General features: G+C 64.6%; 40 protein-coding genes and 1 pseudogene. 28 read left to right on the forward strand and 13 right to left on the reverse strand.

From position 1 onward, the window contains the following. Positions 1-167: 167 nt before the first annotated feature. On the forward strand, positions 168-560 hold the full coding sequence (locus HZB53_04935; GenBank protein ID MBI5876977.1) for a PPOX class F420-dependent oxidoreductase: 393 nt from the start codon (positions 168-170) through the stop codon (positions 558-560). Positions 561-621: 61 nt separating this feature from the next. On the opposite strand, the gene HZB53_04940 is transcribed toward HZB53_04935, so the two are convergent. Genes HZB53_04940 through HZB53_04960 form a run of 5 tightly spaced genes read right to left on the reverse strand, consistent with a single transcriptional unit; the run spans position 622 to position 5,309 of the window. After that, a complete protein-coding gene (locus HZB53_04940) occupies positions 622-1,176 on the reverse strand; it encodes a DUF4126 domain-containing protein (GenBank protein ID MBI5876978.1) in 555 nt (184 codons plus the stop codon). A 27-nt stretch (positions 1,177-1,203) separates the two neighbouring features. Next, complete coding sequence (locus HZB53_04945; protein MBI5876979.1) at positions 1,204-1,785, reverse strand: HDIG domain-containing protein; 582 nt, start codon at positions 1,783-1,785, stop codon at positions 1,204-1,206. Continuing rightward, positions 1,782-2,963: an amidohydrolase gene (locus HZB53_04950; GenBank protein ID MBI5876980.1), complete on the reverse strand. Its 1,182-nt coding sequence runs from the start codon at positions 2,961-2,963 to the stop codon at positions 1,782-1,784. The genes HZB53_04945 and HZB53_04950 overlap by 4 nt, the downstream gene beginning before the upstream one ends. 8 nt (positions 2,964-2,971) lie before the next feature. Beyond that, positions 2,972-4,126, reverse strand: a complete 1,155-nt coding sequence (locus HZB53_04955) for an amidohydrolase (protein ID MBI5876981.1) — start codon at positions 4,124-4,126, stop codon at positions 2,972-2,974. Between the two features lie 22 nt (positions 4,127-4,148). Then, on the reverse strand, positions 4,149-5,309 hold the full coding sequence (locus HZB53_04960) for an amidohydrolase (protein ID MBI5876982.1): 1,161 nt from the start codon (positions 5,307-5,309) through the stop codon (positions 4,149-4,151). Between the two features lie 145 nt (positions 5,310-5,454). Here HZB53_04960 and HZB53_04965 point away from each other — a divergent pair. Next, positions 5,455-6,114, forward strand: a pseudogene (locus tag HZB53_04965) (IS1 family transposase). Positions 6,115-6,282: 168 nt separating this feature from the next. Here HZB53_04965 and HZB53_04970 read toward each other — a convergent pair. From HZB53_04970 to HZB53_04995, 6 genes are all read right to left on the reverse strand, one after another. Then, entirely contained in the window at positions 6,283-6,987 is a 705-nt protein-coding gene (locus HZB53_04970) for an N-acyl homoserine lactonase family protein (GenBank protein ID MBI5876983.1), read from the reverse strand. Continuing rightward, positions 6,890-7,231, reverse strand: a complete 342-nt coding sequence (locus HZB53_04975) for an MBL fold metallo-hydrolase (GenBank protein MBI5876984.1) — start codon at positions 7,229-7,231, stop codon at positions 6,890-6,892. Before HZB53_04975 ends, HZB53_04970 begins: the two co-directional genes overlap by 98 nt. 271 nt (positions 7,232-7,502) lie before the next feature. Next, complete coding sequence (locus HZB53_04980; protein ID MBI5876985.1) at positions 7,503-8,669, reverse strand: hypothetical protein; 1,167 nt, start codon at positions 8,667-8,669, stop codon at positions 7,503-7,505. After that, positions 8,654-10,921, reverse strand: a complete 2,268-nt coding sequence (locus HZB53_04985; protein MBI5876986.1) for a hypothetical protein — start codon at positions 10,919-10,921, stop codon at positions 8,654-8,656. The genes HZB53_04980 and HZB53_04985 overlap by 16 nt, the downstream gene beginning before the upstream one ends. Beyond that, positions 10,921-11,724, reverse strand: coding sequence for an EF2563 family selenium-dependent molybdenum hydroxylase system protein (locus HZB53_04990; protein MBI5876987.1), 804 nt, complete (start codon positions 11,722-11,724; stop codon positions 10,921-10,923). Before HZB53_04990 ends, HZB53_04985 begins: the two co-directional genes overlap by 1 nt. Before the next feature lie 8 nt (positions 11,725-11,732). Continuing rightward, positions 11,733-12,584: an XdhC family protein gene (locus HZB53_04995; GenBank protein MBI5876988.1), complete on the reverse strand. Its 852-nt coding sequence runs from the start codon at positions 12,582-12,584 to the stop codon at positions 11,733-11,735. On the opposite strand from HZB53_04995, the gene HZB53_05000 reads away from it, so the two are divergent. Beyond that, complete coding sequence (locus tag HZB53_05000) at positions 12,534-13,784, forward strand: FAD-binding oxidoreductase (protein MBI5876989.1); 1,251 nt, start codon at positions 12,534-12,536, stop codon at positions 13,782-13,784. The two genes, HZB53_04995 and HZB53_05000, sit on opposite strands and share 51 nt — an antisense overlap. A 90-nt stretch (positions 13,785-13,874) precedes the next feature. Here HZB53_05000 and HZB53_05005 read toward each other — a convergent pair whose 3' ends face one another. After that, the gene (locus tag HZB53_05005; protein ID MBI5876990.1) at positions 13,875-15,089 is read right to left on the reverse strand and encodes a CinA family nicotinamide mononucleotide deamidase-related protein; all 1,215 of its coding nucleotides are present in this window, start codon (positions 15,087-15,089) and stop codon (positions 13,875-13,877) included. A 265-nt stretch (positions 15,090-15,354) separates the two neighbouring features. Here HZB53_05005 and HZB53_05010 point away from each other — a divergent pair, with 265 nt between their 5' ends. The 13 genes from HZB53_05010 to HZB53_05070 all read left to right on the forward strand — a co-directional run bounded on the left by HZB53_05010 (position 15,355) and on the right by HZB53_05070 (position 28,581). Next, on the forward strand, positions 15,355-15,723 hold the full coding sequence (locus HZB53_05010; GenBank protein ID MBI5876991.1) for a hypothetical protein: 369 nt from the start codon (positions 15,355-15,357) through the stop codon (positions 15,721-15,723). Positions 15,724-15,816: 93 nt separating this feature from the next. Further along, entirely contained in the window at positions 15,817-17,583 is a 1,767-nt protein-coding gene (recJ, locus tag HZB53_05015) for a single-stranded-DNA-specific exonuclease RecJ (protein ID MBI5876992.1), read from the forward strand. 15 nt (positions 17,584-17,598) lie between these two features. Then, a complete protein-coding gene (locus HZB53_05020) occupies positions 17,599-18,240 on the forward strand; it encodes an MBL fold metallo-hydrolase (protein ID MBI5876993.1) in 642 nt (213 codons plus the stop codon). 4 nt (positions 18,241-18,244) lie between these two features. Beyond that, a complete protein-coding gene (locus HZB53_05025; protein ID MBI5876994.1) occupies positions 18,245-18,520 on the forward strand; it encodes a hypothetical protein in 276 nt (91 codons plus the stop codon). A gap of 16 nt (positions 18,521-18,536) precedes the next feature. Further along, complete coding sequence (yqeC, locus tag HZB53_05030; protein MBI5876995.1) at positions 18,537-19,895, forward strand: putative selenium-dependent hydroxylase accessory protein YqeC; 1,359 nt, start codon at positions 18,537-18,539, stop codon at positions 19,893-19,895. Further along, positions 19,888-20,724, forward strand: coding sequence for an HAD-IIA family hydrolase (locus HZB53_05035; GenBank protein ID MBI5876996.1), 837 nt, complete (start codon positions 19,888-19,890; stop codon positions 20,722-20,724). The genes yqeC and HZB53_05035 overlap by 8 nt, the downstream gene beginning before the upstream one ends. 544 nt (positions 20,725-21,268) lie before the next feature. After that, on the forward strand, positions 21,269-22,303 hold the full coding sequence (locus HZB53_05040) for an ABC transporter substrate-binding protein (protein MBI5876997.1): 1,035 nt from the start codon (positions 21,269-21,271) through the stop codon (positions 22,301-22,303). Then, positions 22,257-23,324, forward strand: a complete 1,068-nt coding sequence (locus HZB53_05045) for an ABC transporter substrate-binding protein (GenBank protein MBI5876998.1) — start codon at positions 22,257-22,259, stop codon at positions 23,322-23,324. Before HZB53_05040 ends, HZB53_05045 begins: the two co-directional genes overlap by 47 nt. 62 nt (positions 23,325-23,386) lie before the next feature. Further along, positions 23,387-24,106: an ABC transporter ATP-binding protein gene (locus tag HZB53_05050; GenBank protein ID MBI5876999.1), complete on the forward strand. Its 720-nt coding sequence runs from the start codon at positions 23,387-23,389 to the stop codon at positions 24,104-24,106. 15 nt (positions 24,107-24,121) lie between these two features. Beyond that, positions 24,122-25,810 (forward strand): 1,4-dihydroxy-2-naphthoate octaprenyltransferase, encoded by a 1,689-nt coding sequence (gene menA / locus HZB53_05055; GenBank protein ID MBI5877000.1) that lies wholly within the window; start codon positions 24,122-24,124, stop codon positions 25,808-25,810. 135 nt (positions 25,811-25,945) lie between these two features. Then, a complete protein-coding gene (locus HZB53_05060) occupies positions 25,946-26,647 on the forward strand; it encodes a zinc metallopeptidase (GenBank protein MBI5877001.1) in 702 nt (233 codons plus the stop codon). A gap of 75 nt (positions 26,648-26,722) precedes the next feature. Continuing rightward, positions 26,723-27,814, forward strand: a complete 1,092-nt coding sequence (gene rlmN / locus HZB53_05065) for a 23S rRNA (adenine(2503)-C(2))-methyltransferase RlmN (GenBank protein MBI5877002.1) — start codon at positions 26,723-26,725, stop codon at positions 27,812-27,814. Between the two features lie 110 nt (positions 27,815-27,924). Then, positions 27,925-28,581: a ribulose-phosphate 3-epimerase gene (locus HZB53_05070; protein ID MBI5877003.1), complete on the forward strand. Its 657-nt coding sequence runs from the start codon at positions 27,925-27,927 to the stop codon at positions 28,579-28,581. 52 nt (positions 28,582-28,633) lie between these two features. On the opposite strand, the gene HZB53_05075 is transcribed toward HZB53_05070, so the two are convergent. Further along, positions 28,634-28,813, reverse strand: coding sequence for a 50S ribosomal protein L28 (locus tag HZB53_05075; GenBank protein MBI5877004.1), 180 nt, complete (start codon positions 28,811-28,813; stop codon positions 28,634-28,636). An 80-nt stretch (positions 28,814-28,893) separates the two neighbouring features. On the opposite strand from HZB53_05075, the gene HZB53_05080 reads away from it, so the two are divergent. The 12 genes from HZB53_05080 to HZB53_05135 all read left to right on the forward strand — a co-directional run bounded on the left by HZB53_05080 (position 28,894) and on the right by HZB53_05135 (position 46,763). Next, complete coding sequence (locus tag HZB53_05080) at positions 28,894-29,241, forward strand: Asp23/Gls24 family envelope stress response protein (GenBank protein ID MBI5877005.1); 348 nt, start codon at positions 28,894-28,896, stop codon at positions 29,239-29,241. A gap of 37 nt (positions 29,242-29,278) precedes the next feature. Then, on the forward strand, positions 29,279-30,940 hold the full coding sequence (locus HZB53_05085) for a DAK2 domain-containing protein (GenBank protein MBI5877006.1): 1,662 nt from the start codon (positions 29,279-29,281) through the stop codon (positions 30,938-30,940). A 23-nt stretch (positions 30,941-30,963) separates the two neighbouring features. Further along, the gene (locus tag HZB53_05090) at positions 30,964-31,809 is read left to right on the forward strand and encodes a DegV family protein (GenBank protein MBI5877007.1); all 846 of its coding nucleotides are present in this window, start codon (positions 30,964-30,966) and stop codon (positions 31,807-31,809) included. A gap of 76 nt (positions 31,810-31,885) precedes the next feature. Next, positions 31,886-38,044, forward strand: a complete 6,159-nt coding sequence (locus HZB53_05095) for a PAS domain S-box protein (GenBank protein MBI5877008.1) — start codon at positions 31,886-31,888, stop codon at positions 38,042-38,044. A gap of 4 nt (positions 38,045-38,048) precedes the next feature. Next, positions 38,049-39,146 carry a response regulator gene (locus tag HZB53_05100; protein ID MBI5877009.1) on the forward strand — a complete coding sequence of 366 codons (1,098 nt, stop codon included), beginning with the start codon at positions 38,049-38,051 and terminating at the stop codon, positions 39,144-39,146. Beyond that, positions 39,143-40,645, forward strand: a complete 1,503-nt coding sequence (locus HZB53_05105; GenBank protein MBI5877010.1) for a cobalamin B12-binding domain-containing protein — start codon at positions 39,143-39,145, stop codon at positions 40,643-40,645. Before HZB53_05100 ends, HZB53_05105 begins: the two co-directional genes overlap by 4 nt. 12 nt (positions 40,646-40,657) lie before the next feature. Then, entirely contained in the window at positions 40,658-41,512 is an 855-nt protein-coding gene (locus HZB53_05110; protein ID MBI5877011.1) for a DegV family protein, read from the forward strand. Positions 41,513-41,564: 52 nt separating this feature from the next. Beyond that, entirely contained in the window at positions 41,565-42,419 is an 855-nt protein-coding gene (locus HZB53_05115) for a DegV family protein (GenBank protein ID MBI5877012.1), read from the forward strand. A gap of 292 nt (positions 42,420-42,711) precedes the next feature. Then, positions 42,712-45,144, forward strand: a complete 2,433-nt coding sequence (gene recG, locus HZB53_05120; protein MBI5877013.1) for an ATP-dependent DNA helicase RecG — start codon at positions 42,712-42,714, stop codon at positions 45,142-45,144. An 8-nt stretch (positions 45,145-45,152) separates the two neighbouring features. Further along, positions 45,153-45,725 carry a 16S rRNA (guanine(966)-N(2))-methyltransferase RsmD gene (rsmD, locus tag HZB53_05125; protein MBI5877014.1) on the forward strand — a complete coding sequence of 191 codons (573 nt, stop codon included), beginning with the start codon at positions 45,153-45,155 and terminating at the stop codon, positions 45,723-45,725. Beyond that, positions 45,722-46,252, forward strand: a complete 531-nt coding sequence (coaD, locus tag HZB53_05130) for a pantetheine-phosphate adenylyltransferase (GenBank protein ID MBI5877015.1) — start codon at positions 45,722-45,724, stop codon at positions 46,250-46,252. The genes rsmD and coaD overlap by 4 nt, the downstream gene beginning before the upstream one ends. Before the next feature lie 19 nt (positions 46,253-46,271). Beyond that, a complete protein-coding gene (locus HZB53_05135; GenBank protein ID MBI5877016.1) occupies positions 46,272-46,763 on the forward strand; it encodes a hypothetical protein in 492 nt (163 codons plus the stop codon). Positions 46,764-47,134: the final 371 nt, after the last annotated feature.

The raw sequence follows: 47,134 nt of genomic DNA on the forward strand, positions 1-47,134 counted from the left end.
CCAAGGATCGCTTTCGCAATTTCGCCGCGGGGTTGTCAGACCTGGTGATGAGTATTGCTACCGCATTGCATAACTTTCGCCGGACCAGACGACGCTATCGCCACAAGCGATCCAATGCCTATTTTGAATAGAGTCTAATGACACAAAGACCCGAACAGGAGTGTGCCATGCAGATTCCCGACCAGTACAAGGATTTACTCAACAGCAAGGCGTTGGCCCATGTGGCGACCATCATGCCGGACGGCTCGCCGCAGGTGACGCCGGTCTGGTTCAGCTATGACGGCGAGTACATTTGCATCAACTCGGCAGCCGGCCGCGTCAAGGACAGGAACATGCGCCGCGACGCGCGCGTCGCGGTCTCGATCACGGATCCCAAAGACCCGTACCGCCACTTTGAGGTGCGCGGCCGGGTCGCGATCATCACGACCGAGGGCGCCGCCGAACACATCGACCAACTAGCCCGCCAGTACACCGGCGCCGACAAGTACCAGGGCTGGCGCCCCGACATGCAGCGCGTGATCTACAAGATCAGCATCGACAAGGTGACGATCAACGGCTGATTCAGAACCGTTTTAGCGAATTGGAACGGCGCGGGGAGATTACCCCGCGCTGTTCTGCATTTCAGGCCGAGGCAGAGCGCCGCCGTCGCGACAGCAGCTTGTATACGACAAATACAAACAGCGCAGCGAACACGAGCACCAGGAACGGCGCGAAGATCGCCGTCAGGCTTGCCAGGAACGAGATCACATCCTCGACGACGCTGATCACCGGCGCGCCCATGCCGAACGTGGTCATGTTGACCACCGGGCGCGCCGTGGCCTTGGTCGCGTGCACCGTGCCGGCGACGATGAGGCCGGCCACGATCGGAATCAGCGGATGGACGTCGCGCAGGATGTTGGCGTTCGCCGCAAACAAGATCGCGCCGGCCGTCGGCCGCACGATCGTCTGTATTACGTCGTTGATATGATCGACGACGGGAATCTTGTCGGCCAGCGTCTCGATCAATAGCAAAACGATAATCACGCTGATGACCCATTCGTTGGTCAGCAGGTCAAACGGCGTGGACAATTTGACCCAATCGGTAAAACGCGCCGTCAGCGCGATGATCAGCAGCGGGATGTAGGCGTTCAAGCCGGCCGAGGCCGACAGGCCGAACGCCGTCAGGATCTGGGTGATGCCCATGCCCGGAACCTCCTGCGGTTGCTACGCCGCCGTCGCCGGGGTGCCGCGCAGGCCAAGCACATCGGCGTTGTCCTGCAGCGCCTTGACCACGCGGCCGATGTGCTCGTCCAGCGGCACGCCGAGCTCGGCCGTGTAGTGCTCGATCTCCTGGCGGTTGACCGCGCGCGCAAATGCCTTATCCTTCCACTTCTTCTTCACGGCAGCCACGTTCACATCGAAGATGCTCTTGCTCGGACGCACCAACGCCACCGCGGCGGTCAGGCCGCTCAACTCGTCGACGGCCACCAGCGCCTTCTCGCGCAAGCTGCGGCGCGGGTAGTCGGCATGCAGGTGGTCGGCGTGCGACAGAATCGAGTAGATAAGCTCCTCGGTCACGCCGCGCGCGCGCAGGATCGCCGCCCCGTCCTGCGGATGTTGATCCAGCGTTGGGTGGATTTCGAAGTCGAAATCGTGCAGCACGCCAAGCGTGGCCCACTGCTCCTCGTCCTCGCCGTAGTGTCGCGCATAGGCGCGCATGCACGCCTCCACCGCCAGCATGTGGCGGCGCAGGATGTCGCTCTTCACGTATTCACAAACAATCTGCCACGCTTCGTCGCGGGTCATGCGTTTCCCCCTCGTCCGTTCAGGTAAGATAGCGCCGTCTCGGCCAGTAACGCAGCGCCCATGTGCAGCATCGAGTCGTCAATATCAAATTCCGGGTTATGGTGCGGGCGTACCTTGTCGCCGATCGCAGCGCCGATGTGCACAAACCCGCCCTTGGCCTTCTGCGCCATATAGGCAAAGTCCTCGCCGCCCATACCCGCGTCGCGCTGGGCGATCCGGGCGTTCGGGAAGAGACGCGCCGCCACGCTGCGCACGAAACCCGCTGCCTCCGGGTCGTTCACCAGCGGCGGGTAGCCATACGGGTGCGACAGGGTGTAGTCGCCGCCCAGCGCACGGGCGACGTCAAACGCGCGCTCAAGCTCGGCGTGCAGCCGCTCGCGCACCTGCGGGTCATACGAGCGGATCGTGCCGCCCAGATCAACGTGCGTCGGGATCACGTTTACCGCCGCGCCCGCGTGAATCATCTGCACCGACAATATCGCCTTCGCCGTCGGGTCAATCCGGCGCGGGATAATCCCGTAGATCGCCGACAACACCTGATTGGTCAGGAAGACCGGGTCGAGCGCCTGCTGCGGCCGCGAGGCGTGACCGCCGCGCCCGATGATCGTGCCGGTGAAGCGATCGGACGCCGCCGTAACGTGGCTGTCATTGATGTAGAATGTGCCGACCGGCTCCGTGCTGGCGACGTGCAAGCCCCACACCGCCTCGACGCCGTCGAGCGCGCCTTCCTCGACCATGCGCAGGCCGCCGCTCTTGTTCTCATCGTCGCGCCACTCCTCCGACGGCTGGAACAGCAGGCGGATCGTGCCGTGAAACGGCGTCTGTGTGAGCAGCCGGGCCGCCCCGATCAACATCGCCGTGTGCGCATCATGCCCGCACGCATGCATCACGCCGTCATGCGTCGAGCGGTACGGCACGTCGTTCGCTTCCGGAATCGGCAGCGCGTCCATGTCGGCGCGCAGCGCAATCGTCGGGCCATGCCCGTCGCCGAGCGTAGCGACAATGCCGGTCTTGGCCACACCGCGCTGATGTTCGATGCCGAGCGCGTGCAACTGGTCGGACACGTACTGGCTTGTCTTGAATTCGCGGAAGCCAAGCTCCGGCTCGGCGTGAATGTGCCGCCGGATTTCCACCAGTTGCGGTTGAAGCGCCCTGGCACGCTCGAGCGTTGTCGTCATGCCTGTCCTTAATGCTGGAGGTAGCGGCGCACGGTCTCGGCCAGCACGGCCGCGCCGATATACATCACACCCTCATCAATGTCGAAATCGGGATGATGGTGCGGGCGCGGTTTGTCGCCCACGGCCGCCCCGAGATTGATGAAGCCGCCCTTCGCCTTCTGAGCCATGTACGCGAAGTCTTCGCCGGCCATCATCGGCTTGGCGTTTTCGACGCGCGCTTTGCCAATCAGGTCTTCGGCCACGCCGCGAATGAACCGCGCAGCGCCCGCGTCGTTGACCGTCGGCGGATAGCCATACGGGTGCGACAACTCGTAGTCGCCGCCCATCGTTCGGGCGATGGCGAACGCGCCTTCCAGCCCGTCGTGCAGCGCCGCCCGCACGTCCGGGTCGAAGGCGCGAATCGTACCGGTGAAATCGACCTGCATCGGGATGACGTTGCCGACCTTGCCGGCGTGCATCGTGCCGACCGTGATGACCGCTTTCTGGGTCGGATCGATCCGGCGCGGAATCACGCCATAGATCGCTGGCAGCACAAACGAGGACAGCCAGATCGGGTCGAGCGAGCGGTGCGGAAACGCGCCGTGCCCGCCGACACCCTTGACCGAGCCGCCAAACGAATCGGCCGACGCCGTGATCGGCCCCTCGCCCACGGAGATCACGCCGGCTTGTTCGCCCGAACCGACGTGCAGGCCCCAGACCATCTCGACGTCGTCCAGCACGCCTTCCTGCACCATCAGCAGGCCGCCGCTCTTGTCTTCCGCACCACCCTCTTCGGACGGCTGGAACAGGAGCTTGAGCGTGCCGTGAAACTTCTCTTTGGACAGCAGATCGGCCGCGCCGAGCAGCATGGCCGTATGGGCATCGTGCCCGCAAGCGTGCATCACGCCCGGCGTCTGCGATTTGTACGGTATGTCGCCCGCCTCTTGTATCGGCAGGGCATCCATGTCGGCGCGCAATGCCACCACCGGCCCGTGGCCGTCGCCCAGTGTGGCGACGATACCGGTACGCGCCACGCCACGCTGGTGCTCAATGCCAAGCGCCGTCAAGCGGTCCGACACGTACTGGCTCGTCTGGACTTCCTGAAAGCCGAGCTCGGGGTGCGCATGAATATGCCGGCGCATCTCGACCAGTTTCGGCTGAAGCGCCTTTGCCTTGTCTAGCATTGTGTCTGTTCCTCGATTGAGATTAGCGGGCCAGGTAGCGCTTCGCCGTCTCCGCGAGCAAGGCCGCCGACTTGGCGATCACCGACTCGTCGATGTCGAAGTACTGGTTGTGGTGCGGGCGCGCCCGGTCGCCCTTGGCCGCGCCCATGAACACGAACGCGCCCGGCGTCTTTTGCGCCATGAACGAGAAGTCCTCGGCGCCCATGTGCAGGGCCGGTTTGGCGTTGACCGCGTCCGCGCCGAACAGGCGGCCCGCGACGTCGCGCATGAACGACGCTTTGGTCGGGTCGTTGACCGTCGTCGGGTAGCCGTACAGCAGCTTGAACTCGCAGTCGCCACCCATCGCCTTCGCCACCTCAAATGCGCGGCGCAGCTCATCGTGCAGCAGTTGCCGCACGGCAGGGTCAAACGAGCGAATCGTGCCGGTCAGCGTGACGTCGTCGGGGATGACGTTGTTGGCGGTGCCGCCGTGAATGGTGCAGGCCGAAATCAAGCCGGGCAGCGTCGGGTCTTTGCGGCGCGGCACGATGCCGTGGATCGCGTTAATCACCTGCGCCGAGAGCCAGACCGGGTCGAGCCCGCGATGCGGGTACGCCCCATGGCAGCCGCGCCCGATCACGCGCCCCTCGAAGGAGTCCACCGCCGCCATGATCGGCCCGTCGCCGATTTCCATATAGCCGCTCGGCGCGTCACTGGCAACGTGCAGGCCAAAGACTGCCTCGACACCATTGAGCGCGCCTTCTTCGACCATGCGCATACCGCCGCTCTTCGCTTCCTCATCCTGCATCTCTTCCGACGGCTGGAAGATCAGCCGCACGGTGCCGTGAATCTTTTCCTGCGACAGCAGCATCGCCGCGCCGAGCAGCCCGGCCGTGTGCGCGTCGTGACCGCAGGCGTGCATCAGGCCGTCCGTCTGCGAGCGATACGAGACATCGTTCGCTTCCTGGATCGGCAGCGCGTCCATATCGGCGCGCAGCGCGACGACCGGGCCGCTGCCGTCGCCGAGCGTCGCAACAATGCCTGTCTTGGCGATGCCGCGCTGGTGCTCGATGCCAAGCGACGTCAGCACATCCGACACCTTCTGCGACGTTTTGAACTCGCGGAAGCCCAGTTCCGGATGGGCGTGGATTTCCCGGCGAATATCGATCAACTGCCTCTCGATCTTCTTGGCGCGATCAAGCATGGTCGTTCCTCTCGACGTAGTGGAATTGAATGTCAACATACTGCGATAAGCATGGCAGGATAACAGGAAAAGTATAGCATAGCGGGGTTAGCCGCGCTAATATCGGCGGTGGTCACCCAGTAAGTGATGAGCGATAATTCGCGCAATGATTGAAGTAACGACTAGCTACCAATGCCGCGCTTGCGGCAGCGAAAATATTGTCAGGAACGGCACAAACAAGGCTGGGAGTGCCCAGTACCATTGCAAGAATTGCGGGGTATATCGTGTATTGGAGCCGAAACAGAACACTGCTCATAAACAGCGTGAGCAAGTGCTGAAAGCTTATCAGGAACGAGCAAGTTTACGCGGGCTGGCACGCATCTTTGGCATAGCCCGTCACCGAGTCATGAACTGGATACTGGCGCATCTTCAGAAGTTACCGATCCTAGCCGACAGCCTCCTGCCTAAGCACCGAAGTGACATCTTAGAATGGGATGAGCTGTGGGCGTTCGTATATCACAAGGACAATGAGCGCTGGTTGTGGACGGCGTTGTGCCGTCGCACCCGCCAGATTGTGGCCTTCGTCATCGGGGATCGGAGTGCAGATACCTGTCGGCGTCTATGGAACGCCATTCCGCCTGCTTATCGCCGCTGTCGCTCGTACAGCGACTTCTGGAAGGCTTACCGAGCTGTGCTGCCTAAGCGTACCCATCATCCAATTGGCAAGGAAACGGGCCAAACGGCTCATCAAGAGCGCTGGTATCTGACTTTGCGACAGCGCTTAGGTCGCTTCGTGCGTAAGACGTTGTCCTTTTCTAAATCCGAAACTAATCATGAACTCGTCACCCATTGGTTTATCATCCTGCACAATCTCAAAATCCGTTCATCGCTTACTTTGTGACCACTACCATAATCACCATATAAATCGGGGACTGTCGGGACACGGTATTTTCGCGTCCGCTTTCTCTTTAGCTTTTCCACTTTAGACGCTGCTTTACTCGTAAAACTCTGGCGCTTTTTTGAGTGTTTCCCACTGCTCCTTGTCATGACCGAAAATCACCAGCCCGATATGCTCCCGTTCGACCAGATCAAGCAGTTTGATCGTACTGGCGCGGATCGCTTCGGCGTCCGGGTTGCTACCGTCGTCCTGCTGGTCACGGGTAAAGCCCTCGCTGAAGGCTACAGCGTCAATCGTCAATAGAATCGCCCCCGTTTGGGGCAGCCGCACCAGCACCGATTGATGTCCCGGCACATGCCCGCTCGTCTCAATCAGCTCCAGCCCCGGCAGCAGTTCCGTGTCCCCGTCCACCAGTCGAATGCGCTCCAGTGGCTGATCCCATTGGGGTCGATTGGCAGCAAAACGTGGGTTGCTCGCCGCATCCAATTGATGCACACGCTGAACAACATATTGCGCCTTCGTGAATGCCGCGTGTCTTCCGGCATGGTCGATATCATAATGCGTCGAAATGACTGTATCAATATCGTCTTGTTTTAGGCCAATGCTCGCCAACTGCTCGATAATGTCCTGCCCATTCTCGAACTCCGATTCTCCTTCAGGCATAATCTCCGGTAGGCCACTGTCAATCAGAATATTCTTGCCGTCACCCGTTTGCACCAGATAGCAAACAATCGGAATCTGGTATTCCGGCACGGACCCAACTTGCATCAGATATAAACGCTGCGGAGTATTTTGGCTCATGATCATTTCCTTTTAAGAAAGTAGACCAAATGTGATCCAGGTGAAAATGCGAGATGATGACCGTATCAATGGTCTCCGGCGTGATGCCCGCCGCACGCAAATTGCCGAGCAAATGTCCCGGAAGGTCCTTGTCGGCCTGGCCGCCCCCACTATCCACCAAAATGCGCTCTGTGCCGGTTTCCACGAAAAGAATGTTAATACAGAACGTAAGGGGCACAGGCCATTCGCGAAAGATCTTTAACATTCGTTCCGTGTCTTTCGCAAAGATGCCGCTGACATACGCCTCGCTGAGGGGTTCATTTACATCTTCAATGACCGCGCACTATAACCCGCCCAATTGGAAGTGAAACAGGTCATTTGCCATAATCTTTTCCTATCTTGATTGTTTTAGAAACTTCGCACACATGACCCTTGTAAGGATGGTTCACTTGGATCACGCCGCCCATTATCATCTATCACTTACCACGTAGCCACTACCCTAATATCTACTGTGCGAATACCGCGTAACGCAGCCGCTACACGACCCAGAAACCGGCGAAGAAATAGATCAGAAATGCGGCTTGCAGGCCGACGAACAGCCAGCGCACTAGCGCATCGACGAGCCGGTTGCCGCCGGCGATACCGAGCACGAGGAAGCACGGCAACGCCGCCATCAGATAGCGCGGCGCGGATTGCGTCGGCGTACCTTTGGCCGGGTCAACCGTCTGCACCAGCGTCATGGCGATCACGGCTAGCGCATACACGAACTCGCCGGCCGGGCGGCGACGCCAGACGCCCACCAGCAACAACAGGAAAAGCACAATCGCGCCGGCCTCAAGGAAGCCGATCGCCGTCGTGTACGAATACGTCACCCACGACATGCGCTCGACCGCCATGCGCAGCGTCTCCCACGGCCAGCGGAACTCGTGAAACCAGGCGGTGCGCTGCACGCTGAAGTACGCCAGCGGATCGCCACTGAGCGTCCACAGGTACGCGCTGAACAACGCCGGTCCCAGCGGGATGATCGCGAGAGAAGCGATCAGCCACCGCCAGCGGCGCAGCCGCAGCAGCTCAAGCGCCACCGGGAACAGCAACGCCAGCGCGGGCAGGCGTGTCAGCGTGCCGAAGAACGCAGCGGCAATCGCCCAGCCGTAGCGTTGTCGCTGCATGAACAACAGCGTGGCGGCGGCGCACGCCAGCACCGTTGCTTCGGAATAGAATGCCGCCGTGACAAACGCCGCTGGGAACGCCGCCGCATAGGTGATCGTTCGCGCGGCCGCGTCATTGCCGGCAGCGGTTTTCGCCCAACTGTAGAATGCGAACAGGAAGAGTGCAAACGATAGGTTGGCCGCCAGCAGCAGTCCCCAGCGCACATCGCCGAACGGCCAGCCGAGGATCGTTGCGAGCAACGGATAGAGCGGGAAGAAGCCGGCCGTGGTTTGCGTCTGCGCGCCTTCCCACGCGTAGCCTTCGGCCGCGACCCGATAATACCAGTCACCGTCCCAGCGGCGCATCAGAAACCAGAAATCGGCCTTGCCGCGCGTGATATTCGGCAGCAACCCGACGAGCGCCGTCAACAAGCCGTAGAGCAGCGCGCGCGACGCCACGAACGTCGCGAGCGGCACCGCGACCTCGTCACGGCGCAGTACCGCCGCGCCAGCACGCATCCATGTCAGCGCGCGCACGTTCACCGCGGCCGCCATTCGATCCAGTCGAACGCCGCCGCCAGCGGGCGCATGTCGTCATTGCCGATCACATCGTGCGGCGTGCGCGTGTATGCAAACTCGAACGCGACCTCATTCATGCCATTGCGCAGAGCGGAACCCGGCACGGAGACCTCGTATTCCTGCCAACCGGCGGCCAGCGTGACCGGTGGCAGCCGCGTCTGCCCGTTGACAATTGCCGTCACAGTCTGGGCTATACCCGGCGCCGGCAGCGGCATCGCCGCGAAGTGCAGCGCGTAGTCTCGCGCCGCCGGCAACCGCACGAGCACGCGCGATTGTCGGGCATTGGCCCAGTTGGCGCGCCGGCCCGCGATCTCCTCCTCGGCGTCCCAGCCCTCGGCCCGGTACGGGCGCGAGGTTGGCTCACCGCAATCGATGCCGACCGTGGCCGGTAGCGCCGTCTGTGCAATACGGTATACGAGCAGATCGCCAGTGTCCGCGACTTTTTCAAGCGGCAGTACGTCGAGCAGATAGTCGAGTGCGGCCTGGCGCGTGTCCTCGTACGGTTTGCGCCCCGGCACCGCTGGATGAACGACGAGGTAGCGCAGATCGAAGAAGCGCACAAACTCGGCCGCATATTCGCGGTCGAAGGCGCGCTGCTCGTCGGGCGCCTTCTTGTAGTCCTCGATCATCAGCAGCGAGGAGACGACCGGCAGCGATTGGTAGTAGTCGAACTTGAACGGCGCATTGCGCGAGGTGTTCCCGCCGAGGATGTGCTTGCCATGCACCGTCTGGTAATACTGCACCCGTGTATCTTCCGCACCCAGCGTGCCGAACGAGTTGCGCCAGCCAAGCGGCAGTTGCAGGATGCTGAAATCACCGGGTTCCTGCGCCAGCCGCGCGTAGAAATCGGGCACACGCGCGTCGGTCAGCGGCAGCGGCACAACCAGATGATCGCCGACAACGAGCACGGCCACCAGTACCGCAGGCAGCACCGTGACCCGGCCGCGCCAGCGCGCAGCCGCCTGCCGCCCCAGCCACAACGCCGCGTAGCCGACGAGCAGCGCCAGGCACAGCACGAGCACAACGCTGAACCGGTTCGGCACCCGGTTCGCCTGCACGATCGGGATGTAGTGAAAGATAATGAATGGCAGCGGGAAGTTGACCTTGACACCATCGAAGTCGAACAGGCTGCGGCCGCCAATCTGCAGCAGCGGCCCCAGCGCCAACAGCGCAAACACGGCGGCGCTCGCCGCCCACGCGGCCGCCTGCCGACGGTACGCCAACAGACCGCCCAGCGCCAGCACGAGCGTCGCGTAGCCGAGAAAGACTGTATTGACATCGGCGAAGCGTCCCGCGCCACGCACGACGTCCATCTGCTCCTGAGTCCAGTCCAGTCCGGCCCAACTGCTGATCGCGCTCGGCGACACAAAGCCGAGCAGATCGACTGACAGCTTCAGCGCGTCGCCCCAGCCCTTGAGAGCGTAGTCCGCGTTGGCGAACTCCCGTACCACCGGCGCCAGCACCGGCAGAAAGATCAGACCGCCGGTCAGCCCCATCACGATGCCGAGCCGGATCAGCGCTGGCCAGCGCGCGGCGCGCCACGCGGACGTAAACAACGCATGCAGCGCCATCGCCAGGACGAGGAAGACGCCGAAATTCATCTCAACGTACATCGCCAGCGCCAGGAAGAGGCCGCAAAGCGCCGCGTCGCGCGCCTTCCGTGTGCTTAGTGCGCGAATGTAGTACAGCAGGCAAAACGGTATCCACTCCGTGCCCATGAAGTTGTAATGCCCTATCGCCCCCGACATGAATTTGCTCGTCGTGAAAGCGTATGCGATGCCGGCAACAATCGATGCGCCGTCACGGACACGCTCGCCGTTACGCGGCAGCGAAACGTCGGCCATCAACCGCCGCGCCAGCAGGTACGTACCGTAACCCGACAGCGTGAACGCGAACAGGGTGATCAGGTTACTGATCAGCGGCAGCGGCAGAAACGGCGCCAGCGGCAGCGCGACAGCAGCGTTGAAGAACGTGAAGGTATAGAGCGCGAAGTTTATGCCGATCGGATAGAAGATGGTGTCGGTTGCAAGCGGCGACTGGTTAAGCTGGAGGATGGACTGCTTGAACCACCAGATGTTCCAGAGGAAGGTGTACTCATCAAACGCCCACAGATACGAGCCGGGGATGTGGGTCGCAATCTGCGTGACGAGCGGATAGGTCAGGACCAGCGTCAGCGCGAGAAAGCCCGCCAGCAGGGCGAGGTGGAAGCGCAGGCGAACCATGAGCATTAGTGCAGTACGCGCGTCAGATGCAGCAGCGCTTCCAGCGCGCCGCCGCCAATGGCGCGCGATTTGTCGGAAATCGTGTAGCAGTGCGCGCGGTTGGCGCGCGGGTCGATATCGCCGACTTTGAGACCGGCGCTCACCGGCGTGCCGTCCGCGATCAACCCGCGCACACAGCCGCGCGTGCCGGACACAATCGGATCGCCGGCCACATGCCCGACGACGGCCCCCTCGGCGACGATCTGCCCGATCTCAGTTGCCGCGACGAATTCGCCGTCGCACGGCGCGCGCAGCACGCGCCGGTGTGACACGCCATCAACTGCATTGGGTTCGTGCGTGTCGGATTCGGCGCTCCCCGCATAGTAAACCCGTCCGAGATTGTGACCGCGTTTCGTTTCAACCACGGCGTGGCAGTCCGTCCCGGCGGTGAACCCTGGCCCGAGCGCGATCACGACCGGCGCATCGCCGATGCGGGTGCCGGTATTGGTCTTCGCCATAATCGCATCGACAACGGCACGGGCGCCAAGTCGATGGGCCAACTCGCCCGCCGGGTCCACAATCACGGCGATCTCTCCGTGGTCCATGACCGGCGACGCAGCAGCCGCATCGGCCACACGGCGGGCGCGCACGCCTTCGATTTCGATCATACCATCGCGCACGGCTGAGGCGAACGCCACGGTGCGGCGCACCACCAACGGCTGCGGCAGTTCCGTAATGGCCACGCGGCAACCGGCGCGATGCAGCCGGTGCGCCACGCCGCTGGCCAGATCGCCGCCGCCGCGCACGACGACTGTAAGCGTAGAAGCCACCGTGCCGGTCAACCGCTCGCCGGGGCCGCTGCGCGCGTCTTCGGCTTCCAACGCAGGTAGATCGGGCTGCCGTCGCCGCCGCGTTTCTGCATGATGATCTCGCCCATGATCGCGACGGCGATCTCTTCGGGTGTCTCCGCGCCGATGTCCAGCCCGATTGGCGCGTGGATGCGATTGATATCCTCGTCGCCGAAACCGCGCGCGCGCAGTTTGTCGGCGATCAGCTTGAACTTGCGGCGACTGCTCACCAGTCCGATGTAGGGCGCGGGCGTCTTCAGCACCTGGGCCAGTGCCGGCTCGTCCCAACCCCAGGTCGCCACGATGACGTGCGTCGCCGCATCGATCGTGATCGGCATCGGGTCAAGTTGTTCGCTCTCGCGCTCGTACTGCACGTGAATGCGCTCGACCGCGTCGGGAAAGCGTTCTGGCGTGATGTAGTCAGCGCGGTCGTCCACGACCGACAGGCGGTAGCCAGCCAGCGCGGCGATCTTGCCAAGCGGCACGGCGATATGCCCCGCGCCGATGATCATGATCGTCTGCTGCGGGCGCACGACGTCGATAAACACCTCGGCCTGCCCGCCGCACAACCCGACCGAGTTCTCCGCCTCGCTGGTGAACAGGTATTCGCGGTAGCGCGGCCGGCCGTCGCTGATCGCCTCGCGCGCCTCGATGATGACGCGCTCCTCCATCGTCCCGCCGCCGACCGTGCCTTCAATAGTGCCATCGCGCCAGACCAGCATCTTCGAGCCGACGCCGCGCGGCACGGAACCGCTCGCTTTGGTGACCGACACAATCGCCACCGCCTCGCCATGCGCCAGCGTTTCCACAATCTGCCGATAGAACTCGCTCTCGTTGGACATGAATGCCTCTCGGATATTATAATCGCGAGGTCGCAATATTCTGAATCGCTAAAGGAACCTCCCGTGCCCCAAGTCGTCATCATCGGCGGCGGCGCCATCGGCGCCAGCACCGCCTACCACCTCGCCGTGCGCGGCGTGCGCGATATCGTCCTGCTGGAGCGCGAGCATGCGCTGGCCACCGGTTCGACCGGCCGCTCGGTCGGCGGCATCCGCCACCAGTTCTCGACCGCCGCCAACATCCGGCTCTCGCTCGGTAGTGTCGCCAAGTTCAAGCGTTTCAACGATGAGATCGGCCCGGCCGATTTCCACTGGGTTGGCTACCTGTTCCTCTACGACAACGAACGCGATGCCGCGGATGCGCAGCGCAACGCGGCCCTGCAGAATTCGCTCGGCGTCCCGACCCGCATGCTTACGCCGCGCGATGCGCAGGCGCTGGTACCGCCGATGACCGTCGACGATGTGCTGGCGGCCTCGCTCTGCCCCCTGGATGGCTTCGGCGACCCGTCGGCCATCGCGCTCGGTTACGCGGGCGCGGCGCGGCGGCTGGGCGCGCAGATCCGCACCGGCTCGGAAGTGACCGGCATGCGCGTTGAGGGCGGCCGCGTGACGGCGGTCGAAACGCGCGATGACGTGATCCAAACCGAGTGGGTGGTCGACGCGGCCGGCCCGTACGCCGCCGTCGTGGCGCGCATGGCCGGCGTGGAACTGCCGATCGTGCCGTATCGTCGCCAGGTCTTCGTTACCGAGCCGTTTGACGGCCTGCCCGCCGCTTACCCGATGGTGATCGACTTCGGCACATCATTCTACTTCCGGCGCGAAGGCCCCGGCGTCCTGATCGGCATGACCGACAAGCACGAGCCGGTATCGTTCAAGACGCACTGGGATGCCGAATGGCGCGACCAGGTCATCACGCAGGCGATCTACCGCGCCCCGGTACTGGCCAACGCCGCAATCGCGCGCGGCTGGGGCGGGCTCTACGACACCACCCCCGACGCGAACCCGATCCTCGGGCCAGTGCCCGAGGTGAGCAACCTGCTGATCGCCGCCGGATTCTCGGGCCACGGCTTCATGCACTCGCCGATGACCGGCCAACTGATCGCCGAGATGATCTGCGGCGATCCGCCGAGCATCGATATCAGCGAGCACCGCATTGAACGCTTCCGCGCTGGCACGCTCGACTTTGAGAAGAATGTGATTTAGAACCCCACCACAGAGACACAGAGGCACAAAGAACAGCCCATAAGGTTTCTTGGTGCCTCTGTGTCTCCGTGTCTCTGTGGTGAATATTCCCTACGCGTTGCGCCGGATGATATCGAGCGCGCGATTGGTGATCCACTGCCGAGACTGCTCGGTTACGCCGCCGTAGGGAAACTTCTCGGGCGTGATCGTGCGCGGCCCAACCATTGTGATCCAGCACTCGCCGGTGCGCCTGCCATACAGGTGTTCATCGGTTCCCAGCGTGCCCATGATCGCGATACCCCACGTCGCACCGGCTATGCGGCGCGCCCACTCGGCAGCCAGCAGCGCCGCATCGGCGCTGACGAGCGGCACGTCCGTTAGCCCGAACAACCGTGTCGCCAGTTCATCGCTCGTGACGACCCAGCCGCCGCGCACGGCGGCCAACCCGCCCGCCGCGCTGGTCAGGCGCTGTGCGATGAGGCCGCCCGTGTTCGTCTCGAGCACGGCGACCGTCTCGCCGGCGTCGGTCAGCTTCTTGATAGCGACACCCTCCAGCGTATCGCGGTCGACGCCAAAGATGAAGTCGCCGAGCCGCTCGCGCACGCGCATTTCCATCGCCGCGATCAATTGGTTAGCTTCCGCCTCCGAATCGGCCTTGGCAGCCACCCGCACATCGACCTGGCCGGTGTGCGCCATGGTCCCGACGGTCGGGTTACTCTCGTCCATCAAGTCGGCGATGCGCTCGCCGAGCACGCTCTCGCCCATGCCCGCCACGCGCAGCATACGGCTCTTGATGATGCCGCGCAGTCCGAAGCGCTCGTGCAGGAACGGCATGACCGCGTGGTCCATCAGGTATTTCATCTCGCTCGGCACGCCCGGCAGGGAGAGCATCACATGCCCGGCGCGCTCGACGATGAAGCCCGGCGCGGTGCCGACCGGGTTCTCGATCGGGATGCACCCGTCCGGCAGCATCGCCTGCACGCGGTTGCTCGGCGACATTTTGCGCCCCCAGCGTGTGAACATCGTCTCGATCTGGGCCAAGAGCGCCTCGTGCAGCACCAGCGGCTTGTCGACCGCGCGCGCCACGGCGGCGCGCGTCACGTCATCCACGGTCGGCCCCAGCCCGCCGGTGGTGATGACGATGTCTGCACGCGTGAGCGCGTCGCGCAGCACCTGCGAGGCACGCTCGACATTGTCGCCCACGTTGGCGCGGTACAACACGCTCACGCCCACATCGGCCATGAGCTGCGAGATATAGGCCGCGTTGGTATCCACGATCTGCCCCAACAACAGTTCGGTTCCGATGGTTACGACTTCAGCTTGCATAGGGGGTTCCTCGCAGAGAAATGTCGGTTCGAGCATTATAGTTTCGCTGGCGGCGGCGTGCAAAGTGCAGGAAACGCTCAAAGGCCGGAATCGGCTGCTCGCCCAATTGTCGGCCAGCCAATGCCGTTGACAGGTCCCGTTTCCACGCAGAAATCGCTTATGCCACGGCACCCAAATTTACCAAAGAATTGACAACGGTTGAATGCTTGCATACAATACGTCCATCAGCCGCCCTGAAGGCGGCTCAAATCCCCAAGGAGGATGTATGCTGACCAACAAACAACCGGCCACCGACGCCAATGATAATGATCGCCTGATGGCGCTGCTCGCCTACGTGCTCAGCCCCGTTGTGCCGATCATTATTCTGCTCGTTGAATCGATGAAGTCGCGACCATACCAGCGCTATCATGCGATGCAGGCGCTCGGTGTCGGCATCGTGATGTTCGTTATCAGCATCGTTTTGGGTGTTACCGTCGTTCTGGCTTGCTGCGCGCCTCTGCTCTGGATCCCACTGATTTACTGGGGCATCGTCGCCTACCAGGGCACGGGCAGCTACTTCGAAATCCCGGTCGTCACGAAGTTCATGATGGGCCAGGGCTGGCTGAAGCCCCCGACCGGCGGCGGAAACGTGTAGTTTCGACTTCCCGGCACAACTCGCAATGCCAGGCAACCCCTTCCTTATCGAAGGGGTTGCTTCTTTTGCCGGACGCTTCTATAATTCGCTGACATGCCAAAGAACTGGTTGATGCCCGCCGTCCCTACCGACCTCGCAGGTTACGAGTCGCTGATCCCCTGGGTCGAAACATCATTACGGCGCGCCGCGTTGCTGCTGCCACCCGACCCGCGTCCGCTGGCGCGCGTCATCGGTCAGGTGCTGACCAATCGCGGCATCGCGCCATCCGACGCACCCGCCTACTTCGAGTCGGCAGCCGGCGACGACAACCCGTTCCGGCTCAAGGGCATGTCCGAGTCGGTGAACCGTATCCGCCAGGCGATTCGGGCCGGCGAGCCGATCGCTGTCTACGGCGACTATGACGTGGATGGCGTCACATCGACCGCGCTGCTGGTCACGGCACTGCGCGCGCTCGGCGCGAACGTCACGGCATACATTCCGCACCGGGTGGACGACGGCTACGGCCTGAACAACGATTCGCTGACGCAACTGCACGAGCAGGGCATCAAGTTGGTCATCACAGTGGACTGCGGCGTACGCGCCAATAGCGAGGCCGACTACGCGGGCGCGATTGGACTCGACCTGATCGTCACCGACCATCATGCGGTGCCGGACGTGCTGCCGCGCGCCACGATCATCAACCCGAAGCAGCCGGGCTGCGAGTATCCGTTCAAGGAGCTCTCCGGCGTCGGGCTGGCGTACAAGCTGGCGCAGGCGTTGGCACTGGCCGATGAGCGCGCCCCGCTTGGCGCGCACCCATCCGCGCTCGCCCCGGCGTCGCTGCTCGATCTGGTCGCGCTCGGCACGGTGGCCGATATCGTGCCGCTGCGCGGCGAGAACCGTAGTCTGGTGCGGCGCGGGCTCAAGGGCATCAACGAAACGAAGCGCGTCGGCATTCGCGAGTTGATCATGAAGGCTGGCGTCCCGCTCGGGCAGGTCAACGCCGGCACGATCGGGTTCGGCCTCGGGCCGCGCCTTAACGCCGCCGGACGCCTGGAGCACGCCAAGCTGGCGTATGAGTTGCTGATGTCGGACGACCGCGTCTATGCCGAAAATCTGGCGACGCGGCTGGATAGCGTCAATCGCGAGCGCCAGGAGCTGACCAAGTCGTGCTTCCAGCACGCGCGCGAGCACGCCGATACCAGCGGACCGATCATCGTCGCCGCCGATCCATCGTACCCGCAGGGCGTCGTCGGGCTGATCGCCGGGCGGCTGGCCGATGAGTTCTACCGGCCGGCGCTTGTGATTGAGCAGGGCGAAAAACTCAGCAAAGGCTCGGCGCGCTCGATCCCCGAATTCGATCTGATTGGCGCGCTCGACGAAATCAAAGATGTCTTCCTGAAACACGGCGGCCACCGCGCGGCGGCCGGGTTCACGCTGGAGACCGAGCGTATCTCCGAGCTAAAAGAGAGACTCGCTACTGTGGCGAGCCGGCAGTTTGGCGATCAACTACCGCAGCCGTCATTGCGCGTCGACGCCGCCCTGACGTTTTCCGAGCTTGATCGTCCGCTGCTTTTCCTGCTGGAGCAGATGGAGCCGTTCGGCGCGGAGAACGCCTCGCCCGTGTTTGCCGCGCACGGCATCACGGTCATGGGGCACCGCGCGCTCGGCAAGGAAGGCGATCATCTGCGGCTGACGCTGCGACAGGGCAAGGTCGTGCGCGAGGGCATCGCCTTCCGCATGGGCAAGCAGTGGGCCGGCAAGCTCCCCCAGCAGATCGACCTCGCATTTGCGTTCGAATGGAACGAGTACAACGGCTCGCGCGCAATGCAGCTGAACGTGAAAGATATTCGGCCGGCCGCCGGCACGGGCCAGGGCTAACGAACGGGGGCAAGCATGGCAGGACTTCAGATCAAGCAGATCACGGTCGGCACATGGCAGGAGAACTGCTACGCCCTGATCTGCCCGGAAACCAGGCAAGCCGCGCTGATCGATCCGGGCGACGAATTCGGACGGATCGCCAGGATGATCGGCACGGCCAAGGTCACACGCATCCTGCTGACCCATGCCGACATCGACCACATCGGCGCACTGGAGCAGTCGCGCGTGGCGTACCGCGCACCAGTGTATGTGCATCCGGCCGAGTTGTCGCGCCCGGGACCTGGCGCCGATGCGCGCGAGCGGCTGAAGGACACCAAACCGCTGCATGAGGGCCAGTCAATTCGCATTGGGCGCTACTCGATCAAGGTGTTCGAGGTGCCGGGCCATGCGCCCGGGCATGTCGTGTTCCTGCTCGATCGGCGCGCCATCGTGGGCGACACCATCTTCCCCGGCGGGCCGGGCCGCACCCGCACACCCGCCGATCTTGAGAGCGCGCTTTATCACCTGCAGCGGGTCGTCTTTCGCTGGCCGGACGCCACGCGATTCTACCCCGGCCACGGTAAGTCGGGCACCGTCGGCGCGGTCCGCGACGCGTTTATACGCTATGTGGCCCAGCCGCGCGCGGCCGACCTGTGCGGTGACGTGAGTTGGGGCTAACGCCATGGCAACCTTCTGGACTCGACTGAACGGGCCTGCCAAAGTCGGCCTCGCCTTTGGCCTGGCCGGCGCGCTACTGGCCGGCATCGGCTGGTTTGTCAACCCGCAATTCGCGGCACGCACACTGACGTCGTTCCTGCTCGCCATCGGCATCTCGTTCGCGTCGTGGGGCGTGGTCGCCTGGGCGATTGCCACCGCCGCGTTCGACGTCGAGCAGGATATCGCCAGCGAGGACGCCGCGCCGGACACGACTGAAAAAAAGAAGGCGGCGGGCCGCTAAGCCCTCATCGGACAGCATGGATCTCCGCACCGCACTGAGAATCCAACGAGGGGCGGTCGTGTCGCTGGTGGGCGCCGGCGGCAAGACCAGCACCATGTTCCGCCTGGCGCACGAACTGGCGAGCGCGCGTCTGCGCGTCATCACGACCACCACGACGCGCATCGGCCGCCCGACCGACGAGCAGACGGGCGCGTTTGTCGTGGAATCCGATCGCGCGCGTCTGCTGGAGGCCGCCAGCCAGGCGCTCGCCTCGCACCGGCACGTCACGGTGGCGTGCGCGTCATACGAGCAGAACAAATTCCAGGGCGTGCCGCCCGAATGGATCGCCGATCTGCGCGACCTGCCCCATGTGCATGCCGTGATCGTCGAAGCCGACGGCGCGCGCAAACTGCCGTTCAAAGCGCCGCGCGACGGCGAGCCGGTGATCCCGGCCGAAACGACGCTGCTGGTCGCCTGCGCGGGCATGGTGGCTGTGGGCGCGCCGTTTGCCGAGGAGTATGTGTGCCGCGCCGAGCTTGCCGCAAAGCTGGCGGGCGCGCAACCCGGCGAGGCCGTCACCCCCGCGCATATCGCGCGCGTGCTGATGCATCCCGAGGGCGGGCTGAAGAACCGGCCGCCCGCCGCGCGCGCCGTGGCGTTGCTCAACCAGGCCGACGAACCGGCTCGCTGGGCCGCAGCGCGAGAGACGGCCGCCGTGTTGCACGACTCCGGCGCGTTTGACGAGATCCTGATCGGCACGCTGGCCGAAGGCGACCCGATCATCGAGCGCTGGGGGCGCGTGGCTGTGATCGTCATGGCGGCCGGCGAAGGCCGCCGCTTCGGCGACACGGTCAAGCAGCTCGCTCCGTGGAACGGGCGGGCACTGATCCGGCACATCGTCGAGCTTGTCGAGCGCTCGCGCGCCGATGAGATCCAGGTCGTGCTTGGCGCGCGCGCGGAGCAGATTCGGCCGGCGCTCGATCCGCTGGGGCCGCGCACCCGCGTCACGCAGAATACACAATGGCACGCCGGCATGAGCACGTCCGTCATCGCCGGGCTTAAGTCATCGCGCGTGCGACCGAGCGCGGCAGTCTTCGTGAACGTGGATCAGCCAGGCATCGCACCCGATCTGATTGACCGGCTGATCGATCGGCACCGCCGCACCGGCGCGCAGATCGTGGCCCCGCGCTACCAGAACATGCGCGGCAACCCCGTGCTATGGGACCGCTCGATGTTCGGCGAACTCGAAACGCTCTCCGGCGACGTCGGCGGGCGCGAGATCCTTCGACAGCACTGGCGCGAAATCGTTTGGGTAGAGCTCGGCTCCGAAGAGGAACTGACCGACACCGACACACCGGAGGAGTATCAGCGTCTCAAGGAGATTCTCGGTGCCTGAATCGATCGCGCTGGGCGCGCTGCGGTCGTTCGTGCTCGATCTCGACGGCGTGCTGTTTCGCGGCGAACAACGCCTGTCCGGCGCCGCTGAGCTGCTGGCGTACTTCGAACGGACGGGCCGCCGCTACCGGCTCCTGACCAACAACTCGACGCGCACTCCAGCGGAGGTATCCGCGCACATGGCGCGCATCGGTATCCGGGTCCGTGCCGACCTGATCCTGACGTCGAGCGTGGCTGCCACGCAGCACCTCAAACGCCTGCGCCCCAGCGGCGCGCGCGTGTTCGTCATCGGCGAAGAGGGTCTGCGTATTCCGCTGGAAGATGCCGGTTTCGATCTGGCCGACGACGGACACGCCGACTACGTTATGCTTGGCGTTGATCGCTTCATCACGTACGACAAGCTCAAGCGCGCGACCCTGCTGCTCCGCGCCGGCGTCCCATTCATTGCCACCAACCCAGACACGACCTATCCGTCGCCGGAAGGCCTCGTGCCGGGCGCGGGCGCGCTCATCGCGGCGCTGGTCGCCTCGTCCGGTGTTTCGCCGGTCGTGATCGGCAAGCCGTCGCCCGAGGCGTTCTGGCTGGCGCTCGACGAGATGCAGGCCGATCGCGCGCACGCAGCCGCGCTCGGCGACCGGCTCGACACCGATATCGAGGGTGGAGACCGCGCCGGCATCGCAACGATTCTGGTGCTGACCGGCGTGAGCAACCGTGCCGATGCCGAAGCGTCGCCGCTCAAACCAACCTGGATCTTCGACGATCTCCCCTCACTCATCGCTGCGCTGGAAGAGGCCGATCGCAGTTCCGGAACTTATACTGGTTTGCGTTGAGCATGTTCCTAATCCACTGTCATGCTGAGATGGTCCATACCGCGCGCGGTATGCGACGCGACATGACGTTTGTTATAGGGGCCGGGCTTGCCCGGCCCAGCACCGGGCGACCGCAACCCCCCAAAGGGGGCGAACGGGTCGGGGTCGCCCTACGAGCAATACCGCGAACGTCATGAGCAGCGCGGCAGCGCGGAGGCCAGACCGATGGCGTGCATCACGCTTCGCGCGCGAAGAATCTGGGATGTGGCATTTCAGATGTTTTGCGCACGTAACGAGCCAAAGGACATAGGCCCCGCCTTCGCGCTTCATCCTGTGCCCGCTGCTTCGCAGCGGCCGCGCCGCTAGAGGCGGCGTGCGCACAGGACATACATGACGAATTAGGACACCTATAAATCGAAACGGTATAAGCCATTTCTCGATGCCACTCCGTAGTGCACAATGTGACGCCCACGCCCGCACGTTTCAGTTTTTTGACAGTCTGTACTGTTTGTGATTAGATTCACAACTTGTCGGCATCCGTATCACTCAGGGAGAGGGAAAATCCATGAAAAACCTGGCAAAGTACGTCATCGTTCTAGTGTTGACCAGCGTCGTGGCTGCTTGCGGCGCGGCGACACCGGCTGCTACCACTGCGCCAAAACCGCTCACCACCGTTAAGAGCGGGTTCGTATCCGGCACGATAATCGCGGCCCCAATGTATATCGCTGTCGATAAGGGCTACTTCAAGGAGCAGGGTCTGGACGTGCAGTTGGATGCCTTACAGGGCGGCAGCGATGCCGTGGTGCAGGTGGCCTCGGCCGCGTTCGACGTCGCGGCCGGCGGCGCGGGCGCCGGTTTCTGGAACGCCGTCGATCGCGGCGTGAAGTTCGTCGTCGTTTCGCCGCTGCACACCGAGACAGCCCGCCAGGCAACGCCGCTGGTCACCGGCAAAGCCAGTTTCGACAGCGGCAAAATCAAGTCCGCAGCCGACCTTAAGGGCAAGAAAGTCGCGGTCAACGCCAAACCGTCCGCGACCGAATACTGGCTTGAGATGGCGCTCAACAAAGCCGGGCTGACGATCAAGGACGTGGATGAGCAGGTCGTTGCGTTCACCGATGTGCCAGCCGCGCTGCAGTCCGGATCGATTGACGCAGCGATGCTGGGCGAACCGCTCGTGACGCTGTCGGAAGACAAAGGTCTGGTCGTCAGGATCGCCGACGGCTTCATCCCCGATTTTCAGGTCACGGCGGTCTATTACAACGCTGACTTCGCGAAGAACAAGCCCGACGCCGCCAAAGGCTTCATCAGCGGGTTCCTGAAAGGCTGCCGCGACCTGCAGGGCAACGGCTGGAAAGACGATGCCAACGCCAAGATCATCGAGAAGTACACCAAGGTGCCGGCCGATGTGGTCAAGCGAGCGGCGACTCCGACGTGTGATCCGAATGGCGCGATCCATGTCGACGACTTCATGAAGCTGCAGGACTTCCTTATCAAGCGCGGCGATTTGACGTACAGCAAGCCGGTCGATTTCAAATCACTCGTGGACGCCTCCTATGTACAAAACGCTGTCAAGGTGCTGGGCGAATACAAGCCGAAGTAGGCGCGTCGCATTCGCGGAAGTAATAATAGCGCTGGCCGGGTTGCTGTTCGCGGCCTGCGCCCCGGCGAGTGTCGCGCCCACGCCAACCGCCGCCCCGCTCGTGGTGCGCACCGGCTACGTGCCGGCGCTGCCGTGGGCGCCGTTCTTCGTCGCCGTCGAAAAGGGCTACTTCCGCGAGCGCGGGCTCGACGTGCAGCTTGAGCCGATCCAGAGCACCAACGACGCCGTCATCCAGCTCTCGTCGGGCAACTACGATGTGGCGGCCGGCGGCGCCAACGTGTCGTTCTGGAACGCGCTCAGCCGTGGCATCAAGCCGATCGTGGCAGCGCCCTTGCACTCCGAAACACGGCCGCAGGCCACGCCGCTGCTGATCAGCAAGTCTGCGCACGACAGCGGGCGCATCAAGAGCGTCGCCGATCTGAAGGGCAAGAAGGTCGCCGTCAACGGCAAGGGCGCGGCGATTGAGTACTGGCTGGAAAAGGCGCTCAACACCGGCGGCCTGACGACGGCAGACGTGGACGTGCAAGTGGTTGCGTTCGCGGACCTGGCCGGGGCGCTCACCAACGGCTCGGTCGATGCCGGGCTGGCGACCGAGCCGTTCCCGACGCTCGGTGAGGACAAGGGGCTGGTCTTCCGGCTGGTGGACAACTTCGTTCCCGACTTCCAGGTGACGATGGTCTATCTGAACCCCGACTTCGCCCGCGCCAAACCAGAGGCCGCACAGAATGTAATCACCGGTTACCTGCGCGGCTGCCGCGACTTGCAGGGCAATGGCTGGAAGAGCGACGCCAATGCCAGAGCGATCGAGAAGTACACGAAGGTTCCGGCCGACGTGATCAAGCGCTCAGCGCCGACCGTGTGCGATCCGAACGGCGCGATTCACATCGACGATTTCATGCAGTTGCAGGCGTTCTTCATGAAGCGCGGCGACCTGACGTACAAGCAGCCAATTGAGTTCGCGCCGCTGGTGGACGGGTCGTACGTGAAGGCCGCGCTCAAGGCGCTGGGCGAGCACAAGTAGTGACTATCGCTGTTCGCAGCCTGACGAAGACGTATCCCGCCGCGCGCGACCCCGTAAACGCGATGGGGCCGCTTGATCTCAATGTGCGCGACGGCGAATTCGTCTGCATCGTCGGGCCAAGCGGCTGCGGCAAGACGACATTGCTGCGCATCCTCGCCGGGCTGGAACCGCCGAGCGCTGGCACATTCGCGGTCGCCGGCCCAAACGGCGCGCCGGCGGCGCCGGCCATGGTGTTTCAGGGCAACTGGCTGTTCCCCTGGTACACCGTCAACGACAACATACAGTACGGCCTGCGAGTGCGTGGCGCGCCGCGCGCCGCGCGCGAGCACACGGCGGCGCGGCTGATCGACATGATCGGGCTGACGCGCTTTGCCGAGACGTTCCCGCACCAGTTGTCGGAAGGCATGCGCCAGCGGGTGTCGCTGGCGCGCGCGCTGGCGGTGGACCCGGCCGTGCTGTTGATGGACGAGCCGTTCGGCGCGCTCGATGAGCAGACGCGGCTGTTGCTGCAGCAGGAGTTGATCCGCATCTGGGAACAGTCGCGCAAGACGGTCGTCTTCGTCACGCACAGTATTGACGAGGCGCTAGTCCTGGGCGACCGCATCCTGGTGATGAGCGCTGCGCCGGGCCGCTTCATCCGCGAAATCAGCGTGCCGTTCGCGCGTCCGCGCGCGGTGATCGACCTCAAAAGCAATCCGCAGTTCGGCGCGCTGGTCGCCGAGATCTGGGGGGCGCTCGGCGCGGAAGTGCTGCGCGCCAAAGAACGCGAGTTGCGCGGTTAGCGCCGGGAAGCCATCATGAGGGATCGTTGGCTGTCGTTCATCTCGCCGCTGCTGCTCCTGCTGGTTTGGGAGGCGCTGGTCAACTCGGGCACGCTCGACGCGCGCTTCTTCTCCGCGCCGAGCACGGTCGCCGTCACCTTCTGGAAGCTGCTGGAATCGGGGGAATTGCTGCGGCACACCTCGGTGAGTGTCGCACGCGTGCTGGTCGGGTTCGTGTTCGGCGCGGCGCCCGCCGTCGCGCTCGGCATGCTGATGGGCATCTGGCGGCCGGCACGCTACGCCATCGAGCCGCTGGCCGCCGCGTTGTATCCGATCCCCAAGATCGCCATTCTGCCGCTGATCATCATACTGTTCGGCATCGGCGAAACCTCGAAGATCATCACCATCGCCATCAGCGTGTTCTTCCTGGTGCTGCTGAACACGGTGGCCGGCGTGCTCGCCGTGGACGGCCGCTACTTTGAGGTCGGGCGCAACCTGGGTGCGCGCCGCTGGGATCTGTACTGGACGGTCGCGCTGCCGGGTGCGCTGCCGGCCATAATGACCGGCGCCAAACTGGGGCTTGGCTTCGCGCTCACCGTGATCGTCGGTACGGAGTTCCTCGGCTCGCGCGAAGGCATCGGCGCGCTGATCTGGCTGTCGTACCAGTCGTTCAACATCGACACGATGTTCGCCGGATTGATCGTCGTCGCCCTGCTCGGCTGGCTCTCCAACCTGGCGCTGGAAGAAGTCGAGCGGCGCCTGCTGCCCTGGCGGCCGGCGCCGCGCTCGGCCGAGCCGGAGTCGGCGTTGCAGCAGAGGTTGTCGGTCTGGTGGCGAGCGACTCGGCCATTTTCGTTCACCGCGTCGGTGACGCCCGTGCTGCTCGGCACGGTCATCGCCGCGTTCGACGGCGCATTCAACCTCGTGCTCTTCGCGCTCACGCTGGTGGGTTCCGTCGCGATTCATGCCGCCACCAACATGGTCAACGACTATTACGACCACGTCAAGGGTGTGGATGGCCCGAATTCGCTCGGGCCCAGCGGCGTGATCCAGCAAGGACTGCTCACACCGCGGCAGATGCTGGCCGGCGGCATCACGCTTTTCGCGCTCGGCGCGGCGATCGGAGTCTATCTGACCTGGATCAGTGGTCCGTTCATCCTGGTCCTCGGCATCCTAAGCATCGCTGCCGGTTTCTTCTACACGGCCGGCCCAGCCGCGCTGGCCTACATCGGCCTCGGCGAGTTGACGGTCTTCCTGTTCATGGGCCCGGTCATGGTGTTCGGCAGCTACTTCGTACAGGCGCGGACTGCCGACCTGCGCATCTTCCTGCTCTCCCTGCCGATCGCCTTCCTCGTCGCGGCCATCCTTCACGCGAACAACTTGCGCGACATTGAGGGCGACCGCTCGCTGGGCAAGCGCACCTTCGCCACCTTCATCGGCCGCACGTGGAGCAACCGAGAGTACTACCTGCTGGTGGCGGCCGCGTACGTCACGCTTCCCGCGCTTGTCCTCACCGGTTTCGCACCAGCCTGGGTGCTGGTAGCCTGCCTCACGGCGCCCGTCGCGCTTGCGAACGCTCAGAAAGCGACCAGCGACGAGCCGCGCGTGTTGAACACACTGATTCGTCGCACGGCGGCACTACATGGCCGCTTCGGGCAGTTGATGGTGATTGGTTTCATGCTGGCGATGGCAATGCAGCGGCTTGGGGTATTGTCGGGCAAATAATAAGCAATGTGAGGCTGCCCGATCTTGCTTGCCTGGCGGGAGATTAACTATTAATCCAACTCTAATCAGAACCTATCGATTTCCAATATATTCATGGTATAGTAGGTACCAGCACGGGTGATTGGAGGTACCTACATGTTCTTTTTCGACCCGATGTACTTTGTCTTTTCATTGCCGGCGATCCTGCTTGTCTTATTCGCACAATGGAAGGTGCAATCAGCCTACAACAAGTACACACGCATTCCCAATGAGCGCGGCATGACCGGTATTCAGACGGCACAGCGGCTTTTACAGGCGAACGGACTGAGTGGAGTAAATGTGGAGGGTGCGCCCGGCGAATTGACGGATCATTACGATCCGTCCAGCAAGACGTTGCATTTGTCGCGCGGCGTGGCGAATGTGCCATCCGTCGCGTCGATCGCCATTGTGGCGCATGAGATCGGACATGCGATGCAGGATGCCACCGGTTACCTGCCCCTGCGCGCGCGGGTAGCCATCGTGCCGGCGGTTAATATCGGCTCAATGCTCGGTCCGATTCTGGTCATCCTGGGCATCGTATTACGCTTCACCGGCCTGGCGTGGTTCGGACTGGGCATTTTCTCGCTGGCGTTGGTATTTGCCGTGGTCACGTTGCCGGTCGAGATCGACGCCTCGCGCCGCGCCCTGGCGATGCTGAGCACGAACGGCCTGGTGTCGCGCTTCGAATCCGATGGCGTCAAGGCCGTGCTGACCGCCGCCGCGCTGACCTACGTCGCCGCGGTGGCGCAGGCGCTCTCGCAGATCCTGTACTACGCGTTCATTCTGCTCGGGGTGGGCGGACGGCGCGATAGCCGCTAACAAGATCGTCCAAACTCGCGGACCGAAGGGCACAGTCATCTGTGCCCTTCTTTGTGCGTGCGGCAGGACCGACCAATGAACCAGCCAATCCGTTTGCTCGACCTCACCTTCCCTGAACTGACACAGTTACTCGCACGGTGGGGCGAACCCGCCTACCGCGCCAAGCAGATCTGGGCGTGGCTATACACTGAACTGGCGACCGATGCAAGGGAGATGACCAATCTCCCGCTGCGACTGCGCGAGCGCATCAGCGCGGAAACCGTTATTCCGCTGATTGAGACGGCGGCCGAGCTGACCTCCGGCGACGGATACACGCAGAAAGTGCTGTTCCGTCTGACTGACGGGCAGACCATCGAGACCGTGTTGATGGGTTACAACGAGCGGCGGACGGTGTGCATCTCGACGCAGGTCGGCTGCGCCATGGACTGTCCGTTCTGCGCAACGGGACAGGCCGGCTTCACGCGCAACCTCACGGCCGGCGAGATCACGGCCCAGGTGCTGTTCATGGCGCGCCGCCTGCGCGCCCACGAGGGACCGGTCAACACGCCGTCGGCCCGCCACGCGCGTGGCGTCACCAACGTCGTGTTCATGGGCATGGGCGAACCGTTCGTGAATTATGATCCGACCTGGGCCGCCGTCGAGCGACTGACCGATCCGACCGGATTCGGCCTCGGCGCGCGGCATATCACGATCTCCACGGTCGGCATCGTCAGCGGCATTGAACGGCTGGCGGCGGAGTCGCTGCAGGTCAACCTGGCCGTCTCGCTGCACGCGCCGACCGATGAACTGCGCGACAAGGTGGTCCCGATCAACAAGCGCTTCCCGATCGCGCGGCTGATGCAGGCCGTGCGTGACTACCAGCAGCGCACGCGCCGGCGTGTGACGTTCGAGTACGCGCTGATGAGCGGCGTCAACGACGGCATCGCGCAGGCGCGCGCGCTGGCCGCATTGCTGCGTGGGCTGATTGCTCACGTGAACCTGATCCCGCTCAATCCAACCGCCGGCTCACCGCTGCAGCCGACCAGCCGCGAGCGCGCACACCAATTTCAAGCGGAGCTCGAAGAGCGCGGCATCCCCTGCACCATCCGCATTGGGCGCGGTCTCGATATCAACGCTGGATGCGGCCAATTGCGCGAGATTCACGCTGCCCAAACGCACAATAATTAGACAACTAACGCGCCCGGCTTCACGTTTGGCGCCAACTGGTAAGTTAGTACCAATTTTCGATTTTCCTTGCAATCCGCCAAGTCAATATGCTATCATAGCCTTGATTTGTGATGGTGAAACTAGCCCCTTCCGTCATCGCAGCCGATTTTGGCCGGCTGGCCGAGCAGATGTGCGCGGTGGAACACGCCGGCGCCGATGTTGTGCACTTCGATGCCATGGACGGGTGCTTCGTTCCCAACCTGTCGATCGGCCCGATGGTACTTGAGGCGGTGCGCCGCGCCACCCGGTTGCGCATTGACGCGCATTTGATGATCGAGGCGCCGGAACGCTATATCGATGCGTTCGCTAAAGCGGGCGCCGATACCATCGTTGTGCACGTCGAAGCGACTCCGCATCTGCACCGCGCGATCGAGCAGATCAAGCACCTGGGCAAGCTCGCCGGCGTGGCCGTCAATCCGGGCACCCCGGCCTTTCAACTGGAAGCGATTCTCGGCAGTGTCGACCAGGTGCTGGTCATGACCGTCAACCCCGGCTTTGGCGGACAGAGATTTATCCGGCCGATGCTGCACAAGATCGAGGCGGTGCGGCGGATGATTGGCAGCCAGGCCATCGAGCTTTGTGTGGATGGCGGCGTGGATGCTGCGACGGCGCGAGACGCCGTTTCCGCCGGAGCCGACGTGCTGGTCGCCGGCACCGCCGTATTCAGCCATCCGAACGGTGTGGCGGCGGCCATTGCCCAATTGCGCGAGTCGGCCTCGAAACATTAGAAAAGGCCAGTCGGGGACTGGCCTTGCGTTTCTTTTGAAGCCGAGAATCGATCTAGGACTTGACCTGCGAACGCATGCAGCGAGTACAAATGTCCACCCGCTTGGCCTTGCCAGCCTCACGGACGGTAGACTTCTGGATATTGAGATCAAAGCGGCGATTGGTGTGGCGTTTGGAATGGCTCACCTTGTGACCATACTGCGCGCCACGGCCGCAAACATAGCATTTAGCCAACGGACTTCACCCCTTTCAACGGTTCGTTTGTCTCAAACAGTTTATCACGAGGGACACATTTAGCAAAATTGGCAGACACCATGAACGATATCGTATCCGGCCGCATCGAAGTGTCGCCCACCGCCATCGCCTCGCTGGCATCACAGGCGGTGCTCGAATGTTATGGCGTAGTGGGCATGGCCTCGCCCAACGTGGGCAACGGGCTGGCCCAACTGCTGCACATCGAGCAGCGCAACCGCGGCGTCGAGGTGCATACGGTCGGCGAGGCGATCATCATTGACCTGTATGTGGTCCTGCAGGCCGGTACGCGATTGATGATCGTCGCGGAGGAGATCCAGCACAGCGTCAAGTTCGTCGTCGAACGCTCACTCGGGCAGCCGATCGAGGCCGTCAACGTGCATGTGCAAGGGTTGCGGCGCCAGCAGTAAGGCCGCCTCTCATCAGCAAGGAATACCCGATTCACTCATGAGCGCCAACCCTGCCGTTGACTCGCCCACCATTGAGCGCGGCCGACCATGGCTGGCCTGCACGGGGCCACAGTTTCGTATGCTGTTGCAGGCCGGCGTCGCCTGGCTGGGCATCAACCACCAGTCCATCAACGACCTGAACGTGTTCCCGGTGCCGGACGGCGATTCCGGGACCAACATGCTCTTGACGCTGCAAGCGGCATACGATGAGATCGCGCAGTCGCCAAACCACTCGGCCGGCGAGGCCTTGCAGGCAGCCGCCAAAGGCGCGTTGATGGGCGCGCGCGGCAATTCCGGCGTCATCCTCTCGCAATTCCTGCGCGGCATGGCCAATGCGATTGACGGGCGCGAGACGTTTGCCGCCACCGATCTGGCCCGCGCATTTCGCGAGGGCGCGCGGCTGGCCTATCAGGGCGTGCAGAAACCGGTCGAAGGCACCATCCTGACCGTGGCGCGCGAACTGTCGGACGCCGCGACCACGGCCGCAGCCGACTCGGACGACCTGCGCCAGGTGTTCACGCGTGCGACTGCGGAGGCCGGCCACTCCGTCGCGCGCACGCCGCAACTGCTGCCCACGCTGGCGAAAGCCGGGGTGGTCGATGCCGGCGGCCAGGGGCTGTACGTCATCCTGCAGGGCGCGCTCAAGTTTATCAACGGCGAGCGCGTCGAGTACGAACCGGGCGCCGCCGGCCGCAAGGCCGACGTGACCCAGTTGCAGGCCGAGGAAGGCTGGGGCTTCGACATCCAGTGCATCATCCGCGGCAAGCACCTCGACGTCGCGGCGATTCGCGCCAAAATCGAAGCGATGGGCGAATCGGTGCTCGTCGTCGGCGACGCCGGCACGATCAAAGTGCATGCGCACGCGCCGACGCCCGGCCCCATCCTGGACTACTGCGTGTCCGCCGGCATCGTCTCCAAGGTCATTGTCGAGAACATGGAAGAGCAATATCAGGAGATTCTGCTCACGCAGCAGCGCAAGCCGCCGATCGCCGCGGAGTCGATCAGCGGCATCGGCACGATCTCGGTCGTGTCGGGCTCGGGCCTGCAGCAGGTGTTCGAATCGCTGGGCGCGAGCCGCATCGTGTCGGGCGGCGCCACCATGAATCCGAGCGTGCAGGACATCCTGTCGGCGGTGGAAGACATCGATGCCGAGAAGATCGTCGTGCTGCCGAACGATAAGAACATCATCCTGGCCGCGCAGCAGGCTTGCCGCCTGACGTCGAAGTCGGTCCGCATCATCCCGACGACGTCGGTGCCGCAGGGCATCGCCGCCCTGCTGGCGTTCAACTTCCAGGCCGACCTGGACGCCAACGCCGAGGCGATGTCGGCGGCCATCAAGCGCGTGGCAACCGGCGAGATCACACGCGCGGTGCGCACCGTGTCGCTCGACGGCCTGGATATCCTCGACGGGCAGATCATCGGGCTGGTGAACGGCGCGCTCAACGTGGCCGGCAACGACCACAACGTCGTCGCGCTCGACATCATCCGCAAGATGAATGCCGCGCACAGCGAGATCGTGACGATCTACTACGGCCAGGATGTCACCCAGGCGGATGCCGACCGGCTGGCGGCCGACATGCGCGCCGCCTATCCGCATTTGCAGGTGGACGTCGTCAGCGGCGGACAGCCGCACATTCACTACATTCTCTCGGCAGAGTAGACGCTGCCGCCAGGCACTTACTTATGGCTCGCGTTCAAGTTGTCACGGATAGCACGGCGGACCTCGATCCAGCCGTGGCCCAGGCACTGGGCATCACCGTTGTACCGCTCAACATTCATCTGGGCAAGGATGTGCTGCGCGATGGCGTGGATGTGGACACGCCCAGGCTGGTCAAGCGCATGCGCGGCGTCAAGCACCTGCCGACGACGTCGCCGCCGACGGTGCGCGAATTCACGGACATATACGGCCAACTCGTGCGCGAGTCCGACGCGGTACTGTCGATTCACCTGTCGTCCAAGCTGAGCCAGACGGTCACGATGGCCGAGCGCGGCGCACTGCCATACATCGGCCGCAAGAAGATCGTGGTGCTCGACTCGCTGTCGGCCTCGCGCGGCCTGGGGTATCTGGCCATCAGCGCGGCGCAGATGGCGCGCGACGGCATGCCGATCGAGGAACTGGTGCGCTCGCTGCGCACACTCATCCCGCACGTGTATCTGGTCTTCTTTACGGAAACCACCGAGCCGTTGATCCGCAGCGGGCGGCTGCGCCTGGCGCCGGCAGTAGCCGGGGTGGCGCCCACGGCCAAATCGCTGCTGGCCATCGAGGACGGCGAGTTGATCCCGCTGGAAAAAGTCCGCACGCGGCAGCGCGCGATCGAGAAGCTGGCGGAGTTCACGCTTGAGTTCCCGCACGTGCGCGGGCTGACCGTGCTGCATGCCAACAATGAGGCCGAGGTCAAAGAGCTGATCGACCGCATCCACGAGCAAACGCCGGCCGCGCAGATCGACATCGCCATGTACGGCCCCGCGCTGGCAACACATGTCGGGACCGATGCAATCGGCATGGTGATCTTCGAAGAGGCCGGGTAGCCCCGGCCCGCGAGCCGCCCCGCCGGCGCCGATGCACGACGGGCGGTCCGGTCGCCGAGCCGCGCTCCCCATCGCTATGGACACCCGAACCGGCGCCGCACTGCTGGCCAGCGACCGCACCGAAGTCGTTGACGCTTGGCGCGCCGAGCTGACCGCGCTCGGCTACGCCCCCTGCCTGCAGGCAGCGACCGGCGCGGAGGCGCTGGCGCTGGCCGATCAATACCGGCCAGCGCTGACGCTCATCGACCGCCGTCTGGGCGGAGCCATCGACGCCCGCACCGTCGCGCTTCGCATCCGCGCCGAAATCGATGGCCCGGCGCTGGTCATTCAACCCGATGGCCTGCCCGACGACACGCCGGATCCGGATACCCTCAGCGGCCCGCTGGCCGGGCAGGCCCTGAAGCTGGCCATCGCCCTGGCCGGGCGCGACCAGGAAGCCGCCCGCCTGCGCCGCGAGGTGCATGACCTCCACGAGCAGCACGGCATCTACCGCTTGATCTCCGATACCAGCGCCGAACTGATCGCCGTGGTAGACCGCGACGGTCACCGGATTTACAACAGCCCGTCATACCAGACGGTCCTCGGCTACAGCCCCGACGATCTCAAAGGCAGCTGGGCCTTCGAGCAGATACACCCCGACGACCGCCCTAAGGTTATGCAGGCCGCGCAGGCAGCCGCAGAGTCCGGCATCGGACGGCAGCTCGAGTACCGCATCCGCCACCAGCGCGGCGACTGGCGCACGATTCGCTCGGCCTCGACGGCCATTCGCGGCCCGTCCGGCGAGATCTCGCACCTGGTCATCTCCGCGCACGATGTCACTGACGAGAAGCGGCTGGAAGCAGAAATGCGCACGCGCGACCGCCGACTCGTTGACGTGGTTGACCGGGCCAGCGACATCATCTACCAGACCGACGAGTTCGGCCGCTTCGCCTTCTACAATCACGTGGTCACCGACCTGCTGGGCTATGACCTGCGCGAATTGATGGGACGGCATTACCTCGACGTGGTGCATCCGGCCTTCCGACGTGAGGCGCAGAATCACTATCGCCGGCAATTTGCCCATCGGGTGCCATCCACCTACCTGGAGTTCATTATCCAGGCCAAGGACGGGCGCGAGGTCTGGGTCGGCCAGAACGTGCAACTGCTCACCGAAGGCGAGCGCATCGTCGGCTTTCAGGCCGTGGCCCGCGATATCACCGAGCGCAAGCACGCCGAGGCTATGCTGCATCAGACGCTGCGCGAATCGCAGGTGCGCCAGTCGCTGCTGTTCCAGCAGACGCCGCTGGCGGCGATCGAGTGGAGCCCGGCGCTCGAAATCATCGACTGGAACCCGGCCGCCGAGCGGCTCTTCGGCTACGGCCGCAACGAGATGCTCGGCCGGCCCGCGGCCGGCCTGATCGCATCAGACCCGCGCGACCTGACCGAGCAGGTCACGCGCACGCTGAAAACGGGCGGTTTCGTCGCCACCATGCAGAACCGCACCCGCGACGGTCGCTCGCTCATCTGCGAGTGGCATCACACGCCGCTGATTGACGATAGCGGGCGCGTGCTTGGCGTGGCGTCGCTGGCGCTCGATACCACCGAACAGCGCCAGGCGGAGGTCGCCGTCCGCAGCCAGTCCCGATTCCTGGAAGCGCTGCGTGAAACGACCATCGCCCTCATCAATCAGCGCGGGCAGGCCGAAACCCTCAGCGTGCTGGTCGAGCGCGCGGCCGCGCTTGCCGCCACAGCGCACGTCTGCGTCGTGTGGCCGGAAGGCGCCGGCCGGCCGATGGCGCTGCAATCCGGCTCCGGCACATTCGCCGGCGGCCTGTTGCCCGCAGCGGTCCAATCAGCCATTGGCGCGGCCTGGGAATCGCGCAGCACAGTCATTGCCGCATGGCGCCCGCCCGGCGTCGCTGCGGCCAGCGAGACTGAAGCGGACACCGCGACGTTCGCTGCCGTGCCACTGGCGCTCGGTGCGCGCATCATCGGCGTGCTGGGCATCGGCTACGACGATGCGCGCGCGCTCACGCCGATCGACGTTTCGCACCTGGAGCAGTTTGTCGAGGTCGGTGCGATCGCCCTGGAAAACGAGCGGCTGTACGATTCGGCGACCCGCGAGCTTTCCGAGCGCGAGCAGTTGGAGCGCCGCTTGCACGAACTGCTGGCGCGGCGCGGGCGACAAGCCGAGCAGTCGGCCGCCGTGGCCGGCAGCATCGCGCAGGTGCTCGGATCGGCCGCCGATCTGGACGGGCTGTACCGTCAGGCGGCCGCGCTGGTTGTCTCGCATTTCGGTTACGATCAGGTGCGCATCTACCGCTGGTCGCGGGCGGCCGATCGTCCGTGGCTCGTCGCCGAGGCGACCGTGGGACACCCGCTGGCCTCCACCGTCGACAGCAAACCTGCCGACGGCATCGTGCTTCAGGCGGCAATCACCGGGCGCTCGGTGCTGGCCGAACCCGGCGCGCGTGGTGAATCGTCGGGCGAGCTGGCCGTGCCCATCCGGCTGGGCGCTGACGTGATCGGTGTGCTCGATATCGGCCACGCGGGCGATCGGCTCAGCGTGGATGACCAGCTCAGCATGGAAGGCCTGTCCAGCCTGATTGCCGTGGCCGCGGAGAGCATGCAATTGTTCCAACAGGTCAGCGGCAGCCTTGAGGCCAGCGCGCGCATGAACACGGCGCGCTCGTTCGCCGATATCCTGGAGACACTGGGCGGCCACACCGAGTTGGGACGCAACGCAGCCCGCATCGCGATCCTGTACTTCAACGAGCCGTGGACCGCCGAGGTTGTGCCCGAGTTCGCGCTCAGCGTCGCCAGCCGGCCCGAGCGACTGCTCGCCTGTGGCGCCGACGCGATCCCGGTGCGCAGCACGTCGCTTCAGTGGCTGTTCGCCGACGATGAGCCGATCGTCATCGAAGACACGGAGACGGACCTGCGCATCGATGATCGCTCGCGCGAGGGCGTCATACGGGTCCCCGGCGCGCGCACCGTGGTCAGCGTGCCGCTGATTACCGCCGGGCAGCGCATCGGCATGATCATGCTGCACCTGGCCGCGCCGACGAGCGTCACCGACGACGCCCTGCGCCAGTTTGTCGCGCTGGCCCGGCAGGCCGCCGCCGCCACCGCCAACCTGCAGCTGGTATCGGAACTTGAAGAGCGCATCCAGGCGCGCACGACGCAGTTATCAGTCGCCAACACGCAATTGACCGCGCAAAACTCGTTCATGTCGGCCCTGCACGAAACAGCGCTCGGACTGATGAACCGCCTGGACCTTTCGGAACTGCTGGAGAGTATCGTCGCGCGCGCCGCCAGCCTCTCGCACACCTCGCACGCCTTCATGTTTCAACTGGATGCGGGCGGCGAGAGCATGACGATGGTCGTCGGCACCGGTTTCTTCCGCCAGCGCAACGGCGACGTCATACGGCCGGGACAGGGCGCGGCCGGCGCGGCATGGCAGAACGGCGAACGGCTGGCCCTGAACGACTATGCGCAGTGGCCGGGACGGTTCGCGGATCCGGTGTTCGACCAGTTGAGCTCGTTGCTGGCCGTGCCGCTGAAGTCGGGCCGCAAAGTGCTGGGCGTGCTGGGGTTGGGCCACACCGCCGCGGAGCCGGTCTTCAGCGATCTCGAAGTCGACCAGGTCATCCAGTTCGCGGAATTGGCCAGTATCGCGCTGGACAACGCGCAGTTGTTTTTTGCCGCGCAGGAAGAAGTCATCGAGCGCACGCGCGCCGAAGAACGCATGCGCCAGCAGAACGAGTTCCTCAGCGCGCTGAACGAAACCGCGCTGGCGCTGATCGCGCAGCGCGACACGACGGAGATCCTGCGTACTTTGCTTGCGCGCGCCAACGCGCTGTTCCAGGCCCCCGGCGGCTTCATTCACCTGCTCGACCGCGATGGGCAGGCGATGCGCCTGACCGTCGGCACCGGTCTGGCCGGTCGCCTGTCGTCGGGACCGATCGAGCGCGGCAGTGGATTGGCTGGCGCGGTGTGGGAAACAGGCCGGCCGCTCGTGCTCGACGACTACCGCACCTGGCACCGGCGCCCCGACGGCGACCAGAGCGACTTCATCCGCGCGGTGGCGGCCGTCCCGCTGACATCCGGCGGCGAGGTCATCGGCGTGCTCGGCGTGGCGCACGAAAAGGGCGGCCGCTATTTCACCTTTGACGACGTGCACGCGCTGGAGCAGTTCGCGCAGATGGCGTCGATCGCCCTGTACAACGCCCGGCTGATCGCCGAGGCCCAGGCCGGCCGCGATGCGGCGCTCGACGCGGCGCGGCTCAAGAGCGAGTTCCTGGCCAATATGAGCCATGAGATCCGCACGCCGATGAACGCCGTGATCGGCATGACCGGCCTGCTGGCCAACACCGTGCTGGAAGCGCACCAGCGCCACTATGTCGAAAGCATTCGCAACGCCAGCGACACGCTCCTGACGATCATCAACGACATCCTGGACCTGTCGAAGATGGAAGCGGGCAAGATGCGGCTGGAGAACATCGAGTTCGAGCCGCTGATCGCCCTCGAGGAAGCCGCCGAGCTGCTGGCGCCCCGTGCGCGCGAGAAGAACCTTGCGCTGCTGACGTTCACTGCGCCGGATGTGCCGACCTCCCTGCGCGGCGACCCGGTGCGCCTGCGGCAGGTGCTGATCAACCTGATCGGCAACGCCGTCAAGTTTACGGAGCGCGGCGAGGTCGTCGTCACGGCGGAGATTGCGCAGCAGGACAACAACCAGATCACGCTGCGCTTCGCGGTCCAGGATACCGGCGTCGGCATCGCGGCCGCGGCGCTGCCGCGCCTGTTCGAGCCGTTCACACAGGCCGACGGCTCCACGACGCGGCGCTTTGGCGGTACCGGTCTCGGCCTCTCGATTGTCAAACGTCTGGCCGAACTGATGGGCGGAACGATCGAGGTCACGAGCGCGGAAGGCGCCGGCTCGACGTTCTCGTTCACCGCCCGGTTCGAGCGTGTGGCACTGGCGGCGCCGGTCGGCGCGCTGCCGGCCGACCTGGCGCGGCTGCACGTGCTCGCCGTGGACGACAGCGATGCCAGCCGCAGCATCCTGCGGCGCTACATTGAATCATGGGGCATGGCGTGCGACGAGGCCGCCGGCGCCGAGCACGCCCTGGCCGACATGCGGGCAGCGGTCGCCGCCCGCAATCCGTACGATGTGGCGATTGTCGATCTGGTCATGGCCGGCGCCGACGGGTTCCGCTTCGCGCAGCGCGTGCGGGACGACGAGGCGCTGCGGCGCACGAAGTTGATCCTGCTGACGGCGTTCGATGAGCATGGTCTCGGCGAGCGCGCGCTGGGGATCGGTTTCGCCGCCTACCTGACCAAGCCGATCAAGCAGTCGTTCCTGTTCGACGCTATTGCGCGCGCCATGCACGAGCTGACCGGCAGCGCGAGCCGCGCGGGCGACGCCGCGACAGCGGCGACCCGCGCCGAGAGCACTGCGCCGGCCCGGTTTGCGCCCGGCACGGCCGTGCTGGTCGCCGAAGATCACCCGGTCAACCAGGAAGTGGCCGTACTGCAACTGCGGCACCTGGGTATCACCGCGCATGTCGTCGGAAACGGCCGCGAAGCCGTCGCCGGTGTGGCAAACCACACCTACGGGCTGGTGCTGATGGACTGCCAGATGCCGGACATGGACGGCTACGAAGCGGCGCGGGCGATTCGCCGGGCCGAGGCCGCCACCGGCGCGCACCTGCCGATCATCGCCATGACTGCACACGCCATGCAGGGCGACCGCGAATTGTGCCAGGCCGCCGGCATGGACGACTACATCGCCAAGCCCGTCACCCTGGAGAAGCTGCAAGCCGTGCTCTCGGTATGGTTGCCGGCCGCGACCGCGGCCAGGCCGGCAGCAGCGGGCGCCTCAGCCGCCGAGCCGGCGGGTGAGCTGCCCAGCGTGGATGTGAAAGTGATCGCGGACCTGAAAGAGATGTCTGCCGGCGATGCCTCATTCATCCGGCGGCTGATCACGGCGTATCTCGCGCAGACTGAAGAGTTACTGCCGGCGATTCGCCAGGCGATCGCGCGCGGCGACGCCGAAGCCTTGCGGCAGTCGGCGCACAAGCTGAAAGGCGGCAGCGCATCGCTCGGCGTCAAGGCGCTGGCGGCGCGCTGCCTCGAACTGGAGAATTTGGGCCGCGCCGGGCTGACCGACGGCGCAGGTGCACTGGCTGCCCAGGCCGCAACGGAGTACGCCCGCGCCAAGGCCGCGCTTGAACACGCCATGTCAGAGGAGTAGCCGGATGAGCTCAGCCACAAATCGCCCGTCATCGCTGGTGCTGGTGGTTGACGATGACGCCGTCAGCCGCATCATGCTGCGCCGCAGCCTGGAACTATACGGCTATCAGGTCATCGAAGCGGACGACGGCGAGCAGTGCCTGTCCATTGTATCGCAACAGATGCCGGACCTGATCGTGCTGGACGGCGTCATGCCGCGCATGGACGGCTTCACGGTGCTCAGCCGGCTGCGCGCCGAAGACCGCACCCGCGCCGTGCCGATCTTGATGTTGACAGCGCTCCAGGACGTAGCCTACAAGGTGCGTGGGTTCGAGCTGGGCGCCGACGACTTCCTGAACAAGCCGATCGATCGCGTGGAACTGGTTGCGCGCGTGCGCGCCCTACTGCGCCTGAAGCAGTACCATGACGAGCTTGAGCAGAAGAACGTGCTGCTGCGCCAGGCGCTTTCGCGCTATGTGGTCGAGGACGTGGCAAACGAGTTGCTGTCGCACAAGCAGTCAAACCTGTATGTCAGCGGACAGTCCAGCCGCGTCAGCGTGCTGTTTGCAGACATACGCGGTTTTCCCGGCTACATGCCCGGCCACGATGCGCAGGCGGTCATCCGCCTGATCAACACAATCTTCGCGCGGCTCGTGCCGGTCGTCTTCGCGCATCGCGGCACGTTCAACAAAACCATGAGCGAAGCGTTCGCCGCGTTCTTCGGCGCGCCGGTTCCCTACCCGGACGACGCCCTGCGCGCCGTGCAGAGCGCCGTGCAGATGCAGTCGGCGTTCGCGGCGCTGCAGGACGAGCAGCCCGAGCTAAAATCGTTCAGCCTCGGCATCGGCGTGTACACCGGCGACGCGGTCGTCGGCTACGTCGGCTCCGATCAGGCGATGGATTACACCATCCTGGGCGTCCCGCCTAATGCAGCCAGAGGGCTGGCCGAGTTTGCGGGCAGCGGGCAGATTCTGCTCGACCAGAATACGGCCGGACTGCTCGGCAGCCGGGCCGTGATCGAATCAGCCCCACCGCTGGTCATGCAGCGCAAGGGCGAGCCGGGAACCGTTGAGTCGGTCCGGTTGGTCTCCCTGCCCGGCGATGCGGCACAGGCCAAATCATGAGGGTACTGTTGATCGAGCCGCAGGAGCACGCGCGTGTGCTCGGGCTGAGTCGCTTCATATGCGTCGAACCGCTCGCGCTGGAGACCATCGCGGCCAACGTGGCGCTGGACGGGCACGAAGCGCGCATCCTTGATATGCGCCACGACAACGGACTGGAAGCATTGCTGGACGACTTCGATCCGTCCGTGGTGGGCATCACCGGCTACACACCGGACGCGCCGGAGATGCTGCGCATTGCACGGGCTGTGAAGCGACACAATCCCATTGCGTTTGTCGTAGTCGGCGGGCACCACGCCACCATGTGCCCGGACGACTTCGCCAACCCGGCCGTCGACGCGGTGCTGACCGGCGACGGCGAACAGGCCGTGCGCCATCTGTGCCGCCAGTTGAGCGGCCAGCGGCCCGTGGCGGATGTGTCGGGCCTGTACCTGCGCACGAACGGGCACTGGGCGGCCAGCGGCCCCGAAGATGCGCTGGAGACGCTGGACACGACGCCGCATCCGGCACGCGACCTGGTCGGCAAGTATCGCAACCAGTATTTCTTCTGGTTCTGGGACCCGCCCGTGCCGATTGAGACGGCGCGCGGGTGCCCGTTCCGCTGCAACTACTGCTCGGTGTGGAACTTCAATCGCGGCGCGTCGCGCTTCCGTTCGACCGACGGCGTGATGGAGGAACTGGCGCAGCTGCCCGACGGCGCGCGCTCGGTCTTCTTCGCCGACGACCACTTCCTGCAGCACATGCCGCGCGCCGTGGCGCTGGCCGACCGTATCGCGCGCGACGGCCTCCAGTTGCGTTTCTCGTTCCAGACCCGCTCGGACTCGGTCGTGCGGCGACCGGACGTGATCGAGCAGTGGGCCAAAGCCGGGCTGTTCACCGCCTTCATCGGCTTTGAGGCGGCGCGGCAGGCCGAGCTCGACGCGATGCACAAGTCGAGCAGCGTGCGCGTCAACGCCGAGGCGGCGCGCATCCTGCACGAGAACGGCGTGCACATCTGGGGCGCGTTCATCGTCGACCCATCGTGGGTGGAAGCCGATTTTTCGCAGTTGATTGACTACGTGAAGACGATGCGCGTCGGTTTCCCGCAGTTCACCGTGATGACGCCGCTGCCCGGCACCGAGATCTTCGCGGCGCAGCGCGCGCAACTGACGACCGGCCAGCACCACCTGTTCGACCTGGCGCATGCCGTCGTGCCGACACGCCTGCCGCTGGAGAAGTTCTACGAGCAGATGGCGCGGCTTTACGCCGAAACCACCATGTCGCTCAGCGACGTGAAGCGCTACATTCGCGCCGGCGTTTTCCCGGTTAGCGCATTACAGCGCGCAAAGCATGTCCTGCAGCAGATGACCGATCCGCAGTCCTACCTGGCCGGGCACGACCCGACTGTATTCAGCGCGCCGATGCGCGCGGCGCGCGCGGAGTTTCGCGGCGCCCGACCCGGGTTGGAAGCCGTGCCGGCCTGGGCCGAAGGGCGCGTCGTCGAAGAGTTGCGTTTGTCCTGATAAGGAGTCCGAATGGGCCAGATCCAGATCGTCACCGATTCGTCATGCGATGTCCCGCCCGAGATCCAGAAGGAGCTCAATATCACCGTCGTGCCGATGAATATTCACTTCGGCACCGAGACGTTCCAGGAAGGCGTCACGATGACGGCCACCGAGTTCTACGCGCGGCTCATACGCGACGGCACGAGCATCCTGCCAAAGACATCGCAGCCGTCGCCGGGCGCGTTCCGCGAGACGTTTCAGCGGGTCGCCCACGATTCACGCGACATCATTGCGCTGCACGTCTCGTCGGCGCTGAGCGGCACCTACAACGCCGCCCTGACGGTCGCGCGCGAGATGAACGAAGCGCGCGAGGCGCACATCACGGTCATCGATTCGCGCAATGCCAGCATGTGCCTCGGCTGGATGGTCATCGCCGCGGCGGAGGCGGCCCAGCGCGGCGAATCGTATGCTGACATCCTTAACCTGGTGCTGGACATGATCCCGCGGCTGCACATCCCATCCATGCTCGAAACGCTGGAATACGTGCGCGCCGGCGGGCGCATCGGCAAGGCGCAGGCGTTTCTCGGCACCATACTGAACATCAAGCCGATTCTTGGCATCGAGGGCGGCGAGGTCATCCCGATTGAGAAGGTGCGCACACGCGGCAAAGCGATGGAGCGGCTGGTCGACATCACGCGTCACTATATGCCGTTCGAGGACATCGCCGTGATGCACACCGCCTCGCCGGAGGCCGCCAACGAGGTCGTCAACCTGCTCGCGCCCCACCATCCGCGCGAGCGCATTATCATCGCCCAGACCTGCGCCGCCATCGGCGCGCACGTCGGTCCGGGCGCCATCGGCGTCTGCGTGGTGTCGCAAAAGTGAGCGCTGCGTCCTTCGCGTGCGTCCCCACGGCGCGGAAGGAGGCCGCACGACCATGAAGCCGATCGCAATCGTAACCGACAGCACGTGCGACTTGCCGGCCAGCCTTGTTCACGCATTGCAGATTCATGTCGTGCCGTGCAACGTGCATTTCGGCACCGAGATGTTTCGCGAAGGGATCGACCTGAACAACGAGCAGTTCTTCCAGCGGCTGCGCACCAGCCCGGAACTGCCGAAAACGTCGCAGCCCTCGGTCGGGGCATTTCTGGAGGTGTACCAACCACTGGCCACTCGCGCATCGGCAATTGTGTCCGTTCATCTCGCAGGCAAGCTGAGCGGCACACTGCAATCCGCCACGCTCGCCGCCAAGGAGATTACCGGCATCCCAATCGCGACGATCGATTCGGGATCGTGTTCTATGGGGATCGGATGGCTGGCCGTCATCGCCGCCCGCGCCGCGCAGGCGGGACAGGAGTTCGACAGCATCGTGCGCACGGTGACGGATGCGCGAGAGCGGTTGCGTGTCCTGGCGCTGCTGGAAAACCTGACCAATGTGCTCAAAGGCGGCCGCCTTGGCAAGGCGGAGGCGATGCTGGGCACCATGTTCAGCGTCAAGCCGATCATCGCGATCGACCACGGCGAAGTCAAGCCGGTCGAGAAGATTCGCACGTGGGGGCGCGCCGTCTCGCGTCTGGCCGAGATGACGCAGTTGTTCGCGCCGTGCGACGAAGTGGCGGTACTGCACGCGCAGGCGCCCGGCGAAGCCGAGGCGCTGGCGGCGCGACTCAGCGCGTTTCACCCGCGCGACCGCATGGTTGTGACCGAAGTCGGCGCGGTGCTCGGCACGCACACCGGCGTCGGTGCAGTCGGCATCGCGGTCGTGCAATCGGCGCCGCACCCGTCCGCGTAAGGAGTGCAGCAATTCTCATTTTGGAGTCGGCTGCCAATATGCCCCTCATCCCCTGCCCCTGCTCCCCCGCGCGCGCGGGGGAGCAGGGGAAAAGCTAACGGGGAGGGCAGCGCCACTTTTTCGGCGGGCCAGCTTGCGTCACAAGCGCCTGAGAGCCAGCGCATCGCAAGCGGCATTGGAAAGTACCCGTCCAAAGCCAAATTGAGAATTGCTGTAAGGAGTGCTCGCCGCTTGCGCGTTGTCCGCGATTTGTTACAATGATGACCAATCCTGAGCGAGGCCTTTAGACGCATTGATCAATTACGAGCGACTGGAAAGAATCCTGCAGCATGAACTGCGCAGCGGCTGCGGCAATCGTGCGGTCATCAACGGACTCGAATCGTTCGTCCTCGTGTGGCGCGAGCAGTCGCTGGCGCAATCCACCGGCGATGACGAGCGGGCGCGCGTTGGCGCCATTGCGGCCGGCCTTGACGGCTATGCCGCTCTGGAGGTGCCCCAGCGTGAGGAATCGCTGCGCCGTGTCCTCAGCATGCTGGCCGACGGCGGCCCCGTGGCGCGTGCACCGACCGCGGCATCTCAGCCGCCGCAGACGCCCCGGCCGGCCGCGCCGCCAGCGGCCGCCAGCGCACGCCCGGTGCCGCCGCCCCGGCGCGAACGAGCGCCTGCGCGCGCCGCGCCCGTTGCCAACCTGTCGGTGCCGGTCACCGCAGTGCGCGGCGTCGCCGCCGCCAATGCGGTGAAACTGGCCAAGCTCGGCATTGCGACGGTCGACGATCTGCTGAACTACTACCCGCGCCGGCACGTAGACTATTCGGCGCTCAAGACGATCGACCACCTGGTATTCGGCGAGGACGTGACGGTCATCGGCACCGTGACGGAGGTCAAGACCTTCGAAACGCGCCGCGGGCTGCGTATCACCGATGTGACCATCAGCGACGACACGGGCGCATTTATCGCGCGCTATTTCCAGGCTCCGTACCTGCGGCAGCGCCTGCGGCCCGGCCATCTCATCTCGGTCAGCGGCCGCGTCGGCGAGCACCTTGGCCGGATCGTCATGAGCGCGCCGGAGTGGGAGCTTGTCCAGCCGGACATGCTGCGCAGCGGCAAGATTATCGCCCACTACCGCCTGACCGAAGGCGTCTACCCGCGCACATTCCGCGAGATCATCCGGCATGCCGTTGATACGTTTGCCGGGACCGCGGCCGATCATTTGCCCATGGGGATGCGCCAGCGGGCGCGGCTACTCGACCTGCCGACCACGCTCCGGCAAATCCACGCGCCGGAATCGATGCAAATGCTCGAGAAGGCGCGCCGGCGGCTCGCGTTCGACGAGTTCCTGCTGATTCAGATGAACGTGCTGCGCCAGCGCAAGCAGTGGCAATCGCAGCCGGCGCTGCCGCTGCCCGGCGACGAACACGCACTCGACCCGTTCATTGGCGGGCTGCCGTTCCCGCTGACCGGCGCGCAGCAGCGCGTCATCGATGAAATCCGGCGCGACATGGGCCAGCCGATTCCCATGAGCCGCCTGCTGCAGGGCGACGTCGGCGCCGGCAAGACCGTGGTGGCCGCCGCGGCCGCGCAGGTCGCGCTGCACAACGGCCGTCAGGTCGCGATCATGGCGCCAACCGAAATCCTGGCCGACCAGCACTTCCGCACGTTCACACGCCTGTTCGGCGGCGCGGTAGCCATTCGTCTGTTGACCGGCTCGCAGTCGAAGAAAGAGAAGGATGCCGTCAAAGCGGAGATCGCGAACGGTGCGGCACAGATCGTCGTCGGCACGCACGCGTTGATCCAGGACGGCGTCGACTTCAAGGCCTTGAGCCTGGTCGTAGTCGACGAGCAGCACCGTTTCGGCGTCGAGCAGCGCGCCACGCTTCGGCAAAAAGGTTTCAACCCGCACATGCTGGTGATGACCGCCACGCCGATTCCGCGCACGCTGTCGCTGACGTTGTATGGCGATCTGGACCTGTCGGTACTTGACGAACTGCCGCCCGGCCGCCAGCCGATCGTCACCTCGGTGCGCGCGCCGTCCGAGCGGGAGCGCACCTATGCGTTCATCGCGGGACAGGTGCGCCAGGGCCGCCAGGCGTTTGTCATTTGCCCGCTCGTGGAAGAATCGGATAAACTAGAGTCGAAGGCCGCGGTCGCCGAGCACAAGCGGCTCGAGAGTGATGTGTTTCCGACGCTCAAGCTGGGCCTGTTGCACGGGCGCATGAAGGGCAGCGAAAAAGACGACGTCATGCGCGGGTTCCTGAACCGCGAGTACGACATTCTGGTATCGACGTCGGTCGTGGAAGTTGGCATCGACGTGCCCAACGCCAGCGTCATGCTGATCGAGGGCGCCAACCGCTTCGGGCTGTCACAGTTGCACCAGTTTCGCGGCCGGGTCGGGCGCGGCCCGCACGCGTCGTACTGCGTCCTGCTGGCCGACTCGGAGACCGAGCAGAGCTTGCAGCGCCTGGCGATCATGGAGCAGACGCAGGACGGCTTCCGGCTGGCCGAGGAAGACCTGAAAATGCGCGGACCGGGCGAGTTCTTCGGCACGCGTCAGTCCGGCATCCCCGACCTGCACGTGGCCCAGTTGACCGACGTGCGCGTGCTCGAGGACGCGCGGCAGGAAGCGCAATCGTTGTTTGCGCGCGATCCCGAACTGCAGGCGCCCGAGCACGAACTGCTGGCGCGCCGGCTGGCGCAGCGGCTGCGCGCCAGCGGCGACTTGAGCTAGGGACCGTTATGCGCGTTATCGCCGGCACGGCGCGCGGGCGCGAGGTGCGCGCCCCGCGCGGCATGAGCACCCGCCCGATGATGGACATCGTCAAGGGCTCGCTCTTTAATATGCTTGATGCGCTGGATGGCGTCGGCGGACGCGTGCTCGACCTGTTTGCCGGATCGGGGTCGCTCGGCATCGAAGCATTGAGCCGCGGCGCCGAGTTCGTGGATTTTGTCGAGCAGGATCGCGACGCCTGCCGGGTTCTGCGCGAGAACCTTGTGCGGCTCGGTTTCGACGCCCAGGCGCGGATTCACATGCGTACGGTGGAGCAGTACCTGGGTGGCACACCGGTGGCGTACGACCTGCTGTTCATGGACGCGCCGTATCCGGCGCGCGTCTCGGCCGCCCTGCTGGAGCGCATCGCCGGCGGCGTTTGGCTGGCGCCGGACGGCGTGGTGTGCATCGGCCATCACAAGCACGAGGATATGCCGGAGGCCGCCGGCCTGCTGGAGCGGATCAAGTACCGCTGTTTCGGCGCGTCGTGCATATCCATTTATGCCGTGCCGGAAGCCAACACGGGGGATAACAACGTATGACCATTGCCGTCTACCCGGCCACTTTTGACCCCATCCACAACGGCCATATCGATATTGCCGTCCGCGCGGCGCGCATCTTCGACGTCGTGATCGCGGCCGCGTACGCGCGGCCGTCGAAAAACGTCATGTTCTCGGTCGCGGAACGTCTCGAACTGCTGCGGCAGGCGTTCAAGGGCATGCGCAACATCCAGGTTGCGTCGTATGACACACTGACGGTGGATTTTGCGCGCGACCGCAACGCCACCGTCATCATCCGCGGCCTGCGCGACGTGTCGGACTTTGAACTGGAGTTCAAGCAGGCACTGATGTACCGGCACCTGATGCCCGACGTGGATGTCGTCAACTTCATCACCAACAGCGACTACGGCTACGTGAGTTCCAGCCTGCTCAAAGAAGTCGCGATGCTCGGCGGCAATATCGACCAGTTGGTGCCGCCGCATGTGGCGATCGCCATGCGGGACAAACTGCGCGCCATGGACGTCGAGGCGCGCGCGCAAGTCAAAATGGTCGCACTCTCAAACGACTGACCAACCCGGAGCCGAATCCATGGACATTCTCTTCCTCGTTGACAAGCTCGAAAAACTCGTGCAGGACAGCCGCAAGATGCCGCTGAGCAACCTGCGATTGATCGACGAGCATGCGATGCTGGAGTTGGTCGATCAACTGCGCACGACAATTCCGGAAGAGGTCAAGACGGCGCGGCAAATTCAGCAGCAGAAAGACCGCATCATCGCGCAGGGCAAGGAAGAGGCCAACCGGCTGGTCGAGATTGCGCGCCAGCAGGCGAACGACATGCTTTCCACCAGCGAGGTGTCGCGCGCCGCCGAGGGGCGCAGCCGCACGATCATCGAGCGCGCCCAGCGCGAGGCCGCCGACATTCGGCGCGGCGCGGACGGCTACGCCGAGCAGGTGCTGCGGGTGCTGGATGAGCGCGTATCCCAGGCACAGCACCAGATCCGCAGCGGTCTGGTCGAACTGTCCAATCGCCACAACGAGAGCGAGCCTCAGGACGACGAGGCGGGGCCGTCAGGCAGCTGAGGTCAGGGCAGGCCTAGGGCGGCGGCCTCGTATCGACGTGATATTCAGGAAGGCGCAAGGAACAACCTGGCGCCTTTCTCATTTGATCTCCGGTAATTGTTTAGCGCATCTGCAGACGGGCATTCATTGGCTCATGTCCGGCCCCGACAATCACGCGACAGTCGCATGCGCGATATTTCTGGCGCGACCCGTATTGAACTCTCAATTGAGAGTTTTTCAGTAGCGCCTCACCCCCTCATCCCCCTTGTCATTACCCAAATTACTGCAATCGAAAGGAACGGGTAGATAATGGGTTGACGAACAACCGGTCATACACGGAGCGAATAGACCATGGGCCTGCCACCGATCCTCGACGCTACACAGTGGGCTGA

This window comes from Chloroflexota bacterium (assembly GCA_016235055.1).
Lineage (GTDB): Bacteria > Chloroflexota > Anaerolineae > JACRMK01 > JACRMK01 > JACRMK01.

Coding starts and splice junctions, on each gene's coding strand:
- HZB53_04935 (MBI5876977.1), top strand. CDS start 168: ATGCAGATTCCCGACCAGTACAAGGATTTACTCAACAGCAAGGCGTTG.
- HZB53_04945 (MBI5876979.1), bottom strand. CDS start 1,785: ATGACCCGCGACGAAGCGTGGCAGATTGTTTGTGAATACGTGAAGAGC.
- HZB53_04950 (MBI5876980.1), bottom strand. CDS start 2,963: ATGACGACAACGCTCGAGCGTGCCAGGGCGCTTCAACCGCAACTGGTG.
- HZB53_04955 (MBI5876981.1), bottom strand. CDS start 4,126: ATGCTAGACAAGGCAAAGGCGCTTCAGCCGAAACTGGTCGAGATGCGC.
- HZB53_04960 (MBI5876982.1), bottom strand. CDS start 5,309: ATGCTTGATCGCGCCAAGAAGATCGAGAGGCAGTTGATCGATATTCGC.
- HZB53_04970 (MBI5876983.1), bottom strand. CDS start 6,987: ATGAGCCAAAATACTCCGCAGCGTTTATATCTGATGCAAGTTGGGTCC.
- HZB53_04975 (MBI5876984.1), bottom strand. CDS start 7,231: ATGTTAAAGATCTTTCGCGAATGGCCTGTGCCCCTTACGTTCTGTATT.
- HZB53_04980 (MBI5876985.1), bottom strand. CDS start 8,669: ATGGCGGCCGCGGTGAACGTGCGCGCGCTGACATGGATGCGTGCTGGC.
- HZB53_04985 (MBI5876986.1), bottom strand. CDS start 10,921: ATGCTCATGGTTCGCCTGCGCTTCCACCTCGCCCTGCTGGCGGGCTTT.
- HZB53_05000 (MBI5876989.1), top strand. CDS start 12,534: ATGCGCCAGCGTTTCCACAATCTGCCGATAGAACTCGCTCTCGTTGGA.
- HZB53_04995 (MBI5876988.1), bottom strand. CDS start 12,584: ATGTCCAACGAGAGCGAGTTCTATCGGCAGATTGTGGAAACGCTGGCG.
- HZB53_05005 (MBI5876990.1), bottom strand. CDS start 15,089: ATGCAAGCTGAAGTCGTAACCATCGGAACCGAACTGTTGTTGGGGCAG.
- HZB53_05010 (MBI5876991.1), top strand. CDS start 15,355: ATGCTGACCAACAAACAACCGGCCACCGACGCCAATGATAATGATCGC.
- recJ (MBI5876992.1), top strand. CDS start 15,817: ATGCCAAAGAACTGGTTGATGCCCGCCGTCCCTACCGACCTCGCAGGT.
- HZB53_05020 (MBI5876993.1), top strand. CDS start 17,599: ATGGCAGGACTTCAGATCAAGCAGATCACGGTCGGCACATGGCAGGAG.
- HZB53_05025 (MBI5876994.1), top strand. CDS start 18,245: ATGGCAACCTTCTGGACTCGACTGAACGGGCCTGCCAAAGTCGGCCTC.
- yqeC (MBI5876995.1), top strand. CDS start 18,537: ATGGATCTCCGCACCGCACTGAGAATCCAACGAGGGGCGGTCGTGTCG.
- HZB53_05040 (MBI5876997.1), top strand. CDS start 21,269: ATGAAAAACCTGGCAAAGTACGTCATCGTTCTAGTGTTGACCAGCGTC.
- HZB53_05045 (MBI5876998.1), top strand. CDS start 22,257: ATGTACAAAACGCTGTCAAGGTGCTGGGCGAATACAAGCCGAAGTAGG.
- HZB53_05050 (MBI5876999.1), top strand. CDS start 23,387: ATGGGGCCGCTTGATCTCAATGTGCGCGACGGCGAATTCGTCTGCATC.
- menA (MBI5877000.1), top strand. CDS start 24,122: ATGAGGGATCGTTGGCTGTCGTTCATCTCGCCGCTGCTGCTCCTGCTG.
- HZB53_05060 (MBI5877001.1), top strand. CDS start 25,946: ATGTTCTTTTTCGACCCGATGTACTTTGTCTTTTCATTGCCGGCGATC.
- rlmN (MBI5877002.1), top strand. CDS start 26,723: ATGAACCAGCCAATCCGTTTGCTCGACCTCACCTTCCCTGAACTGACA.
- HZB53_05070 (MBI5877003.1), top strand. CDS start 27,925: ATGGTGAAACTAGCCCCTTCCGTCATCGCAGCCGATTTTGGCCGGCTG.
- HZB53_05080 (MBI5877005.1), top strand. CDS start 28,894: ATGAACGATATCGTATCCGGCCGCATCGAAGTGTCGCCCACCGCCATC.
- HZB53_05085 (MBI5877006.1), top strand. CDS start 29,279: ATGAGCGCCAACCCTGCCGTTGACTCGCCCACCATTGAGCGCGGCCGA.
- HZB53_05090 (MBI5877007.1), top strand. CDS start 30,964: ATGGCTCGCGTTCAAGTTGTCACGGATAGCACGGCGGACCTCGATCCA.
- HZB53_05095 (MBI5877008.1), top strand. CDS start 31,886: ATGGACACCCGAACCGGCGCCGCACTGCTGGCCAGCGACCGCACCGAA.
- HZB53_05100 (MBI5877009.1), top strand. CDS start 38,049: ATGAGCTCAGCCACAAATCGCCCGTCATCGCTGGTGCTGGTGGTTGAC.
- HZB53_05105 (MBI5877010.1), top strand. CDS start 39,143: ATGAGGGTACTGTTGATCGAGCCGCAGGAGCACGCGCGTGTGCTCGGG.
- HZB53_05110 (MBI5877011.1), top strand. CDS start 40,658: ATGGGCCAGATCCAGATCGTCACCGATTCGTCATGCGATGTCCCGCCC.
- HZB53_05115 (MBI5877012.1), top strand. CDS start 41,565: ATGAAGCCGATCGCAATCGTAACCGACAGCACGTGCGACTTGCCGGCC.
- rsmD (MBI5877014.1), top strand. CDS start 45,153: ATGCGCGTTATCGCCGGCACGGCGCGCGGGCGCGAGGTGCGCGCCCCG.
- coaD (MBI5877015.1), top strand. CDS start 45,722: ATGACCATTGCCGTCTACCCGGCCACTTTTGACCCCATCCACAACGGC.
- HZB53_05135 (MBI5877016.1), top strand. CDS start 46,272: ATGGACATTCTCTTCCTCGTTGACAAGCTCGAAAAACTCGTGCAGGAC.